General features: G+C 63.9%; 50 protein-coding genes and 1 tRNA gene (1 of these 51 running past the window's edge). 35 read left to right on the top strand and 16 right to left on the bottom strand.

What is annotated here, in order from left to right; translation table 11 throughout:
• Window positions 1-448 carry the start of a fumarylacetoacetate hydrolase family protein gene (locus AC1RJW_RS00255; RefSeq protein ID WP_493042501.1) on the bottom strand. It extends 551 nt beyond the left edge of the window, so only the first 448 of its 999 coding nucleotides appear in the window; the start codon lies at window positions 446-448; the stop codon falls past the left edge of the window.
• Window positions 449-536: 88 nt separating this feature from the next.
• Entirely contained in the window at window positions 537-1247 is a 711-nt protein-coding gene (locus AC1RJW_RS00250; RefSeq protein WP_070312176.1) for a pseudouridine synthase, read from the bottom strand.
• Between the two features lie 258 nt (window positions 1248-1505).
• Between AC1RJW_RS00250 and AC1RJW_RS00245 the strand changes: the two genes are divergently transcribed.
• On the top strand, window positions 1506-1895 hold the full coding sequence (locus AC1RJW_RS00245) for a hypothetical protein (RefSeq protein WP_493042497.1): 390 nt from the start codon (window positions 1506-1508) through the stop codon (window positions 1893-1895).
• Window positions 1896-2272: 377 nt separating this feature from the next.
• Here the strand turns inward: AC1RJW_RS00245 and AC1RJW_RS00240 are convergent, their stop codons facing one another.
• From AC1RJW_RS00240 to AC1RJW_RS00225, 4 genes are all read right to left on the bottom strand, one after another.
• On the bottom strand, window positions 2273-3274 hold the full coding sequence (locus AC1RJW_RS00240; protein WP_493042496.1) for a S49 family peptidase: 1002 nt from the start codon (window positions 3272-3274) through the stop codon (window positions 2273-2275).
• 41 nt (window positions 3275-3315) lie between these two features.
• A complete protein-coding gene (locus AC1RJW_RS00235) occupies window positions 3316-3693 on the bottom strand; it encodes a Rieske (2Fe-2S) protein (protein ID WP_219135986.1) in 378 nt (125 codons plus the stop codon).
• Window positions 3690-4349 carry an HAD-IIIA family hydrolase gene (locus AC1RJW_RS00230; protein ID WP_141170439.1) on the bottom strand — a complete coding sequence of 220 codons (660 nt, stop codon included), beginning with the start codon at window positions 4347-4349 and terminating at the stop codon, window positions 3690-3692. The genes AC1RJW_RS00235 and AC1RJW_RS00230 overlap by 4 nt, the downstream gene beginning before the upstream one ends.
• Window positions 4350-4437: 88 nt before the next feature.
• The gene (locus tag AC1RJW_RS00225; protein ID WP_493042494.1) at window positions 4438-5433 is read right to left on the bottom strand and encodes an RluA family pseudouridine synthase; all 996 of its coding nucleotides are present in this window, start codon (window positions 5431-5433) and stop codon (window positions 4438-4440) included.
• A 699-nt stretch (window positions 5434-6132) separates the two neighbouring features.
• Between AC1RJW_RS00225 and AC1RJW_RS00220 the strand changes: the two genes are divergently transcribed.
• From AC1RJW_RS00220 to AC1RJW_RS00195, 6 genes are all read left to right on the top strand, one after another.
• Window positions 6133-9312 carry an Rne/Rng family ribonuclease gene (locus tag AC1RJW_RS00220; protein ID WP_493042493.1) on the top strand — a complete coding sequence of 1060 codons (3180 nt, stop codon included), beginning with the start codon at window positions 6133-6135 and terminating at the stop codon, window positions 9310-9312.
• Between the two features lie 89 nt (window positions 9313-9401).
• Complete coding sequence (chrA, locus tag AC1RJW_RS00215; protein WP_493042492.1) at window positions 9402-10742, top strand: chromate efflux transporter; 1341 nt, start codon at window positions 9402-9404, stop codon at window positions 10740-10742.
• Between the two features lie 29 nt (window positions 10743-10771).
• Entirely contained in the window at window positions 10772-11893 is a 1122-nt protein-coding gene (gene moaA, locus AC1RJW_RS00210) for a GTP 3',8-cyclase MoaA (protein ID WP_493042490.1), read from the top strand.
• Between the two features lie 62 nt (window positions 11894-11955).
• Entirely contained in the window at window positions 11956-13815 is a 1860-nt protein-coding gene (gene moeA, locus AC1RJW_RS00205; protein ID WP_493042487.1) for a molybdopterin molybdotransferase MoeA, read from the top strand.
• Window positions 13816-14077: 262 nt separating this feature from the next.
• A complete protein-coding gene (locus AC1RJW_RS00200) occupies window positions 14078-14992 on the top strand; it encodes an MHFG family PEP-CTERM protein (RefSeq protein WP_493042484.1) in 915 nt (304 codons plus the stop codon).
• A 57-nt stretch (window positions 14993-15049) separates the two neighbouring features.
• Window positions 15050-15835 (top strand): hypothetical protein, encoded by a 786-nt coding sequence (locus tag AC1RJW_RS00195; protein ID WP_493042482.1) that lies wholly within the window; start codon window positions 15050-15052, stop codon window positions 15833-15835.
• A 27-nt stretch (window positions 15836-15862) separates the two neighbouring features.
• On the opposite strand, the gene AC1RJW_RS00190 is transcribed toward AC1RJW_RS00195, so the two are convergent.
• Together AC1RJW_RS00190 and AC1RJW_RS00185 are read right to left on the bottom strand one after the other, a co-directional pair.
• Window positions 15863-17224 carry a DNA recombination protein RmuC gene (locus AC1RJW_RS00190; RefSeq protein WP_493042480.1) on the bottom strand — a complete coding sequence of 454 codons (1362 nt, stop codon included), beginning with the start codon at window positions 17222-17224 and terminating at the stop codon, window positions 15863-15865.
• A gap of 4 nt (window positions 17225-17228) precedes the next feature.
• Window positions 17229-17624 (bottom strand): group II truncated hemoglobin, encoded by a 396-nt coding sequence (locus tag AC1RJW_RS00185; protein WP_034754244.1) that lies wholly within the window; start codon window positions 17622-17624, stop codon window positions 17229-17231.
• A 132-nt stretch (window positions 17625-17756) separates the two neighbouring features.
• On the opposite strand from AC1RJW_RS00185, the gene AC1RJW_RS00180 reads away from it, so the two are divergent.
• The 3 genes from AC1RJW_RS00180 to AC1RJW_RS00170 are packed head-to-tail and all read left to right on the top strand — an operon-like array spanning window position 17757 to window position 19909.
• Window positions 17757-19025, top strand: a complete 1269-nt coding sequence (locus AC1RJW_RS00180) for an MFS transporter (protein ID WP_493042478.1) — start codon at window positions 17757-17759, stop codon at window positions 19023-19025.
• Between the two features lie 12 nt (window positions 19026-19037).
• The gene (locus AC1RJW_RS00175) at window positions 19038-19385 is read left to right on the top strand and encodes a GIY-YIG nuclease family protein (protein WP_493042475.1); all 348 of its coding nucleotides are present in this window, start codon (window positions 19038-19040) and stop codon (window positions 19383-19385) included.
• Between the two features lie 56 nt (window positions 19386-19441).
• The gene (locus tag AC1RJW_RS00170) at window positions 19442-19909 is read left to right on the top strand and encodes a MarR family winged helix-turn-helix transcriptional regulator (RefSeq protein WP_493042474.1); all 468 of its coding nucleotides are present in this window, start codon (window positions 19442-19444) and stop codon (window positions 19907-19909) included.
• 6 nt (window positions 19910-19915) lie between these two features.
• Here the strand turns inward: AC1RJW_RS00170 and cqsA are convergent, their stop codons facing one another.
• Window positions 19916-21160: an alpha-hydroxyketone-type quorum-sensing autoinducer synthase gene (gene cqsA, locus AC1RJW_RS00165; protein ID WP_493042473.1), complete on the bottom strand. Its 1245-nt coding sequence runs from the start codon at window positions 21158-21160 to the stop codon at window positions 19916-19918.
• A 164-nt stretch (window positions 21161-21324) separates the two neighbouring features.
• Between cqsA and AC1RJW_RS00160 the strand changes: the two genes are divergently transcribed.
• Together AC1RJW_RS00160 and AC1RJW_RS00155 are read left to right on the top strand one after the other, a co-directional pair.
• Window positions 21325-22668 carry a sensor histidine kinase gene (locus tag AC1RJW_RS00160; RefSeq protein ID WP_493042469.1) on the top strand — a complete coding sequence of 448 codons (1344 nt, stop codon included), beginning with the start codon at window positions 21325-21327 and terminating at the stop codon, window positions 22666-22668.
• Window positions 22669-22671: 3 nt separating this feature from the next.
• The gene (locus AC1RJW_RS00155) at window positions 22672-23679 is read left to right on the top strand and encodes a response regulator (RefSeq protein ID WP_493042467.1); all 1008 of its coding nucleotides are present in this window, start codon (window positions 22672-22674) and stop codon (window positions 23677-23679) included.
• A gap of 2 nt (window positions 23680-23681) precedes the next feature.
• Here AC1RJW_RS00155 and AC1RJW_RS00150 read toward each other — a convergent pair whose 3' ends face one another.
• Together AC1RJW_RS00150 and AC1RJW_RS00145 are read right to left on the bottom strand one after the other, a co-directional pair.
• Window positions 23682-26213 (bottom strand): ABC transporter permease, encoded by a 2532-nt coding sequence (locus tag AC1RJW_RS00150; protein WP_493042465.1) that lies wholly within the window; start codon window positions 26211-26213, stop codon window positions 23682-23684.
• A gap of 23 nt (window positions 26214-26236) precedes the next feature.
• Window positions 26237-27268, bottom strand: a complete 1032-nt coding sequence (locus AC1RJW_RS00145; RefSeq protein ID WP_493042464.1) for an adenosine deaminase — start codon at window positions 27266-27268, stop codon at window positions 26237-26239.
• A gap of 570 nt (window positions 27269-27838) precedes the next feature.
• Here AC1RJW_RS00145 and AC1RJW_RS00140 point away from each other — a divergent pair.
• From AC1RJW_RS00140 to AC1RJW_RS00075, 14 genes are all read left to right on the top strand, one after another.
• A complete protein-coding gene (locus AC1RJW_RS00140) occupies window positions 27839-29761 on the top strand; it encodes a PrkA family serine protein kinase (RefSeq protein ID WP_034754154.1) in 1923 nt (640 codons plus the stop codon).
• A 72-nt stretch (window positions 29762-29833) separates the two neighbouring features.
• Complete coding sequence (locus tag AC1RJW_RS00135) at window positions 29834-31102, top strand: YeaH/YhbH family protein (RefSeq protein ID WP_493042462.1); 1269 nt, start codon at window positions 29834-29836, stop codon at window positions 31100-31102.
• The gene (locus AC1RJW_RS00130; protein WP_493044186.1) at window positions 31102-32703 is read left to right on the top strand and encodes a SpoVR family protein; all 1602 of its coding nucleotides are present in this window, start codon (window positions 31102-31104) and stop codon (window positions 32701-32703) included. The genes AC1RJW_RS00135 and AC1RJW_RS00130 overlap by 1 nt, the downstream gene beginning before the upstream one ends.
• Before the next feature lie 539 nt (window positions 32704-33242).
• On the top strand, window positions 33243-33899 hold the full coding sequence (locus tag AC1RJW_RS00125; RefSeq protein WP_034754161.1) for an energy transducer TonB: 657 nt from the start codon (window positions 33243-33245) through the stop codon (window positions 33897-33899).
• A gap of 86 nt (window positions 33900-33985) precedes the next feature.
• Complete coding sequence (locus tag AC1RJW_RS00120) at window positions 33986-34915, top strand: MotA/TolQ/ExbB proton channel family protein (protein ID WP_232251050.1); 930 nt, start codon at window positions 33986-33988, stop codon at window positions 34913-34915.
• Window positions 34916-34920: 5 nt separating this feature from the next.
• On the top strand, window positions 34921-35349 hold the full coding sequence (locus AC1RJW_RS00115) for an ExbD/TolR family protein (protein ID WP_034754165.1): 429 nt from the start codon (window positions 34921-34923) through the stop codon (window positions 35347-35349).
• Between the two features lie 105 nt (window positions 35350-35454).
• Window positions 35455-35886: an ExbD/TolR family protein gene (locus AC1RJW_RS00110; protein ID WP_176741207.1), complete on the top strand. Its 432-nt coding sequence runs from the start codon at window positions 35455-35457 to the stop codon at window positions 35884-35886.
• 78 nt (window positions 35887-35964) lie between these two features.
• Window positions 35965-37176: a tetratricopeptide repeat protein gene (locus AC1RJW_RS00105; protein ID WP_493042459.1), complete on the top strand. Its 1212-nt coding sequence runs from the start codon at window positions 35965-35967 to the stop codon at window positions 37174-37176.
• Between the two features lie 190 nt (window positions 37177-37366).
• Entirely contained in the window at window positions 37367-38338 is a 972-nt protein-coding gene (locus AC1RJW_RS00100; protein ID WP_493042455.1) for a bifunctional riboflavin kinase/FAD synthetase, read from the top strand.
• A gap of 67 nt (window positions 38339-38405) precedes the next feature.
• The gene (gene ileS / locus AC1RJW_RS00095; RefSeq protein WP_493042452.1) at window positions 38406-41306 is read left to right on the top strand and encodes an isoleucine--tRNA ligase; all 2901 of its coding nucleotides are present in this window, start codon (window positions 38406-38408) and stop codon (window positions 41304-41306) included.
• Between the two features lie 195 nt (window positions 41307-41501).
• On the top strand, window positions 41502-42011 hold the full coding sequence (lspA, locus tag AC1RJW_RS00090) for a signal peptidase II (protein WP_070224538.1): 510 nt from the start codon (window positions 41502-41504) through the stop codon (window positions 42009-42011).
• A 17-nt stretch (window positions 42012-42028) separates the two neighbouring features.
• The gene (coaBC, locus tag AC1RJW_RS00085) at window positions 42029-43249 is read left to right on the top strand and encodes a bifunctional phosphopantothenoylcysteine decarboxylase/phosphopantothenate--cysteine ligase CoaBC (RefSeq protein ID WP_493042447.1); all 1221 of its coding nucleotides are present in this window, start codon (window positions 42029-42031) and stop codon (window positions 43247-43249) included.
• Between the two features lie 34 nt (window positions 43250-43283).
• Window positions 43284-43733: a dUTP diphosphatase gene (gene dut / locus AC1RJW_RS00080; protein ID WP_436576012.1), complete on the top strand. Its 450-nt coding sequence runs from the start codon at window positions 43284-43286 to the stop codon at window positions 43731-43733.
• Between the two features lie 12 nt (window positions 43734-43745).
• Window positions 43746-44849: a M48 family metalloprotease gene (locus AC1RJW_RS00075; protein ID WP_493042445.1), complete on the top strand. Its 1104-nt coding sequence runs from the start codon at window positions 43746-43748 to the stop codon at window positions 44847-44849.
• 38 nt (window positions 44850-44887) lie between these two features.
• Here AC1RJW_RS00075 and AC1RJW_RS00070 read toward each other — a convergent pair whose 3' ends face one another.
• Window positions 44888-45028, bottom strand: coding sequence for a hypothetical protein (locus AC1RJW_RS00070; RefSeq protein WP_175444556.1), 141 nt, complete (start codon window positions 45026-45028; stop codon window positions 44888-44890).
• Window positions 45029-45128: 100 nt separating this feature from the next.
• Here AC1RJW_RS00070 and AC1RJW_RS00065 point away from each other — a divergent pair, with 100 nt between their 5' ends.
• From AC1RJW_RS00065 to AC1RJW_RS00045, 5 genes are all read left to right on the top strand, one after another.
• Window positions 45129-46136, top strand: a complete 1008-nt coding sequence (locus AC1RJW_RS00065) for an XdhC family protein (RefSeq protein WP_493042443.1) — start codon at window positions 45129-45131, stop codon at window positions 46134-46136.
• A gap of 66 nt (window positions 46137-46202) precedes the next feature.
• Window positions 46203-47120, top strand: a complete 918-nt coding sequence (locus AC1RJW_RS00060; protein WP_493042439.1) for a DNA-3-methyladenine glycosylase family protein — start codon at window positions 46203-46205, stop codon at window positions 47118-47120.
• Between the two features lie 58 nt (window positions 47121-47178).
• A complete protein-coding gene (locus AC1RJW_RS00055) occupies window positions 47179-47550 on the top strand; it encodes a COG4315 family predicted lipoprotein (RefSeq protein WP_070289095.1) in 372 nt (123 codons plus the stop codon).
• A gap of 21 nt (window positions 47551-47571) precedes the next feature.
• Window positions 47572-48093 (top strand): RNA polymerase sigma factor, encoded by a 522-nt coding sequence (locus tag AC1RJW_RS00050; protein ID WP_493042434.1) that lies wholly within the window; start codon window positions 47572-47574, stop codon window positions 48091-48093.
• Window positions 48090-48875 carry an anti-sigma factor family protein gene (locus tag AC1RJW_RS00045; protein ID WP_493042431.1) on the top strand — a complete coding sequence of 262 codons (786 nt, stop codon included), beginning with the start codon at window positions 48090-48092 and terminating at the stop codon, window positions 48873-48875. The genes AC1RJW_RS00050 and AC1RJW_RS00045 overlap by 4 nt, the downstream gene beginning before the upstream one ends.
• 11 nt (window positions 48876-48886) lie before the next feature.
• On the opposite strand, the gene AC1RJW_RS00040 is transcribed toward AC1RJW_RS00045, so the two are convergent.
• Complete coding sequence (locus AC1RJW_RS00040) at window positions 48887-50107, bottom strand: MFS transporter (protein WP_493042429.1); 1221 nt, start codon at window positions 50105-50107, stop codon at window positions 48887-48889.
• A gap of 138 nt (window positions 50108-50245) precedes the next feature.
• On the opposite strand from AC1RJW_RS00040, the gene AC1RJW_RS00035 reads away from it, so the two are divergent.
• Window positions 50246-51160, top strand: coding sequence for a LysR family transcriptional regulator (locus AC1RJW_RS00035; RefSeq protein WP_493042428.1), 915 nt, complete (start codon window positions 50246-50248; stop codon window positions 51158-51160).
• Here AC1RJW_RS00035 and mug read toward each other — a convergent pair.
• Window positions 51141-51662, bottom strand: coding sequence for a G/U mismatch-specific DNA glycosylase (mug, locus tag AC1RJW_RS00030; RefSeq protein WP_493042427.1), 522 nt, complete (start codon window positions 51660-51662; stop codon window positions 51141-51143). The genes AC1RJW_RS00035 and mug overlap by 20 nt on opposite strands.
• A 151-nt stretch (window positions 51663-51813) precedes the next feature.
• Here mug and AC1RJW_RS00025 point away from each other — a divergent pair, with 151 nt between their 5' ends.
• Together AC1RJW_RS00025 and AC1RJW_RS00020 are read left to right on the top strand one after the other, a co-directional pair.
• Window positions 51814-52290, top strand: coding sequence for a (2Fe-2S)-binding protein (locus AC1RJW_RS00025; RefSeq protein WP_230539730.1), 477 nt, complete (start codon window positions 51814-51816; stop codon window positions 52288-52290).
• On the top strand, window positions 52287-54593 hold the full coding sequence (locus AC1RJW_RS00020; RefSeq protein WP_493042425.1) for a xanthine dehydrogenase family protein molybdopterin-binding subunit: 2307 nt from the start codon (window positions 52287-52289) through the stop codon (window positions 54591-54593). Before AC1RJW_RS00025 ends, AC1RJW_RS00020 begins: the two co-directional genes overlap by 4 nt.
• On the opposite strand, the gene AC1RJW_RS00015 is transcribed toward AC1RJW_RS00020, so the two are convergent.
• Window positions 54590-55786 (bottom strand): MFS transporter, encoded by a 1197-nt coding sequence (locus tag AC1RJW_RS00015; protein WP_493042424.1) that lies wholly within the window; start codon window positions 55784-55786, stop codon window positions 54590-54592. The two genes, AC1RJW_RS00020 and AC1RJW_RS00015, sit on opposite strands and share 4 nt — an antisense overlap.
• 110 nt (window positions 55787-55896) lie before the next feature.
• Between AC1RJW_RS00015 and AC1RJW_RS00010 the strand changes: the two genes are divergently transcribed.
• Window positions 55897-56697: a helix-turn-helix transcriptional regulator gene (locus tag AC1RJW_RS00010; RefSeq protein ID WP_493042422.1), complete on the top strand. Its 801-nt coding sequence runs from the start codon at window positions 55897-55899 to the stop codon at window positions 56695-56697.
• A gap of 46 nt (window positions 56698-56743) precedes the next feature.
• Here AC1RJW_RS00010 and AC1RJW_RS00005 read toward each other — a convergent pair.
• Window positions 56744-56820: transfer RNA gene (locus AC1RJW_RS00005), tRNA-Met, on the bottom strand.
• Window positions 56821-57035 lie beyond the last annotated feature (215 nt).

Here is a 57035-nt window from a genome sequence, read left to right as displayed (position 1 = left end):
CGTCGTCCGTGATGGCGGCGATGCCTGCCTCGTAATCGATGCCCCACTGCTCGTGCGCCAGGGTGATGTCGTCGTGGGCGCCGAGGAAATCGTCGCTGGCGCCCTGGTACATGCGCGGCGCGTCGCGCAGATTGGCGGGCACTTCAGTTCCCGCCGCCTTGCAGGCCCGCTCGATCTGCTGCAGATAAGAAACGCTGGCCACGCGCAAGCTGCTGCGCGGCAAGGGCGCCATGCAGTTGGCGGGATCGAACTCGAAGGCGCGATGGCCGCGGCCGCTATTGATGGTCTGGTACAGCAAGTCCAGCTGGGGCGCGATGAAACTCCAGTCGTCGAGCGCCTTTTGCAGGGTCGGGGCGATGCCATCGGCCAGATGGGCCGTTTTCAGGTCGCGCGAGACGACAGCCAGCTGGCCGTCGCGCGTGCCATCCTTCAGGGTAGCTAATTTCATGTAGGAAAAACTTCGTCAAATGCAGGCAATTGAAGGCCAAAGACGCCAAAAAGCCGGGATATTCCCGGCTTTGACGGTCAGGAGAGTTTTACGCGAGGAGAGCGATCTGCTCGGGCGTCAGGTAGCACCACTCGCCTTCCGCGATGCCCAGTGACTCCAGGGTCAGGCTGCCGATGGCGGAACGGTGCAGCGCGCTGCAATGGTTGCCGGCGGCGGCCAGCATGCGCTTGACCTGGTGATATTTGCCTTGCTCGAGCACGATTTCCAGCTGGTGCTCGCCGCGCTTGACGCAGACCAGGGCGGCCAGCGGGGCCGGTTCATCGTGCAATTGCACGCCGGCCAGCAGCAGGGCCACCAGTTCATCGGTCACGGGCTCTTGCGTGGTGGCCTGGTAAATCTTGGGAACGTGGCGCTTCGGCGACGATTGCGCATGGATAAACGGGCCATCGTCGGACATCAGCAGCATGCCGGTCGTATCGTGGTCGAGCCGGCCGACGGGCTGGACTTCGCGCCAGGTGAACTGTTCCGGCAGCAGGGTCAGCACGCCAGGATGGTGGCTGGGCTTGCGCGAGCATTCGAAGTTGGCGGGCTTGTTCAGCGCCAGGTACAGGTGCGCGCGGTAGACCCACTCTTCTTCGAACACGTGCAGCACCAGGCCGTCGGTCTCGACGGTGGTGCGGTAACTGGTCTGGGTGACGCCATCGATGACGACATCGCCATCCTCGATGAGGGAACGACAATATTTACGGGTGCCAAAACCCTGCGATTGCAGGATGCGGTCTAGGGATAATTTACTCATGGGCGTGACTTTACCAGAAGCGGCTGGCAGCGTGAAGCGGCGACACCTGGCGCTGGCGCCAGGCCGCCAAGGGCACACCAGCCTTGCGCAGGCACAGATAAGCTGAAGTACAAGGTGAGATTTCGATATAAATGGACAATTCCTTTGAGCAATATCAAATGCTCGGAATATCGCATTGATAGACTGAAACTTCGTTAGGAATCCGCCTAACCTACTTTAGGAATTGTGGCAGTCGCCACGCTCTCACAAGGACATTGTATGAAGCATACCGATACCATCGCCTTACAAGGCAGCATCGCCGACATGCGCACGCGCATCGCCGCGGAACAGGCGGCCATGCACAAGGTCAGACTCGGCGTGGCGCGCTGGAGCAACACCCCTGCGCAGCAGGACGGGGACGCAACGCCGTCACCAGCAAGCCAGACGCACTGGCATGCCGAGGCCCAATGCCATTTCATGTGCTGGCTGGAACTGGGAGGTTTTGCGCACGCGGATGCGGACGAAAACACGAACGCGGAAATCGACACCGCCCCCGCCATGGCGGACACGCCGCCTGACATCAGTTCCGGCACCAACGCCAGCACCATCGCGACGCCGGCCCGGCAGGCAAGCAGCGTGCCCGCGCACTGCAACGGCTGCGCCGTCTGAAACCGGCCCATCCAACCAGCCATGCCCCGCCCTCGCATGCCTGCCTTGCCAGCACGACCAGACACAGGATCCGGCAACACCATTCCATCCGGCACGCACGACGCACAAAAGGAAACGGCGGCATTGCGCCGCCGTTCCCAAGCCCCATCGGGACTTCAGTGAGGAATGTAAATTCACTCAAAACCACATCTGCGATGCGGCGAGTAGTTCCAAGACCTGCCAATCAAGTTAGTACTGACAACATAGTTGATATATCGCCCCTCCTTGAAAAGAACTACGCTTTCACTATAGCCCAAGCAGCCCCTTTTTCAAGCCAATTTACCACCTAATTGAAAATCATTCTCGACTGGCTTGCCTGCCAGCCAAGAGTCATGTCATCAGCGCAACGCCGGTTGTGACTGCTGCACGGCCGCCTTCATGGCGCCCGCCCCCATGGCCGCGCCGAATTTCTTCAGCACCCGTTCCGGCAAGCCTTCATGCTGCGTGTAGTCGACGATGTCTTCCGCCTTGACGACATCGCGCGCCACGCTGTCGACCGTGCCGAAGTCATCGGCCAGGCCCATTTCCACGGCTTTCGCCCCCGTCCAGTACAGGCCCGAGAAGGTGTCCGGCGTTTCCTTCAGGCGCTTGCCCCGTCCCGCGCGCACGACGTCGATGAATTGCTGGTGGATTTCATTGAGCATGCCTTGCGCATACGCCTTGTGCTTGTCCGTCAGGGGGCTGAATGGGTCCATGAAGCCCTTGTTCTCGCCCGCCGTCAGCAAGCGGCGCTCGACGCCCACCTTTTCCATCACGCCCGTGAAGCCGAAGCCATCCATCAGCACGCCGATGGAACCGACCACGCTGGCCTTGTTGACATAGATGCGGTCGGCGGCGGCGGCGATGTAATAGCCGCCCGAGGCGCACATTTCATCGACCACCACATATAAAGGCTTGTCCGGATAGCCCTTGCGCAGGCGCTGCATCTCGTCGACGATCATGCCCGCCTGCACGGGACTGCCGCCCGGACTATTAATATGCAGCACCACGGCCACGGAGCCGGCGTCGGAAAACGCCTTGTCCAGCGCGGGGATGACGACGGCGGCCGAACCGCTGCCTTCGGACTCGATGGCCCCGCTGATGTCGATCAGGGCCGTGTGGCGGCCCAGGGTTTCGCTGTCGTCGGCCGTGTTGTAGTCATAAAACACCCACAGGGCGAACAACACGATCAGCAGGCCGAACACCTTGAAGAAGATGCTCCAGCGGCGATGCGCGCGTTGTTCTTGCAAAGTGGCAAATACCAGCTTTTCCAGCACGTCGCGCTCCCAGTTCCCCGCAGGGGCGCCGTGGCCGGCGGCTGGCGCGCTGCTGTCCAGCTTGTCATTCGTGTTTTCGCTCATGGTTCACTTTGTTTAAATTACAATAATGCCTGCACCGGGCTTCAGGCCGGCAGCGGCTGGACATACTCGTCGGGCTGCCAGTACAGCTGGCCATCGCGCTCGGTCACGGGAATCGGACGCAAGCGCCCCCCCTTGCAGGGGCCGCCCGCGCAGTAGCCGCTCTCCGGCACATAGATGGCGCCATGCGTCGAACACATCAAATACAAACCGCTGGACTCGAAAAACTCGCCCTCGGCCCAGTCCAGCTCGATCGGTACGTGGGCGCAGCGGTTCAGGTAGCCATACGCCTTGCCGCCGTGGCGCACGACAAAGCCCGTGGTCGCCTCGCCGCCGGCCGAGACGGGAAAGCGCACGCCCTTGCCGCCATCGGCCACGGCGTCGGCCGCACAAATGAACACATCGACAACGTCGCTCATCATGCGTGCTCGCTCAGCCATTGGTGCAAATCGGCCACCGTGGCGGCCGAATACAGCGGCTTGCAAGCCTGCAACTGTTCCACCGGATGCGCTCCATACTCTACGGCAATACCGGCCGCGCCTGCATTGCTTGCCATCAATAAATCATGGCTGGTGTCGCCGATCATCACGGTACGGCGCATGTCCTGCCCCAGTTCGCGCGTCAGCTCCTGCAGCATGGCCGGATGGGGCTTGGAAAACGTTTCATCGGCGCAGCGCGTCGCATCGAACAAGGACAGCAGCTTGACGGCATTCAGCGAACGGTTCAGGCCGACACGGCTCTTGCCCGTGGCGACGGCCAGAAAGTACGCTTGCTGCGAGAGTTCCTGCAGCATCTCTTGCACGCCGGGAAACAGGGTCAGTTCATGGTCGCGCGACAGATAGTGATAACGGTAGCGTTCGGCCATGCGCGCATGGTATTTCGGCTCCACATCGGGCATCACCAGTTGCATCGCTTCCTGCAAGCCCAGGCCGATCACATGCGAGGCCAGCAACTCGGTGGGAATTGGCAAGCCCAGGTCTTTGGCCGACGCCTGGATGCACTTGACGATGGTCGAGGTACTGTCTATCAGGGTACCGTCCCAATCGAAGACGATCAGATCAAATTGCTTTCTTGCCATGTTTCCCGACGGCAAAGCCGCCGGCTCCTTGAGAATGAATGATGGCGACTGACTACCTTGTGGGTAGCGTCGCGCGCACGGTGACTATTTAGCGTGCGGCAACGGCCAATGGTTTGCCCAAGCTTACCAAGAAACGCTCGCATTCGGCAGCCAGCGGCGCGTTCAGGGTCATCGTCCTGCCCGTTTCCGGATGCGTAAACGTGATCTGGTGCGCGTGCAGGAACATGCGTTTCAGGGCGCCGCGCGTGCTGTCGGCTTTCAACAGGGCGCGGTTGAGGGCGAAGTCGCCATATTTATCGTCGCCGGCGATGGGGAAACCGGACGACGACAGGTGCACGCGGATCTGGTGCGTGCGTCCCGTCTTCAATTCCGCTTCCAGCAAGGCGAAGTTGTGATATTTATGCAACAGCGAAAACACCGTGTGCGAGGCCAGGCCATCGGCCTGCACGGCCACCCGGCGCTCGCCTTCGGCCGTCGTATATTTATGCAACGGCAACTTGATATGCTGGCGCGCATTCTTCCAGTCGCCGGCCACCAGCACCAGATAGCGTTTATCCGTGACGCCGTCGCGCATCTGTTCGTGCAAATTCGTCAACGCGGAACGTTTCTTTGCCAGCAACAGCAGGCCGGACGTGTCGCGGTCCAGGCGGTGCACCAGTTCCAGGAACTTGGCGTCGGGGCGCGAGGCGCGCAATTGCTCGATCACGCCGAACGACACGCCCGAGCCGCCATGCACGGCCACGCCGGCCGGCTTGTCGATGACGAGCAGCTGCGCATCTTCGAAGATGATCTTGAATTCGGCGGCCGGCGCGCCCGTGGGCGCCTTTTCGGCCACGCGCACGGGTGGAATGCGCACCACGTCGCCGGCGGCGAGACGGTACAGCTGATCGATACGGCCTTTATTGACCCGCACTTCTCCTGATCGCAAGATCCGGTAGATGTGGCTTTTAGGCACTCCCTTGCACACTCTTAATAAGTAGTTGTCGATACGCTGGCCTGCTTCTTCCTCGGCGATCGTTACGAATTGGGCTTGCGGCTGAACCGGGGGTGTTGAAGGGGGAACAACATCATTTTGACTCTTCATTTACTATGTCTTCCCAGAAATCTCTCTAAGTCCTTCATTTTGAATATATAATTGTTTTTGCTGCGGCCCTGGCTGCTGCGAGTGTAAGAATAAAAGCACATTTTACACAGGGGCGTCTCCACCGGCCTCGCCAAATTGCAAATTCGGTGGAAAAAAATGTATATGCACCATCCCTGCGCGAATCAAGGTTGCACCGTAGTTGTAATCGGATAACGCGTGGAGATGCTGAAGTGAGTGTATTGGATTATAAGGATAAGTACCCGTTAGCGCGACTTATCGAGTCGGGCTCGCGGGTTGATGAAGTTGATAACGCTTGCCGTTTTCGCCAAACCCCGTATGCGGCCACAATACTGAGGGTTGTCGATGAATAGGCTGAGGCCAAGCCTCGCCATCGCGATCCCTGTAATAAGCCGGCTTACGATTTGGCTCTGAATTTGCTGACCACTTGCATTCTCTGCCCCCGATGCCGTTCATTCTCATTCGGGCTGTTTCAGATGAGTTGCAAGTGTCCTGTGCACTCGGCATGACGATTGACCTCACCGCGCCTGTTGCGGCCGTAACGTATACCTCGTACGCGTTGTTGCTCCGCACGCTAAGGCATTTCCCCCGCCAACACTCCCGTTCTCGCATATATCCCTGTACTTCGCCGCTTCCCCGGAAGCGGCTTTGAGATGGCCTACGGGTCGCGGAGTTATAAAAATGAAACGCATGTTGTTTAATGCCACGCAGCAAGAAGAACTGCGCGTAGCGATTGTCGACGGACAAAAACTGATCGACATCGATATCGAGACAGCCGGGCGCGAACAGCGCAAATCCAACATCTACAAGGGCGTGATCACGCGCATCGAGCCATCGCTCGAAGCGTGCTTCGTCAGCTATGGCGAAGACCGCCACGGCTTCCTGCCTTTCAAGGAAGTTGCCCGCACGTATTTCCGCGAAGGCGTGGATGTGCGTAACGCTTCCGTCAAGGAAGCGCTGCGCGAAGGCCAGGAAATCATGGTGCAAGTGGAAAAAGAAGAGCGCGGCAACAAGGGCGCCGCCCTGACCTCGTTCGTCTCGCTGGCCGGCCGCTACCTGGTATTGATGCCGAACAACCCGCGTGGCGGTGGCGTATCGCGCCGCGTGGAAGGGGAAGAGCGCCAGGAATTGCGCGAAACCATGGATAAACTGGACTTGCCTGCTGGCATGTCCGTGATTGCCCGCACCGCCGGCATCGGCCGCAACGTCGATGAACTGCAGTGGGACTTGAATTACCTGATGCAACTGTGGCGCGCCATCGAAGGCGCCGGCAAGTCGGCCAACGGCGCTTTCCTGATCTACCAGGAATCCTCGCTCGTCATCCGCGCCATCCGCGACTACTTCCAGCCCGACATCGGCGAGATCCTGATCGACACCGACGAGATCTACGACCAGGCGCACCAGTTCATGAGCCACGTGATGCCCGACATGGTGCACCGCGTCAAACGCTACAGCGACGACGTGCCGCTGTTCTCGCGCTTCCAGATCGAACACCAGATCGAAACGGCCTACAGCCGCACCGTGCCGCTGCCATCGGGCGGCGCCATCGTCATCGACCACACCGAAGCGCTGGTCTCCGTCGACGTCAACTCGGCCCGCGCCACGCGCGGCTCGGACATCGAGACGACCGCCTTCAACACCAACTGCGAAGCGGCCGAAGAAGTGGCCCGCCAGCTGCGTTTGCGCGACCTGGGCGGCTTGATCGTCATCGACTTCATCGACATGGAAGTGGCAAAAAACCAGCGCGAAGTGGAACAGCGCCTGAAAGACGCGCTGCACCATGACCGTGCCCGTGTACAAATGGGCAAGATTTCCCGCTTCGGCCTGATGGAACTGTCGCGCCAGCGCCTGCGCCCTTCGCTGTCCGAAGGCTCGCACGTGACGTGCCCGCGCTGCTCCGGCACCGGCCACATCCGCGACACGGAATCGTCCGCACTGCAGGTGCTGCGCATCATCCAGGAAGAAGCGATGAAGGAAAACTCGGCCACCATCCACGTGCAAGTGCCCGTGGACGTGGGCGCCTTCCTGCTGAACGAAAAGCGCGGCGAAGTGCTGAAGATCGAGAACCGCCACCGCATCGCCGTGATCCTGATCCCGAACAAGCATCTGGAAACGCCGCACTACAAGCTCGAACGCATCAAGCACGACGATCCGCGTCTGGAAGACAGCCAGGCCAGCTACAACCTGGCCGAAAGCGCTGAAACCGATATGGCGTACAGCAAGCGCCAGAAGGAAGAAGCCAAGCCGCGCCAGGAAGCCGTCGTCAAGACGATCACGCCTGACCAGCCGGCACCGCTGGTCGAGCGCAAGCCCGTCGAAGCGAAACCGGCTCCCGTGGCCGCGCCTGCCGCACCGCAAGGCCTGATCGCCAAGATCATCAGCTTCTTCACCGGCGCCCCGGCACCGGTGGCGCCAGCGCCCGCCCCTGTCGCACCGGCCAAGCCGGCCGGCACCGACCGCGGCGACCGCAACAGCCGTGGCCCGCGTGGCCGTGGCCGCAACGGCAAGCCTGGCCGCGAAGAGCGCGAACCAGGCCAGGGCCGCCCAGCCCAGGACGATGCAGCGAAAGAAGCGGAAGCACTGGAAAAAGCGGCACGTCCGCCACGCCCGCCGCGTCCGCCACGCGAACCGCGTGAAGCCCGCGAGAACGGCGATACGGCAGCAGCACCACGCGAACGCGGTGAACGTCCTGAACGCGCGGAACGTCCCGAGCGCGCAGAGCGCCCGGAACGTGCCGAACGTCCGCCACGCCAGCCGCGCGAAGGCCGCGAACCACGCGCCGACAAGGCTGTTGTTGCTGAAGTGAAAGCTGACGAACTGGCCCTGGTTGGCGCCAGCGCCAGCGCAATCAACGTGGTCGTGGCGTCAAACGGCCCTGAATCCGACGCCGCACCAACGAGCTTGCTGAAAGCGCCGGCGAATGCCGGTCCTGAAGGCGAAGAGACGGAAAACGACGTGGAAGGCGAAGAACCGCGCCGCCGCCGTCGTCGTGGTGGCCGCAACCGCAACCGCCGCGACCGCGAAACGGGCGAGCTGATCGAATCGGCAAATGGCGAAAACGAAGGCCAGGACGCGCCAGTGATCAGCTTTACGGTCGCTCCGGCGCCGGAAGCTGCCGCTGATGCGGCCCCGGTCGCCGTCGTGGCTGCCGCCGCTGTCGTCGCCGTCGCGGCGCCGGTGGAAGCTGCCGTCGTGGAAGTGGTCGAAGTGGTGGAAGTGGCCAAGGTGGTGGACATCGCCAAGGCCGAAGTAGCCGCTCCTGCCGCTGCAGCTGCGCCAGTTGCTGAAGTGATCGTGCCGCAAGCCCCTGTGGAAGCCGTCGTTGCTGCAGCGCAAGCTGAACCAGCCGCTGCCGAACCGGCACCAGCTGCCGAGTACAGCTTTGCCGAGAAAGCGGAAGCTGCACCGGCGCCAGCGCCTGCGCCAGCGGAAGTCATCGTCGAAGCGGCGCCAGTCGTGGAAACGGCTGCGGTCGTGGAAACCGCCGCAGTGGCTGAAGCAGCGCCAGTCGCCGAAGCAGCGCCGGCCGTGGTGGAAGCTGCCCCGGCGGTTGCCGAAGTTGCTCCTGCGCCAGCACCTGTCGCTGCTCCGGCTCCTGTAGCAGCTCCTGCTCCTGCTCCTGCTCCTATCGCGGCTCCTGCTTCCGCACCGGCGCCATCGCCAGTGCCTGCGCCGCTGGACTTGAACGCGGTGCTTGGTTCGGCCGGCCTGACCCTGGCTGCTACCGATCCGGAAAAACTGCGCCTGGCGCAGGAAGCCGCTGCCAAGGCCGTCGCTCCCGTGCGCAAGCCGCGCGAACGCAAGCCATTGCCGCCGCAATCGGATGAGCCGTTGATCCAGGTCAACACGCAACGTCCATAAGCGCGCCGGGTTCGCCCAGCCGCCAATGATGAAAGGGGGAGCTCAGGCTTCCCCTTTTTTATGTCCACTCTCCTTGCCAGCCCGCCGCCATGCACGAGAACGCCAACCTGCCCCGTCCCGACCCCGTCAGCCTGCGCAGCGCGTTCTGGTACTGGCTCAAGCTGGGCTGCGTCAGCTTTGGCGGCCCCGCCGGACAGATCGCCATGATGCATGCGGAACTGGTGGAAAAGCGGCGCTGGATTTCCGAGCAGCGTTTCCTGCACGCCCTCAATTACTGCATGCTGCTGCCGGGGCCGGAAGCGACCCAGCTGGCCATCTACATCGGCTGGCTGATGCACCGCACGCGCGGCGCCCTGGTAGCGGGCCTGCTATTCCTGCTGCCCTCGCTGCTGGTGCTGATCGCCCTGTCCTGGCTCTACATGGCGTATGGCCACGTGGCCGCCATCGCCGGCATCCTGTACGGCATCAAGCCGGCCGTCGTCGCCATCGTGCTGGCGGCCGCCTGGCGCCTGGGCCGGCGCACCTTGCGCAGCCCCGGCCTGACGGCCATCGCGGCAGCGGCATTTATCGCCATCGCCGTGCTACGGCTGCCATTTCCCTTGATCGTGCTCACCGCTGCTCTGCTGGGCATGGCGGGCGGGCGCTGGCTGCCCACCCATTTTCAAGCCGGTGGCACGCAACATGGCGGCGTGGCCCGCTACGGCGCCGCCCTGATCGATGACGACACGCCCACGCCGCAGCACGCGCAGCTCAAATGGCCGCGCCTGCTGGCCACCTGCGCGCTGGGCCTGGCGCTGGCTTTCATCACCTGGCTGAGCCTGGCGCTGGCGGGCGGGGCCGACCAGCCGCTGGCGCAGATGGGTGTGTTTTTCAGCAAGGCGGCCCTGCTGACGTTCGGCGGCGCGTATGCCGTGCTGCCCTATCTGGTGCAGGGCGCCGTCGATCATTACCACTGGATCACGAGCGCGCAGATGATGGATGGCCTGGCCCTGGGCGAAACGACGCCCGGCCCCCTGATCATGATCGTCGCCTTCATCGGCTTTGTGGGCGGCTGGAGCCACGCCGTGCTGGGCAGCAACCTGTGGCTGGCGGGCGTGTGCGGCGCGCTGGTCGCCAGCTGGTTCACCTTCCTGCCCTCGTTCATCTTCATCCTGGCCGGCGCACCGCTGGTGGAAGCGTCGCGCGGCAATTTGCGCCTGAGCGCGCCCCTGAGCGCCATCTCGGCGGCCGTGGTGGGCGTCATCGCCAGCCTGGCGCTGTTCTTTGGCCGCCATGTCTTCTGGCAAGAAAATCCGCTGCCCCACTGGGACTGGCTGGCGATGATCATCGCGCTGGCGGCCGGCGTGGCGCTGCTCAAGTTTCAAATGGGAACCATCAAATTGCTGCTCGCCTGTGCCATCTTCGGCCTCGTGCTATCGTATCTGCCTTGACCGATTTAACGTAAGTGGTATCACCTTTCATGGCTGACAAGATTATCTACCTCGCCGAAGCCCGCAATGGGGTCCCGGCGATCCCCGCGCGGCTGGAAAGTCCCAGCGGCAGCGTGGCCGACAGCCTGGGCCGGCCCCTGCACGACTTGCGCATTTCGATTACCGACCGCTGCAATTTCCGTTGCGTGTATTGCATGCCCAAGGACGTGTTCGACAAGAACCACGTGTATCTGCCGCACACGGATTTGCTGTCGTTCGAGGAAATCACGCGCATCGCGCGCCTGTTCGTCGCGCACGGCGTGGAAAAGATCCGCCTGACGGGCGGCGAACCGCTGCTGCGCAAGAATATCGAAAAGCTCGTCGCCATGCTGGCCGAGCTGCGCACGCCGTCGGGCCAGCCGCTGGACCTGACCCTGACGACCAACGGTTCCTTGCTCGCCAGAAAGGCGCAAGCACTCAAGGACGCGGGCCTGAACCGCGTCACCGTCTCGCTCGACTCGCTCGATGACGCCACCTTCAAGCGCATGAACGACGTCGATTTCGCCGTGGCCGACGTGCTGCACGGCATCGATGCAGCGCACGCGGCGGGCCTGGGGCCCATCAAGATCAACATGGTCGTCAAGGCCGGCATGAACGAGCAGGAAATCGTGCCCATGGCGCGCCACTTCAAGGGCACGCCCTACATTCTGCGCTTCATCGAATACATGGACGTGGGCGCCTCGAACGGCTGGAACTTGCAGGAAGTCATCCCGTCCGCCGAGGTGGTGCGCCGTATCGGCGAACACATGCCCTTGCTGCCCATCGACCCGAACTACACGGGCGAGACGGCGGCGCGCTGGCGTTATGCCGATGGCGGCGGCGAAATCGGCCTCATCTCCAGCGTCACGCAAGCGTTCTGCGCCGACTGCAGCCGCGCCCGCCTATCGACCGAGGGCAAGCTGTACACGTGTCTGTTCGCCAGCAGCGGCCACGACTTGCGCAGCCTGCTGCGCGGCGGCCGCAGCGACGCGGAAATTTCCTCGGCCGTGGCGCAATTGTGGCGCGGCCGCGGCGACCGCTATTCGCAATTGCGCACCAGCCAGACGGATTTGACGGGCGGCGCGCTTGAGCACGGTAAAAAGAAAGTGGAAATGTCGTACATCGGCGGCTGATTCGGAAGCGGCGCGCGCCCGCCGCTGCTACCATGGCGCATGCACCAATTTTCCTACCTGACATGATCAACAAACACGATATTACCGGCCTGATCCTGGCCGGCGGCCTGGGCACGCGCATGGGCCAGCGCGACAAGGGCATGCTGCCCCTGCATGGCCAGCCCCTGGCGCGCCACGTGCTGCAGCGCCTGGCGCCGCAAGTGGGCCAGCTGGCCATCAGCGTCCACGCCGATGCCGGAGATTACGCGCGCTTCGGCGTGCCCGTGTGGCCGGACGCGCTGCCGGGCCAGCTGGGGCCGCTGGCCGGCTTGCACAGCGGCATGCAGCACGCCGGCACGGCCTACCTGCTGACCGTGCCGTGCGACTCGCCCCTGCTGCCGCCCGACTTGGCAGCGCGCCTGGCGGCCGGTTTGACGCAGGACAATGCCGACCTGGCCATCGCCGTCACCGAAGAGATCGATCCGGCGACGGGATCGGCGGTACGCCGCCCCCATCCCGTCTTTTGCCTGGTGAAAACATCGGCCCTGCCCCGGCTCGATGCCTACCTGCGCGGCGGCGAGCGCCGCATGCGCACCTGGCACGGCCCCTTGAAACTGGCCGAAGTGCTCTTCGAGGATGGCGCCGCGTTTGGCAACATCAATACGCCGGACCAGCTGGCCGCCCTGCAGGCGCAGGGATTGAGCGTGCCGGTGGCGCAAGCCATCCTGGCCGGCAGCGTCACGCCCGTGGCCGGGATCGAGGAATTGCCGCTGCCGCAAGCGTTCGAGCGCATGCTGGCGGCCGACATCATCTCGCCCATCAGCGTGCCCGCGCACGACAATTCCGCCATGGATGGCTATGCGCTTCACGGGGCTGACCTTGGCGCCGACCTGGGCGGCGACACGCCAGTGACCTTGGCCGTGGTCGACACCATCCTGGCGGGCCGCCCCGGCACCGTCAAAGTGGGGCGCGGGCAATGCGCGCGCATCATGACGGGCGCCGTCATGCCCGATGGCTGCGACAGCGTGGTACCGCAGGAACTCGTGCTGCAAGCCAGCGAAACCAGCATCACGCTGGCGCCGGACTGCATCCGCCCCGGCGACAACCGCCGTTTCAAGGGCGAAGACTTGATGCAAGGCAAACCGGCCTTGCTGCAGGGCAAGCGCCTGGGCCCGGCCGAACTGGGTTTATTGGCCTCGCTGGGCATCGCCACGGTGCCCGTGCGCCGCCGCCTGCGCGTGGCCTTCTTTTCCACCGGCGACGAATTGCGCTCGATCGGCGAGCAGCTCGACGCGGGCTGTATCTACGACAGCAACCGCTACACCCTGCTGGGCATGCTGACCCGCCTCGGCTGCGACGTGCTCGACATGGGCATCGTCAAGGACAATCCGCAAGCGCTGGAAGCGGCCCTGCGCGGCGCCTGCGCCAAGGCCGACGTCATCGTCACCTCGGGCGGCGTCTCCAGCGGCGCGGCCGATTTTACGCGCGAGATCCTGGCGCGCCTCGGTGAAGTGGCCTTCTGGCAAATCAACATGCGCCCGGGCCGCCCCATGGCCTTTGGCCGGATTGCCAGCGAAGGCGACACGGCCTTGCTGCTGGGCCTGCCCGGCAACCCCGTGGCCGTGATGGCGGCGTTTTATTTCCTCGCCCGCCCCACCCTGCTGCGCCTGATGGGCGCCGATGCGGACACGGCCAGCCTGCCCCTGCTGCAGGTGGCGGCGCAGGCACCGATCCGCAAGAAACGGGGCCGCACGGAATACCAGCGCGGCATCCTCGAGCGCGGCGCAGACGGGCGCCAGCACGTGCGCGTGACGGGCGCGCAAGGCTCGGGCATCCTGCGCTCGATGACGCAGGCGAACTGCATGATCGTGCTGCATGAGGCGCAAGGCCACGTGGCGGCCGGCGACCTCGTCGACGTCGTGCTGTTCCATGGGCTGATGTAAGCAACTCCCCCCGCCCCTTCTCCCTGACGGCCCGCCATGCGCGGGCCGTTTGCTTTTCCCCATTGCAATCAATTTCCCCCGCGCGGCAGCCGTTCGCCTATCGAGATAAAAATATTAATAATCTCCCGCTAAAATAAATCAATAAACACAACACTAATTGTAATAATTTTATTTATTAGTTGATATTGAAGTTTCTTCGGTGATAACATTCGAACTCACACAAAAGTTCAATTTTGATATTGTTTTCACGAGGAAACTACCAATGAAACACGGCCCATGGATAGCGAGCACCTGCATGCTGGGTGCGGCAGTCATATTCGGCATGTTGTCTCTGGCTCCCCTGCCTGCCTACGCGAAAGGCGTGGCCCGCGCCGACGTGCTCGATAACTGCAACTGGAACCGTCCCGGCGTCGATCCGTTCATGGGTGACGTGGTGGCGGCCGTGGACCGCTATACGGATATCGCGCCGCAGGTGCGCGAACAATTGAAGGAGCGCATGCGCGCGCGCCAGTACGACGAGATCGTGGTGATCAGCCGCGACGCCATCCGCGGCAAGGGCAATTACAACGCGCGCATCAGCGAGATGCATTTCGGCCCGGGCCGCGTTTGCCGCAATGTCACGCGCGCGGGCTGGAGCGAACAGATGCAGGAACGGGGACTCGTGTATTGCGTGCAGGGCCAGTGCATCCTGGTGCCGACGATTTGCCGCAACGTCAGCCGCATCACGCAGGCGCCCGCGTCGGCGCCGCCGGCGGCCGGTGCCGCTCCCGGCGGTGCCGCACCGGGAGCCGCCGCGCCCGCCGCCCCGGAAGCGGCAGGCGTGCCCGTGCTCGACAATCCCGACGCCTTGCGCGGCGGCTCGTTCACGGGCGGCGCCATGCCGACCGAGGTGGCCAGCATTCCTTTCCTGCCCTTCGATTATGTGCGTACCGTCAGCGACATCGGCCCGCCGGCCGGCACGGGCGGCGGCGGTGGCGGAGGTGGTGGCGGCAAGCCGCCAGACCAGGGCAGCAGCATCATCGTGCCGCCCACCGTGATCCTGCCGACCCTGCCGCCCACCGGCCCGACAGTCCTGCCGGCCGTGCCGGAACCGCACACCTGGGCCATGCTGCTGGCGGGCCTGGCGCTGACGGCCTTCGGCGCCAGAAAACGCCGGGCCGGCAAGCATGCCGCCTGAGACGTAGCCAGCCGGATGCGGACTTGTTACTATGATGTATTCCAGACAAGGACCGCCATGCCCGACATCGATAGCCGTTTGACACGCATGACTGCGCTACGCAGGGAAGGCCGGCATGCGGAGGCGCTGCAGCTGCTGCAACAGCTGTTCGCCGACACCGGACGAGTCGTGAATCCGGCAAGGTCGAGCCATTTCATCCCCATGCTGGAGTGGAAGTTTTTGGCCGAGGCCTACGCGCCGGCGTACACCGCACTGCAGGTGGAGCGTGACGCGCAAATACAGCTGCTGCTGTCAGGCGAGCACGATTTCGGACGCCACGACAGTAGCGTGCCGCCGGCAAGCAACGCGTTCGGCCACACATCGCGTTTTTCTCTCATCGCCGAAATGAACGAGACGCTGGGCGATGTCCATTCCACCGCCGACCTGTTCGCCAAGCTGGACGCCAGCGCCCCGGAACTGGCGCGCCAGTACGCCTGGCAAGCGCTGCCAGCCGTCGTCGAAGTGGGCAATTTTGCGCTGGCGGAGCGCTACCGCAGCCCCGCCCCGCTGGCACACCTCGAGACTGTCAATGCCCTCGCCGCCAGCCAGCCCCTGCTCCCTGCGCCGGGCACGGCACCGCGCCTGGCGGCGGAGTTGATGAATCTGGTGACAGACGTGCGGATCGCCGCTGCCGTACTGCGCGGCCAGGGACAGGCCGCCGAGGCCGGCGCGCTGTGCGCCGCCTTGCTGGCCGGCCTGGCGAATGACGCCATGCGCACGCTGGCGCAGCGCGAGCTCGATGCGCCCGGCAGCATCACCGCTGCCATCGTCAGGCGCCAGATGGACGAGGACGCACAGGCCTAGCCGGCCGCTGCGGCGAACAGGACGGCGCTATTCGCCGTCCGCCTTACCCAGCAGCAAGGCAGCCGCCTCGCCCGGCAAGGCTTCCACGGATTTCAATTTGCGCGCCATCTGCCGGCTGCGCACTTCCGCGCTTTCGATGTTCTTCGCCGCCTTTTCCAGGGTCAGCCGGGTTTGCGATAGTACGTCGCCGAACTTGCCGAACTCCGTCTTGACGGCGCCCAGCACCTGCCACACCTCGGACGAGCGCTTTTCCAGCGCCAGGGTGCGGAAACCCATCTGCAGGCTGTTGAGCAAGGCCGTCAGGGTCGATGGCCCGGCGATGCTGACCCGGTGCACGCGCTGCAATTCGTCGGCCAGGCCCGGGCGGCGCAGCACTTCCGCATACAGGCCTTCCGTAGGCAGGAAGAGGATGGCAAAGTCGGTGGTCTGCGGCGGCGCCAGGTATTTCTCGGCGATGGTCTTCGCCTCGCCCCGCACGGCCCGTTCCAGTTCGCGGCCGGCCAGGGCCACGCCGTCGGCATCGGCCCGCTCGGCCGCCTCGACCAGGCGTTCGTATTGTTCCTTGGGGAATTTCGCGTCGATCGGCATCCACACGGGCGCGCCGCCCTCGACCATGCCCGGCAACTTCAAGGCAAATTCCACGCGCGCGCCGGTTCCAGGCACCGTTTCCACGTTCTTCGCATACTGGTCGACAGTGAGTACCTGCTCCAGCAGCATTTCCAGCTGCACTTCGCCCCACGTTCCCCGCGTCTTGACGTTGGTGAGCACCCGCTTCAAGTCGCCCACGCCCAGCGCCAGCTGCTGCATCTCGCCGAGACCCTGGTGGACCTTTTCCAGCCGCTCCGACACTTGCTGGAACGAGGCGGAAAGCCGCGTTTCCAGCGTGGCGTGCAGTTTCTCGTCGACCGTCTTGCGCATCTCTTCCAGGCGCGCGCCATTGTCGGCCTGCAAGTCACGGATCTTGTTTTCCAGCGTGGCGCGCACTTCCAGCATGCGCTGCGCATTCGATTCCGTCAGCTGGGCCAGGGTCTGGTTGGTACTTTCGGCAAAGCGCGCCAGGCTTTGCGCCTGCTCCTCGCGCCCGACCTTGCCCTGCGCCTGCATCTGCGTGCGCAGGCTGTCGAGCTGCTGCAGGGTTGCTGCCTGGAATTGCGCCAGGCCGGCGGCCAGGTCTTGCCGCGTGGCTTGCGCCGACGCCTGCAGTTGCAGCCGCACTTCGCGCTCGACCCGGTCGATGCGTTCCAGGCTTTGCTGCTGGTGCTGCTGCACCAGCGCCAGGGTGGTGGCGCCATCGCCGGCCGCGCCACGGGGGCGCAGCAGCAGCAAGAACAACAGGACGATGGCGGCGATGGCGGCGCCCAGCAGGCTGTAGAACTCGATTGGGCTCATGGGATCAGTCAGGTTTGTTGCGCATCCAGTCGGCCGTCTGATAGAACGATTCCATCAGGCGCACGCGCAAGGATTCTTCGATGCCCGTGTCTTCCATGGCCCAGGCCATGGCGCGCAGCCACTGGTCGCGCTCGCTGGTGCCGATGGCATAGGGCAAGTGCCGGGCGCGCAGGCGCGGGTGGCCGAATTTCTCGATATACAAATCCGGGCCGCCCATCCAGCCCGTCAGGAAGAAATACAGCTTGTCGCGCGAACCGTCCGTCGAGGGCGGATGCATGACGCGGATGCCGGCGAACTCGGGTTCGAGTTCCATCAAGTCATAAAAACGGTCGACCATTTCACGCAGCACGGGGGCGCCGCCGATGGTCTCGTACAGGGTGGGGGCAGTGGTATCAGTCATGGCCGCCATGATAGCGCAAGCATCGGCGCTCCATGCGGCGCCAGCGCTCCCTGCCACAATAAATGGCAATGTACTTGACCACTCAAGCTTTAATCAACTACCATGCAATTTTTAAACATGGACAAGACGAATATGCCAACCGCCACAGACACTGATTTGCTGCGCAATACCAACTTCCGCTGGCTGCTGGGCGGCGGCCTCGTTTCCATGCTGGGCGACCAGTTCAGCCTGCTGGCCCTGCCCTGGCTCGTGCTGAGCCTGACGGGCGATAGCCTCAGCCTCAGCATCGCCGTGGCCCTGATGGGCGCCCCGCGCGCCGTGCTCATCTTGCTGGGTGGCACCATCGCCGACCGTTATTCGCCCCGGCGCGTGCTGCTGCTGAGTAAATATGCGAACGCCGCCATCCTGCTGGCACTGGCGGGACTGCTGTGGCTGGACCAGGCCAGCCTGGCGCTCGCGTATGCGGCCGCGCTGGCACTGGGCATCGCATCCGCCTTCGGCATCCCGGCCGGCACGGCCATCCTGCCGCAAGCCGTGCCTGCATCATCGTTGCAGAAAGCCAATGGCTTGCAGATGGGTGTGCGCCAGCTGTCCTTGCTGGCCGGTCCCCTGCTGGCGGCGCTCGTGCTGGGCGCCCGCGGTACCGGGCAGCACACCTCCATGGCGGCGCTGGCCGCCGCCTTTGCCATCGATGCGCTGACGTTTGTGTTTTCCGCATGGACCTTGCGCCAAGTCAAGCTGCGGCCGCTGCCCGCGGCTGCCGCACCGCAAGGCATGTGGCGCGACATGGCGGCGGGCCTGGCCATGGTGTGGCGCGACTTGCCCCTGCGCAGCTGTTATGCCTACTGGGCGGTTGTAGCCTTCTTCGTCATGGGTCCGCTGCAGGTGGCCTTGCCCGTGCTGGCCAGCGAACGCCTGCACGGCGCCTCGGCGCTGGGTTTGCTGATGGGTGCGCATGGCGCCGGCACCCTGGCCGGCATGCTGGCGTCCAGCCTGGGCGGCGCCTGGCTGCGCCGCCATTTCGGCGCCACCTTGCTGCTCGTCGACGCTGTCGTCGGCTGCCTGCTGATGGCGCTGGGACAGATCAGCAGCGCCTGGCACGGCGCGGCCCTGCTGGCCGTCACCGGCATGCTGGGCGGCTATGTGCAGGTGGCCATCTTTACGTGGATACAGCGGCGCGTGGCGCCCGCCATGCTGGGCCGGGCGATGGCCTTGTTCATGGGCATCTTCCTGGGACTGGCGCCCCTGTCGGCGGCGGCCACGGGCGCGCTGCTGCGCCACCTGAGCGTGGGCGAGCTGTTCTGCGGCGGCGGCGCCCTGCTGCTGGCCGCCGCCATGGCCGCCACCCTGCTGACCGACATTCCCCGCATCGCGGGCAGCACTTCCGTATCGTCACATTGAGAAAGTTCTACCATGGATAAAACACGACAAACGGCCCTGAAAGCGGCCTACCGGCAACAAGCGCCAGCGCTGGGCATCATCGCGCTGCAGCACTTGCCCAGCGGGCGCACCCTGCTCGAACGCAGCCGCAACGCGCCCGGCACGCTGAACCGCCACCGCTTCGAACTGAACCTGGGCAAGCACCGCAATGCGTGCCTGCAGGCGGACTGGCGGCGCGACGGCGCGGCGGCTTTTCGCTTCGACATCATCGACACCGTCGATCAATCCACCGATCCCGCCTTCGATGCGGACGCCGAGCTGGACGCCCTGCTGGCCCTGCACCAGGCGCAGCTGCTGGAACAAGGGCAATCCCTGTATTGAGCGGCCATGCTTTACACTTGCGCACTCAAGCACTGCGCAGCCAACACAAGGAAAACATGACCGATCACCCTACCCTGTCGCCGGACGGCGGCAACGCGCTGGACTTTTGCCTGCGCCTGGCGCGCGCCCAGGCGCTCATCGTGCGCCGCTTCGACAGCATCCTGGGCAATCTGCACGGCCTGAGTTTCAGCGATTATCAATTGCTGTACCACTTGCAGCGGGCGCCCGGCGGGCGCCTGCGCCGCATCGACCTGGCCGAGCGCCTGGCGCTGACGGCGTCCGGCATCACGCGCTCGCTGATGCCGCTGGAAAAGATCGGCCTGGTGGCGCGCCAGGCCGACCAGCGCGATGCACGCGTCGGCTATGCCGCCATCACCGAGGCGGGACTGGCATTGCTGGCGCACGCGAACACGACGGCGCAGGCGCTGGCGCAGGAATTGCTGGGCAACGCCAGCGCGGACCAGCTCGCGCCCCTGTCCCTGCTGCTGGGCGCTATCGCCGGCAAACAGCCCTCTAACGGCTGACGCGCGCTACACCAGCGCCAGCTTGCGCAGGCGCCGCGTCGACGGCCAGCGCGCCATGCCCGTCTCGTCGCGGATGGCGGCGCAGGCGGCCAGCACGCGGGCGCACTCGTCCTCGCGCAAGCCCGCATTCAGGGTCAAGCGCACCAGCGAACGGTTCTTCGGCGTGGCTGGTGCACAGAAGACGGCGCCATAGATGCCGTGCCGCTCCAGCGCCTTGCGCAGGATCAAGGTATCGGGTTCGCTGCCCGCTTCCAGCGCGATGATCTGCTCGGTGCCGTCGCTGACGTTGTAGCCGAGAGCCATCAACCCCTGGCGCAGCTGCACGCTGTGGCGGCGCAAGGCGGCGCGGCGGGCATCGGCGGCACGGATGAAATCGAGCGCCGCATCGAACCAGGCCAGTTCGTGTTCCAGCAGGCAGGAACTGAAGATGGCGGGCCGCGAGGCGGACAAAAAGTAACCCTTGAAGCGGGCCGAGCACGTGATCAGCCCCGCCCGGCCCGCGAACGCCTTGGCCAGCGACGCCGTGCGGAAATGCACCCTGTCGGCCAGGCCCAGCTCCGCCACCAGCCCCGCGCCCTGCGGACCATGCGTGCCCAGCGAGTGCGATTCGTCGACGATCAGCATGCTGCCGCTGCGCTCGGCGATTTCCACCATGTCCCGCAGCGGCGCCACGCTGCCATTGGTGCTGTACAGCGCATCGACGACGATGATGCCGGGGCCATGCTTGTCGAGCTGGCGCTGCAGGTGGGCGCCATCGTTGTGCAGGAAGGCAACGGGCACGGCTTGCGCCGATTGCACGCCTTCCCACAACGACGCATGCGCCTGCATGTCCAGGTACACGGGGATGCCGGGCCCGGCCAGGCTTTGCAGCAAGCCCACGTTGGCGGCCCAGCCCGACTGCGCCAGCACGCACGCTTCGCTGCCGAGAAACTCCGCGAATTTATGTTCGAGGCGGTGCTGGCGGCTGCCTTCCTGCAGGAAGACGGACGACATCAGCATGGCGCCGCCGCCCTGCAAGACGCGCGCCTGGGCCGCCAGCAGCGCCGCCTCGCCGGCAATGTTCAGGTAATCATTGCCAGCGAGCATCACGGCACCGGCCGGCATGGATTGCCATTCGTGCAAGTGTTCGCCGCCGAGCAGCTTCTCGATGCGCTCGACATAGTGTTCATCCATGCGCGCGCGCACGAAGGCGGGCATCCGTTGCTCGGCGTGGATGGCGCGGGACGACAGGGGGGAAAGGGCGTGTGACATAGGGACTCCTGATTGGTTGCGGTGGGAACTACCGCGTCCAACATGCGCGAGCCATTCGGCAAGAGATTGATACAGCTCAACAGTTATGCCGATATTCTGCTGGTAGGGAGGGAACCCGCCGATCATGTTGTATTGACACGCCTCAACGAACACGCCCCCTGACCATGATGCACGCGCAGTCCCCTTCCGGAAAACAATGGCAAGGCAAGCTGCTCCAGCCTTTCCTGCATTTCCACGACGCCATCGAACACACGCCCGTGCGGCGCGCCCAGGTGCGCGCCCTGGCGCTCATCGGTGCGCTGGGCATGCCCCTGTATTACGCGCTGTGGCATTATCTCTTTCCGCAAGAATACGAATCGCCGCTGCTGCGCACGGTGGCGGCGCTGCTGTTCCTGCCCGCGCTATGGCCCGGCCGCTTCAGCAATACCTGGTTCAGCGTCTACCTGTTGCTGGGGCTGACCTTCGAACTGCCGTTTTTCTTCACGTATATGTTCCTGATGAACCACGCTTCGGCGCTGTGGGTACATTCGCTGCTGGTGGCGCTGATCGTGCTGTTTCACTTCGATACGCGCATCGCCGTCCTCGCCTATCTGAGCGGCACCGTGCTGGCCTGCCTGGCGTTTGCCGTCGCCGGCGATCCCGCCTTTTTGCTCAGCCGCGACGTCTTGCAGCAACTGCCCGTGCACTGGTTCACGATTGCCGTGCTGTCCGTGGTCAAGGTGGGGCGCCATGTGGGTGCGCAGGAAAAGCTGGCCGGGCTGGCTGCCGGGCTGGGCAGCGTGGCGCACGAGTTGCGCACGCCCCTCGTCAGCGTCGAGGCGAATGTGCGCGGGCTGCAGCGGGGACTGCAGCAAAGGGCGCAGCAAGGGGCGCAGCAAGACCCGCAAGGCCAGCCGCCCGATGCGGACAGCCTGGACGCGCTGGCGCGCATCCGCTTCGAAGTGCGCCATATGCACCACATGATCGATCTGTTCCTGCTCAGCGCCAGCGCCGTCAACCGCAAGCTCGAAGCGAACGAGACGGTCGCCATGCATGACAGCGTCACGTCCGTCCTGCGCCGCTATCCATTTACCAGCACGGCGCAGCGCGACATCGTCAAGGTCGACGTGCGCGCCGACTTCAGCTTTTCCGGCCAGTCCGAACTGTGCGTGGTCATCCTGCTGAACCTGCTGCGCAATGCCTTGAAAGGCATCCAGCGCGCCGGCAAGGGCCGCGTGCGCATCATCATCGATGGCGCGCGGCCCGTGCCGCGCCTGCTGTTCATCGACACGAGCTGCGGCATCGCGGCCAGCCGGTTGCCGCTGATCTTCGACCGTTTCTATTCCTATCCCGCGCACAACGGCAGCGGCATCGGCCTGGCCCTGTGCCGGCAAATCATGCAAGCCTGGCACGCGCGCATCAGTTGCGTCGCGCGCGAAGGCGCGTACGCCATCTTCGTGCTGGAGTTTCCGCAGCCACAGGCCAGCACCAGGCACAGCCGTTTTCCATCCATCCACCGCGCGAGGTGACGCATGCAACTGCCCGTCTACACCCATCCGACCCTGACCGTATTGATCGACGACAGCGATTCCTTCCTGAAAAGCATGGCGTTCCAGCTCGATCCCAGCCTGGCGCGCAAGACCTTCCACGACACCAGCAGCGCGCTGCACTGGCTGCGCCACAGCGCGCAACTGGGCGAGACGCCGCTGCACGTCAATTTCGATACGCAAAACCTGCCGCCCGACCAGTACAACGTGGCGCTCGACATCGAACGCATCTGGCGCATCAGCAGCCAGGCGCAGCGCTTTGCCGTGCCCTCCGTGCTGGTGGTCGATTATTCGATGCCGCAGATGAACGGCCTGGAATTTTGCCAGGCCGTGCGCGACTTGCCGTGCAAGAAGATTTTATTTACGGGCGCGGCCGATGAAAAGGTGGCCGTGACGGCCTTCAACCGGGGCTTGATCGACCGCTTCATCAAGAAGAGCGACGACGATGCGCTCGACATCCTGGAACAGGAAATCGTCAGCCTGCAGCGCGAATTCTTCCTGCAGCAATCGGATACCGTGCGCGACTTGCTGATGCTGCACGACTACAGTTTCCTGCAAGACGAAGCGCTGGCCGCCGTGGTGCAGGAGCTGTGCCAGCGCCACGGCTTCGTCGAGTTCTATATCTTTCCCAATCCCAGCGGCATCCTGTTCTTCACGCGCGATGGCCACGCCAAGCTGATGATCATCGAGACGGAACGGGGCCTGCACACGCAGTACGAAATGGCGCGCGACAGCGACGCGCCGGAGTCGCTGCTGCTGGCCTTGCTGGAAATGCGCGTGATCCCGTATTTTTCCGATGCCGACAGCGATGGCATGTATGCGGCGCACATCGGCGAAAACTGGTTCCGCTATTGCGCCGCCCCCACCATCTGCCTGGGCCGCGTGACGTATTTCTGGGCCCTGTTCGACGTGCCGGCGCACCAGCTGGGGCAGCCGGTCATGTCCTACGCGCAATTTCTGCGCGCGGGCGCGGGCGACAGCGTCAGCGCTTAGGATCAGCCTTCGCGCAGGGTCTGCAGCGGCGGATGCTTGAGGACATTGCGCAGTCCCAGCCAGCCGCCGGCGATCGCGCACAGGGCGCCGGCCAGCAGGCCGAAGGCCCACACGCCCGGCGCGAAGCTCCAGGCGAACTTGAACTGGTACGTCGCCAGCGCCCAGCCCATGGCGGCCGCGCCCGAGGCGGCCAGCAGGCCGGCCAGCGCGCCGACGAGGGAAAACTCGATCAGCTGCGCCTGCGCCAGCTGGCGCCGCGTGGCGCCCAAGGCGCGCAGCAGGCCCGCTTCGCGCGTGCGCTCATCCTGCGAACCCATCAGGGCCGCATACAGCACCAGCAAGCCCGAGGCCAAAGTAAAGGCGAACAGGAATTCGACGGCCGTCACCACCTGGTCCAGCACGCCCTGTATCTGTTTCAGCACGCCGCCCACGTCGACCACCGTCAGGTTCGGATAGTCGCGCAGCAGGGCGTTGCCCAGGTCCGCCTGCGCGGGCGGCAGGTGGAACGCCGTGATCCACGTCTGCGGCGTGTCCGCCATGGCGGCCGGATTGATGATGACAAAGAAATTGACGCGCATCGAGCCCCATTCCAGCTTGCGCAAGCTGGTAATGGCCGCTTCCACGGGCTGGCCGGCGATGTCGAAGCGCAGCTTGTCGCCCAGTTTCAGCTTCAGGGTCTTGGCGATGCCCTCTTCCACCGACGCTTCCGCCGGCGCGCCGGGCTTGTCGCTGAACCACCTGCCGGCCACGAGCTTGTTTTCTTCCTGCATGGCGGCCATCGTCGACAGGTTGAATTCGCGGTCGGCCAGGCCCTTGGCGCGGTCGTCCTCGTACGTGGCTTCCGTGATGGCATTGCCGTTCACGGCCACCAGCCGGCCCCGTATCATCGGATACAGCGGTGCGTTGGCCACGCCCGCCTGCGCCAGGCGCGCGGCGATCGGGTCTTTCTGCTCGGGCAGGATATTGATCATGAAGCGGTTCGGCGCATCGGGCGGCGTGGCATTGCGCCAGGCCACCATCAGGTCGCCCCGCACCACCGTCAGCAGCAGCAAGGCCATCAGGCCCAGCGCCAGCGACACCACCTGGATGACGGTGGCGCCCGGACGCCGCTGCAGGGACGTGACGGCAAAGCGCCAGCCCTGGTGCCTGAAGGCGCCGCGCAGGCTTTTCAGCGACTTGATGCCCAGCCAGCCGGCCAGGGCGAACAGCGCGAAGCCGCCCAGGAAGCCGGCCGCCGTCAGCAAGGCCAGTTTCACGTCGCCCGCCTGCCACAGCAGCAGCACGACGAAGGCGGCGATGCCGAGGCCATACGTGGCCAGGGCCAGCGCCTGCGGCGGCTCCTGTTCGCGGCGGATCACGCGGTTATGGGGGACATTGCGCAGCTGCAAAATCGGCGGCAAGGCAAAACCGAGCAACAGCAACATGCCGGTGGCCACGCCCTGCAGCGCGGGCAGCAGGGACACGGGCGGCAAGTCGCTCTGCACCAGTTTGCCCAGCAGCTCCAGCAGCACCAGGTGGCCGCCGAAGCCCACCAGCACGCCGATCACGCTGCCCGCCAGGCCCACCAATAAGAATTCGATCACATACATGGCCGTGACCTGGTTTTGCGTCAAGCCCAGGCAGCGCAGCATGGCGCAGGCGTCGAGGTGGCGCAGCATGAAGCGGCGCGCCGCCATGGCCACGGCGACGGCCGCCAGCATGGCCGACAGCAGGCCGACGAGCGACAGGAAACGGTCGGCGCGGTCCAGGGTCGATTGCATTTGCGGGCTGCCCGATTCCAGCGATTCGATGCGCACGCCTTTGATGGACTGCGCCTTGATCTGGCTTTCCAGCGAGGCTTGATATTGCGCAAGCTCGGCCGCCTTCGCGGGCGGCGCCGACAGCAGCAGCCGGTACGACACGCGCGAGCCGTTCTGCGCCAGCGCCGTGGCGGCAAGATCACTCAAGGGCAGCATCACTCTCGGGGCGAAATTGAGGAACGATGCACCGCGGTCCGGTTCGCTGGCGATCAGTTGCGTGACGGTAAAGGCCTTGTCGCCCAGGGTCAGGGTGTCGCCCAGTTTGGCGTTCAGGCTGGACAGGATCGCCGCATCGACCCACAGGGTGCCGGGCGCCGGCACCTGGCTGGTCGGCTGGCCCACGGCATCCTGCGCTTCGCTCAGCTTGGTGGTGATTTTCAGCTTGCCCCGCTGCGGGTAGCCGGGCGAGACGGCCTTGATGGACGCCAGCTGCGACAGCGATTGCTCGCCTTCGCCCGCCTGTGCCATGCTGGGAAACGTCACCGTGTCGGCCAGGATAAAACCGCGCCTTTGCGCTTCGGCGCGCCAGGCCGCATTGACGGGCTGGTCGGCGTTGATGACGAGGTCGGCCCCCAGCAGCTGGTGCGCGTCGCGGTTCAGGCCCGCGCGCAGGCGGTCGACGAAGAAGCCCACGGCCGACAGGGCCGCCACGGCGACGATCAGCGCGACGAGCAGGAAACGCAGTTGCCCGGCACGCCAGTCGCGGCCGGTCATTTTCAGGGAGAGGCGGAACATGGGCGGCGGGTCTTTATGCTGGTTTACTGCGTGGCGCCGTGGGCGGCCGCGTGCTGCGCGAAATACGCATCGACGGTAGCGAGGAAGGCATCTTTTTGTGCCTGCGGCAGGAAGGCGGCGATGAAACCGTTGCGCGCCAGGCGTTGCGCGTGGGACAGGCCCAGCGGCAAGGCATCGAAGATGGCGTCGAAATTGTCGTTCATGTAGCCGCCGAAATAGGCGGGATCGTCCGAGTTCACCGTCACCAGCAGGCCCGCGTCAAGCAATTGCACCAGGTTATGGTCATGCATCTGGTCGAACACGCGCAGCTTGGTGTTCGACAGGGGGCAGACGGTCAGCGCGATCTGTTCGCGCGCCAGCCGGGCCGTCAGCTCCGCGTCTTCCAGGCAGCGTACGCCATGGTCGATGCGTTCGACTTGCAAATCATCAAGGGCCGTGCGGATATACGCTGGCGGACCTTCCTCGCCCGCGTGGGCCACCAGGTGCAGGCCCAGTTCGCGGCAACGGGCAAACACGCGCGAGAACTTCTCGGGCGGGTTGCCCACTTCCGAGGAATCGAGGCCGATGCCGATGAACTTGTCGCGGTGCGGCAGCGCGTCTTCCAGGGTTTCGAACGCCTCTGCCTCGCTCAAATGGCGCAGGAAGCACAGGATCAGGGCCGCGCTGACGGGGCTGTCCTGGCAGGCCCGGTGGATGCCGTTGATCACGTCGGCCATCGGCACGCCGCGCGCCGTGTGCGTCTGCGGGTCGAAGAAGATTTCCGTGTGCAACACGTTATCGGCTTCGGCGCGGCGCAGGTAGGCTTGCGTCATGTCATAGAAATCCTGCTCTTTCAAGAGCACGCTTGCGCCAGCGTAATAAATGTCGAGAAAAGACTGTAAATCCGTAAAAGCATAGGCGCTGCGCAAGTGTTCCACAGATTCATAGCCCAGCGGCACGCCATTGCGCTCGGCCAGTGCGAAAATCAGTTCTGGCTCCAGCGAGCCTTCGATATGGATATGCAATTCGGCTTTCGGCATGCCGCGGACGATCGCGCGCAATTGGGGGTTCATCATGGGTGTTCCTTATAGGGTGGCGATAAAAATGCTGGCACGCGCGCGCGGCGCGCAGGGCCATCAGACATGCAGGCATCTTAGCGCAAGATGGCCGGCCTCACCGGCGCCCGGCCGCCGTGGCGCCGGCAACGGCAGCGCCACGGCACGCACCGGCACGCGCTGGCGAATTGTCGTATGATGATTTAAAAGGGACAAAAAGGTTCATTGAAATGGATGAAAAATTTGATGGTTTATCCAATTAAATCAACAATTTACAAACAAGTATTAAGGATATGCTGACATATCTTTTGACTTCCTGATCCTTTAGAGCAATAATAAATTTCATGGGGTAATGGTAGGTGCAACAAGCGCTATCAACAGTGAAAAAAAAGCCGGCTGGCCACGTCAGCGCACGGCATCAAGCGCCAGTTTTTTGGTCCGGGCAATCCGGACTCGCAAAGACAGCCGGGCTTGAAACAACAATAAAAATCGGTACGGGGTACAGGAAAAGTTCAGACGGCAAGCCCAGGCGAGTGCCAGGCGGGCGGCCATGGTGACTGGCAGTTCAGGTTTACATTAAAGGACATTGACATGACCATTTTTGATAACTATGCAGCACGCTACGAGCGCACCCGCGAAGAGGAAATGTCGCTCACCGAGTACCTGGCCCTGTGCAAGAAGGACAAGCTGACGTATGCCAGCGCGCCCGAACGCATGCTGGCCGCCATCGGCGAGCCGCAGCTGGTCGACACGCGCAACGACACGCGCCTGTCGCGCATCTTCGCCAACAAGGTGATCAAGATCTACCCCGCCTTCCGCGAGTTCTACGGCACCGAGGAAGTCATCGAGCAAGTCGTCTCCTACTTCCGCCACGCGGCGCAAGGCCTGGAAGAACGCAAGCAGATCCTGTATCTGCTGGGGCCTGTCGGCGGCGGCAAGTCGTCCATCGCGGAAAAACTCAAGTCGCTGATGGAACACGTGCCCTTCTATTGCCTGAAAGGCTCGCCCGTCAATGAGTCGCCGCTGGGCCTGTTCAACGAGGAAGAGGACGGCACCATCCTGGAAGAGGATTACGGCATCCCGCGCCGCTACCTGCGCAACATCCCCAGCCCGTGGGCCGTGAAACGCCTGCATGAATACAATGGCGATATCAACCAGTTCCGCGTCGTCAAGCGCTATCCGTCCGTGCTCAAGCAAATTGCCATCTCGAAAACGGAGCCGGGCGACGAAAACAACCAGGATATTTCCTCGCTGGTGGGCAAGGTCGACATCCGCAAGCTGGAAGACTATGCGCAGGACGACCCCGATGCCTACAGCTATTCGGGCGGCCTGTGCCTGGCCAACCAGGGCTTGATGGAATTCGTGGAAATGTTCAAGGCGCCCATCAAGGTGCTGCATCCGCTGCTGACGGCCACGCAGGAGGGCAATTACAAGGGCACGGAAGGCTTTGGCGCGATACCGTTCGACGGCATCATCCTCGCTCACTCGAACGAGTCGGAATGGAAGACGTTCAAGAACAACCGCAACAACGAGGCGTTTCTTGACCGTATCTATATAGTCAAGGTGCCGTACTGCCTGCGCGTGTCCGATGAAATCAAGATCTACGACAAGCTGGTGGCCAATTCCTCGCTGGTGAAAGCCCCGTGCGCGCCCGGCACCCTGCGCATGATGGCGCAGTTCGCCATCCTGTCGCGCCTGAAAGACCCGGAAAACTCCAGCATTTTCTCGAAGATGCTCGTCTACGATGGCGAAAACCTCAAGGATACGGACCCGAAAGCCAAGTCCATGCACGAATACGTCGATTACGCGGGCGTGGACGAGGGCATGAACGGGCTGTCGACGCGCTTTGCCTTCAAGATCCTGTCAAAAGTGTTCAACTTTGACAATTCCGAAGTGGCTGCCAATCCCGTGCACTTATTATATGTACTGGAACAGCAGGTCGAGCGCGAGCAGTTCGCGCCGGAACTCGAGCAGCGCTACTTCTCCTATATTAAGGAGCACCTGGCGCAGCGCTACGTGGAATTCATCGGCAAGGAGATCCAGACGGCTTACCTGGAAAGCTATTCGGAATACGGCCAGAACATCTTCGACCGCTATGTGACGTTCGCCGATTTCTGGATACAGGACCAGGAATACCGCGATCCGGACACGGGCGAGAGCTTCGACCGCGAATCGCTGAACAATGAGCTGGAAAAGATCGAGAAGCCGGCGGGCATTTCCAATCCGAAGGATTTCCGCAACGAAATCGTCAACTTCGGGCTGCGTGCGCGGGCCTCGAACGGCGGCAAGAATCCCGCCTGGACCAGTTATGAAAAGTTTCGCACCGTGATCGAAAAGAAAATGTTCTCGAATACGGAGGAATTGCTGCCCGTGATTTCCTTCAATGCCAAGGCCAGCGCCGACGATGCCAACAAGCACGCCGACTTCGTGGCCCGCATGGTGGAAAAAGGCTATACGGCCAAGCAGGTACGCCTGTTATGCGAATGGTACTTGCGCGTGCGCAAGTCATCCTAGCGCGGACAGCGGAGGCGCGCTCCCGCCCGGTGACTGGCGGGGCGCGCAAGACGAGAGGCAAGGAGGCACCCTTTGACATATCTCATCGACAGGCGCTTGCAAAGCAAGAATAAATCCGCCGTCAACCGCGAGCGTTTCCTGCGGCGTTACAAGGGCCAGATCAAGGATGCCGTGGGGCGCGCCATCAAGGGGCGCTCGATCACGGACGTCGAGAATGGCGAGAAGGTCAGCATCCCCGTCAAGGACGTGGGCGAACCGTCGTTTGGCCACGCGCATGGCGGCGTGTGGGAAGTGGTCAATCCCGGCAACAAGGAATACCTGAAGGGCGACCAGATCGCCCGGCCGAAAGGCGGCGCCGGCAGCGGACGGGGCAAGGCGGGCAATAGCGACGAGACGACGGAAGACGATTTCATCTTCGAATTGTCGCGCGAAGAATTCATGAATTACTTCTTCGAAGACCTGGAATTGCCGCACATGGTGAAAACCCAGCTGACGGCCACCACGGAATTCAAGAACCAGCGCGCCGGCTACAATATGTCGGGCACGCCATCGAACATCCACGTGCTGCGCTCCCTGCGCGGCGCGCTGGGGCGGCGCATCGCCGTCGGCGGCGGCGCCCGCAGGCAGCTGGCGCAGGCCGAGGAAGACCTGGCCGTCCTGCTGCACGAAGGGGCGCCCGACAGCGACCCGCTGGTCACGGAACTGCGCCGCCTGATCCACCACCTGCACACGCGCCTGCTGGCGATTCCCTTCATCGACCCGTTCGACTTGCGCTACAGCAACCGCATCAAGGTGCCCAAGCCCATGACGCAAGCCGTCATGTTCTGCATCATGGACGTCTCCGGCTCCATGGACGAATCGCGCAAGGACACGGCCAAGCGCTTCTTCATCCTGTTATATCTGTTCCTCAAGCGCGTCTACGACAAGATCGAGGTGGTCTTCATCCGCCACCATACGGCCGCGTCGGAAGTCAACGAGCACGATTTCTTCAATTCGCGCGAGTCGGGCGGCACCGTCGTGTCGTCCGCGCTGCACTTGCTCAACACCATCATCGACGAGCGCTATGGCGCCGGGCAGTGGAACAGCTATGTGGCGCAGGCGTCCGACGGCGACAACTGGGACAACGATTCCGTGCTGTGCCGGCAACTACTGATCAACACCATCATGCCCAAGGTGCAGTACTACACCTATGTCGAGATCACCGACGGCCCGCAGCAAAACCTGTGGGAGCAATACGCGGGCGTGCTCGACCATCACGCCCATTTCGCCATGCAAAAGATCGTCACGCCGGCCGATATCTACCCGGTCTTCCGCGAACTGTTCAAGAAACAGGTGAAATGATGAGTGCAGCCTTTGACCGCGCCAGCAATACTCCGGGCGAACCGTTCGTGCGCCTGCGCCACCCGAACGCCCTGCCCGAGCAGTCGGAATGGACGTTCGAGCTGATCGAGCAAATCCACGAGGAAATCCGCCGCGTGGCCAGGCAGTTCGGCCTCGATACCTATCCGAACCAGCTGGAAATCATTACGGCAGAGCAAATGATGGATGCCTACACCTCGGTGGGCATGCCCGTCTCGTACAACCATTGGTCGTTCGGCAAGCATTTCCTTTCCACCGAGAAAAGCTACAAGCGGGGCCAGATGGGCCTGGCCTACGAGATCGTCATCAACTCGAACCCGTGCATCGCCTATTTAATGGAGGAAAACAGCCTGACCATGCAGTCGCTGGTGATCGCGCATGCGGCCTATGGTCACAACTCTTTCTTTAAAGGCAACTATCTGTTCCGCGCCTGGACGGATGCGGACGCCATCATCGACTATATGGTGTTTGCCAAGAATTACATCGCCGAATGCGAGCAGCGCCATGGCGTCGATGCCGTGGAATTGCTGCTCGACTCGTGCCACGCCATCCAGAACTATGGCGTGGACCGCTACAAGCGCCCGGCGAAACTGTCGATGGCGAAGGAATATGCGCGCCAGAAAGAGCGCGAAGCCTATGTGCAGTCGCAGATCAACCAGCTGTGGCGTACCCTGCCCCGGCGCGACGAGGACGAAGACGAGGACGACCAGCGCAAGGCCGCCCCCCGCTTTCCGCCCGAACCCGAGGAAAACCTGCTGTACTTTATCGAGAAGTACGCGCCGCTGCTGGAACCGTGGCAGCGCGAGATGGTGCGCATCGTGCGCAAGATTTCCCAGTATTTCTATCCGCAGCGGCAAACCCAGGTCATGAACGAGGGCTGGGCCACCTTCTGGCACTACACGATATTGAACCAGTTATATGACGAAGGTGTGGTGGGCGACGGCTTCATGATGGAATTCCTGAAAAGCCATACCAACGTGGTCTACCAGCCGCCCATCGACAGCCCGTATTACAACGGCATCAACCCGTATGCGCTGGGTTTTGCCATGATGAGCGACATCCGCCGCATCTGCGAGCACCCGACGGACGAGGACCGCGCCTGGTTCCCCGACATGGCCGGCACGGACTGGCGCAAGAGCCTGGACTTTGCCATGCGCAATTTCAAGGATGAAAGCTTCATCGCCCAGTACCTGTCGCCGCGGCTGATCCGCGAATTCCACTTCTTTGCCGTGCTCGACGACGACAAGAATGAAAAGCTGGCCATTTCCGCCATCCACGACGATGCCGGCTACCGCTACGTGCGCCAGCAGCTGGCGGAGCAGTACAACCTGGGCAACCGCGAACCGAACATCCAGGTCTGGTCCGTGAATACGCGCGACGACCGCGCCTTGACCCTGCGCCACACGCAATTCCAGCGCCGTCCGCTGAACCAGCAGGCGGCCGAGGTGCTCAAGCACGTGGCACGGCTGTGGGGATTCGATGTGCACCTCGATACGGTCGACCCGCAGGGCGCCGTCCTGGGCACCTTGAATTGCCGTCGGGAAAAACGCAACCGGCGCGACGACCCCGTTGTCCGGCCATGAAATGATTTGTTGATAATAATCAATAGCAAGAATATAAGCGCTTCCTATGCCTATATAGGAATTCAGTATGGCCTGGCGGCGTCAAATGGGCCGCCAGGACCGCCTTTTTTGACCTGGATAAAGTGCGTTCCGCACCCGTTTGGTGCGCGCGGGCCGCTAAGTGGTCTGGTTCCGAGCCAAAACATTTCCAAAAAGAAAGATTTTCCTCCAAATTTAGCGGTTTCCATATTGAATATCACGAAATATAATTCCGCCATATGGGCACATCGGAGAACTTAGCAGTGGTAGCCCAAAACGGCTGTAAAAAACCGATAAGACCGCCTTTTTTTCTGTCCGAAAGCGTGCAAAGATGACATAAGCAAGTACGTTTTCAGGGCGCAAAAGCGCCAAAAATTTAACCGGTTTTAGGCGTTAAAAATCTGTGTAAAATAAAGAATTCGTATGTATAATTCGGCGACGTCCCGGATACGGCTGGAGCTTTGTGTCGTCATTTTGGGGTTCAGTTGCAAGACAAGAGATGGTATTTGGAGAAAGCAGGCATGAATTTTTCGAACGAGAAAAGTCCCAAGAACTACACAGGCATCACTATCGTTGTCCTGCTGCACGTTCTCGCGGCTTACGGGATCGTGACGGGCTTGGGCAAGCGGTTGGTCACCAAAATGATGGAACCGGTTGAAACCAAGATTATCGAGGAAGTCAAACCGCCTCCACCGAAGGATCTTCCACCGCCACCACCGCCGCCAGAAATGAAGGCGCCACCGCCGCCATTCATTCCGCCAGTCGAGGTGAACGTGCAGCAGCCGCCGCCACAGCAAAACGTGATTGCAAATACGACTGCTGTGAAGCCAGCCACGAATGTATTGGCACCGCCAGCACCGCCTGCACAGCCTGCGCCAACTCCTGGACCAGCCAAATCGGTGCGTACGCCGGCCGTGGTTGACTTCAGTGTCTGCGAAAAGCCGGCTTATCCAAAGTCGTCGCAGCGCAATGAGGAAACCGGTGTGGTGACACTGTCGTTCCTGATCGGTGTAGACGGCAAGGTCGCTGATTCGAAGATCGTGAAGTCCAGCGGCTTCAGAGACCTGGACAAAGCTGCGGTGCAAGGTATCAGCCGCTGTACATTTAAGCCGGCAACAGTTGACGGCAAGCCGGAACAAGGCTGGCAGCAAATGCAATACGTTTGGTCGCTGGATTAAAACCCGAGGCAGTTATCCCCTGTCTCACACTATGATTTCGTTGTCATTACGTTCAGCGATCTGTTATTTTTAATTTTGGAGGAAGCATGTTTAAGAATACCCGTTTGTCCGCATTTTTTGCCGCGGTTCTGTTGTCCGTTACCGCTACTACCGCTCTGGTAGCAGCTCCGGCATTCGCTGACGCGCCAGCATCGGCTGCCGCTTCGGCTCCTGCGGCAGACGCTGCACCAGCACCAGTTGCCGCAGATGCCGCCGCTCCAGCAGCAGACGCAGCAGCTCCAGCCGCTGACGCAGCCGCTCCAGCCAAAACCGAAGAAGTCCACAACCCGTTCGGCCTGCAAGCAGTGTGGGACGGCGGCTTCGTGCCACGCGCCACCCTGATCATCCTGGCCATCATGTCGATCGGCAGCTGGTACATCATCATCACCAAGCTGATGGATCAAATGAAGATCTTCAAGCAAGCTAAAGAAACCGCTGCCAAATTCTGGAAAGCGCCTTCGATCGCTGCTGGTTCGGCAACCCTGACCGAAGGTTCGCCATTCCGCTTCATCGCGGAATCGGGCACCAAGGCAACGGCTCACCATGACGGCGCCCTGCTGGAACAAATCGACCTGTCGACCTGGGTGACGATGTCGATCCAGCGCGCTTCGGACAAAGTTCAATCGCGTCTGCAAGATGGCCTGTCGTTCCTGGCAACCGTTGGTTCGACCGCACCGTTTATCGGTCTGTTCGGTACCGTTTGGGGTATTTACGGCGCGCTGACCAACATCGGCATGACCGGTAACGCGTCGATCGACAAAGTTGCAGGTCCAGTTGGTGAAGCACTGATCATGACCGCTTTCGGTCTGCTGGTCGCCGTTCCTGCCGTTCTGGGTTACAACTGGCTGGTGCGTCGTAACAAAACCGCAATGGAAGACGTACGCTCGTTCAGCGCCGACGTTCACTCGGTACTGATCTCCGGCGCAATGTCGACCAGCGAAGCTGGCCGTGCTGCCGGCGCTAAAAAGATCGGATAAGAATCATGTCGATGTCCGTCGGCTCCGACAGCGGAGATGAAGATCAAGTAATGTCAGAAATCAACACGACGCCGCTCGTCGACATCATGTTGGTTTTGCTGATCATTTTCTTGATCACCAGTCCGGTTGTCCTCAAATTGCAGAAAATCGATCTGCCGATCGAGGCCAACCAAGCCCTTCAAAGCAAGCCAGAAAACGTCAACATCGTTGTCAACAAGGATGGCGAGATTTATCTGGGCCAGAAGAAACTGAAAGATACGAGCGAACTGTTCGATTATCTGAAAGTTGAAGCAGTGAAAGTACCGCAGCCGGAAGTACACGTTCGTGGCGACCAAGAAACACGCTACGAATCGATCGGCCGGGTTATTTACACGACCCAACGTGCCGGGATCCAGAAGGTCGGCTTCATCACCGAACCACCTGACAAGGGCTGATAGCAACTGGCAGCGGCGCCCCGGCAACAAGGGCGCGCCACTGCCGGAAGCTGACCGGGCGGCAGTTTCGCCCGGTGCTTCGTTGGACTTCTTAAAGGAAACACTATGAGTATGAATGTCGGTTCGGGAAGCGCTCCAGGCGCGGATCCGGAACCAATGATGGAACTGAACATGACGCCCCTCATCGACGTGATGCTGGTGCTGATTATCATGTTGATCATCACGATTCCTAAGCAAAACCACTCGGTGAACTTGAACATGCCGGTCGGCACCCCGCCGCCACCGACAACCGAACCAGTGGTCGTCACGATCGATGTCGATTTTGACGGTACGATCTTGTGGGACAATCAGGTCGTTCCTGACCGCGCTTCGCTGGAAGCCAAGCTGAGCAACGTTGCTGCGCAAGCAGACCAGCCGGAAGTGCATCTGCGTCCGAACAAGCTGGTGGAATATAAAGTCGTCGCCGGTGTGATGGCGTCGGCGCAGCGTCTGGGCGTGACCAAAATCGGTCTGGTCGGCAACGAGCAATTCCAGTAAGCTGCAGCAATCAGGTTCTCTTTACATCCGAATAGGCAGGACTTCCTGCCTATTCGCTTTTTACTGAAAGACTTTCTTATGTCCAAGTTTCGTCTCGCTCATCTCGGCCTCGTCATGGCCGCTATCGGTTTTACCGCAGCAACTCCCGTAATCGGCCTGGGCTCGCTGGCATACGCCGCGGACACCGTGCGTGCCGAAGTGGGCAAGCCACTGCAAGAAGCGCAAAAACTCGCTAGCAGCGGCAAAAACAAGGAAGCGCTGGCCAAGCTGCGCGAAGCTGACAGCGTCGGCGGCAAGACCGCCTTTGAAAGCTACCAGATCGAGCGCGTGCGCGCCTCGGCTGCCGCCGCCGCCGGCGATAACGGCACTGCCATCAAGGCTTTCGAAGCCGTCATCAATTCCGGCCGCCTGAGCGCCGCCGAAGCCCCCAAATTCACGCAAGCGCTGGCAGGCATGTACTACCGCGCCAAGGACTGGCCGAACACCATCACCTGGATCAAACGTTCGCTGAAAGACCGCGAAGATCCACAGATGCGCGAACTGCTGATCCAGACCTACTACGTCAGCGGCAACTACGCCGAAGCGGCGAAAGAACTGCAAGCGCGCGGCGGCAACTCGGAAGCGAGCCTGCAAATGCTGGCCAACATCCAGTTGAAGCAAAACGACAAGGCCGGCTATGTTGCCACCCTGGAAAAACTGGCCGGCAGCTATCCGAAGACCAGCTACTGGGCCGACCTGCTGAACCGCGTCTCGGGCAAGCCTGGCTTCTCGCAACGCCTGGGCCTGGACGTCCAGCGCCTGCGCCTGGCCAACGGCCTGTTCAGCAAGCCATCCGAATACATGGAAATCAGCCAGCTGGCCTTGCAAGCAGGCAATCCTGGCGAAGCGTTGAGCATCATCGAGCAGGGCTACAAAAAAGGCGTGCTGGGTACCGGCGCCGATGCGCCCCGTCACCAGCGCCTGAAAGACCTGGCCCTGAAGACCCAGGCTGACCTGAAGGCCAATGCCGCCAAGTCGGAAGCGGAATACGTCAAGAACAAGGACGCCGACAGCTTGAGCAAGCTGGGCTTCGCCCTGGTCTACGATGGCCAGGCCGACAAGGGCCTGGGCTTGATGAATGACGCCGTGAAACTGGGCACCGCCAAGTATCCGGAAGAAGCCAAGCTGCACCTGGGCATCGCCTACATCCACGCCGGCAAGAAAGCCAACGCATCGACGGCGCTGAAAGCCGTCAAGGGCACGGATGGCGCGGCTGACCTGGCCCGCTACTGGGCCTTGATGAATAAATAAGATAATATCCCCAGGATATTGTCGGGCAGCTAGTCGAGTGCCCACCACCAAAAGCGTTGCCAGCACCCTTGCCGGCAACGCTTTTTATCATTTCAGCAGGGAAATTGCCCCTGTGCCCGCCCTGCCGGGTGTGCATCCCTGAAACAGTCCGTATAATCCCCCTTTTGGCACAGTTTTTCATCAGATTCCTATGAAGGTATTCCGCGGACTTCCCAATGCCCAGGCACGAGCGCCTTGCGCTCTGACCATCGGCAATTTTGACGGTGTCCACATCGGCCATCAGGCCTTGCTGGCGCGCGTGCGCGAAGCTGCCACCGAACTCGGCATCGAAGCGGCCGTGATGACGTTCGAACCGCACCCGCGCGAGTTCTTCGCGCAGCGCGCGGGCGACCTGTCGAAGGCGCCGCAGCGCATCGCCAACCTGCGCGACAAGCTGCAGTCGCTGGACGACGCCGGCATCGACCGGGTCGTGGTCGAGCACTTCAGCGCCCAGTTCGCCGCCCTGACGCCGCAGGAATTCACGGAAAAAGTCCTCGTCGACGGCTTGCACGTGAAATGGCTGATGGTCGGCGACGACTTCTGCTATGGCGCCCGGCGCGCCGGCGATGTGGCCATGCTGCAGGAAGCGGGCCGCCAATATGGTTTCCATGTAGAAACACTGCCCACCGTCATGAATGGCAGCACGCGCATCTCCTCGTCGGCCGTGCGCCTGGCGCTGGCCGCCGGCGATTTCCCGCTGGCCACGCAGCTGCTCGGCCATCCGTACGCCATTTCCGGCCACGTGATCCACGGCCAGAAGCTGGGCCGGACACTCGGTTTTCCCACCCTGAACCTGCGCGTGGCGCACCGCCCCGCCCTGTCCGGCATCTTCATCGTGCAAGTGCACGGCCTGGGACCAGTACCGCTGCCGGCCGTGGCCAGCCTGGGCGTGCGTCCTACCGTCGACGACAGCGGCCGCGTCTTGCTGGAAGTGCATCTGTTTGATTTCAATCAATCCTGCTACGGCAAGCTGGTCCGCGTGGAATTCCTGCAAAAGCTGCGCGACGAAGAAAAGTACGACGACTTGCCCACCCTGACGGCCGCCATCGAGCGCGACTCGAACCAGGCGCGCGCCTGGTTCGAACAGCGCAGCGGCGCCATTACCGCCACCGACCGAATTTGACGCCGGCCAACTCCGCCGCCTGGCGGCCCCTGCCGCCGCAAACCATTCAATATCATTAAAGAAGATTATGTCCGATCAAAACAAGCCAGCCACGCCCAAGCAAAACAAGAAGCCTGAAAGCAAATACCCGGTCAACATGACGGAAACCCCATTCCCGATGCGCGGCGACATGGCCAAGCGCGAGCCGCAGTGGGTGCAACAATGGCAAGACAAGAAGATTTACGAGCGCGTGCGCAAGGCTGCCGCCGGCCGTCCGAAATTCATCCTGCATGACGGCCCGCCGTACGCGAATGGCGACATCCACCTGGGCCACGCCGTCAACAAGATCCTGAAGGACATGGTCGTCAAGTCGCGCTCGCTGGCCGGCTTCGACGCGCCGTACGTGCCGGGCTGGGATTGCCACGGCATGCCGATCGAGATCCAGATCGAAAAACTGCACGGCAAGAACCTGCCGACGGCCGAAGTGCTGGAAAAGGCCCGCGCCTACGCCAACGTGCAGGTCGAGCGCCAGAAGAAGGATTTTATTCGCCTGGGCGTGCTGGGCGAGTGGGACAACCCCTACCTGACCATGGCGCACGGCAATGAAGCCGACGAGTTGCGCGCGCTGGGCAAGCTGCTGGAAAAAGGCTATGTCTACCGCGGCCTGAAGCCCGTCAACTGGTGCTTCGACTGCCAGTCGGCCCTGGCCGAGGCGGAAGTGGAATACGCGGAAAAACGCGATCCCGCCATCGACGTCGGGTTCAAGTTCGCCGAGCCGGAAAAGCTGGCGGCCGCCTTTGGCTTGCCTGCCCTGCCGACGGATAACGGTTTCATCGTCATCTGGACCACCACGCCGTGGACCATCCCGTCGAACCAGGCGCTGAACGTGCACCCGGAAGTGAAATATTCGCTGGTGAAGACCGAGCGCGATGGCCAGCCATTGCTGCTGATCCTGGCGCAAGACCTGGTCGTGGCCAGCCTGGCGCGCTTCAAGCTCGATGGCACGACGATTGCCACCTGCGACGGCGCGGCCCTGGCCGGCATCAGCTTCCGCCACCCGCTGCATGCAAGCGATGCGTTCTACGACCGTTTGTCGCCGTTGTACCTGGCCGAATACGTGACCACGGAAAGCGGCACGGGCGTGGTGCACTCGGCACCCGCCTACGGCCTGGACGACTTCATCTCGTGCAAGGCGCACGGCATGAAGGACGACGACTTCATCAAGCCCGTCATGGGCGACGGCAAGTTCGCCTCGACCCTGCCCCTGTTTGGCGGCATGACCATCTGGGAAGCGTCGAAACCGATCTGCAATGCCCTGAAAGAAGCAGGAGCCTTGTTCGAAGTCAAGATGTTCGACCACAGTTACATGCATTGTTGGCGTCATAAGACGCCGATCATCTACCGCGCCACGTCGCAGTGGTTCGCCGGCATGGACGTGACGCCGAAGGACGGCGGCGCGACCCTGCGCGAGACGGCCTTGCAAGGCATCGCCGATACCGAGTTCTTCCCGGACTGGGGCCAGGCGCGCCTGCACGGCATGATCGCCAACCGTCCCGACTGGACCCTGTCGCGCCAGCGCCAGTGGGGCGTGCCGATGGCCTTCATCGTGCACAAGGAAACGGGCGACCTGCATCCGCGCACGCCGGAACTGCTGGAGCAAGTGGCCAAGCTGATCGAAAAGGACGGCATCGAGGCATGGCAAGCGCTGGATCTGAAAGACCTGATCGGCGACGAAGCGGCCATCTACGCCAAGAACAAGGACACGCTGGACGTGTGGTTCGATTCCGGCGCCACGCACCAGACGGTGCTGGGCGGCCCGCAGGCGCACGGTTCGCACTCGACGCAGCTGCAGTTCCCGGCCGATCTGTACCTGGAAGGCTCGGACCAGCATCGCGGCTGGTTCCACTCGTCGCTGCTCGTGTCGTCGATGCTGAACGGCCGTCCGCCATACAAGGCCCTGCTGACGCACGGCTTCACGGTCGATGGCGAAGGCAAGAAGATGTCTAAGTCGCTGGGCAACACGCTGGCGCCGCAAAAGATCTCGGACACCCTGGGCGCGGACATCCTGCGCCTGTGGATCGCTTCGACCGACTACACGGGCGAGCTGTCGATCTCCGACGAAATCCTGAAACGCGTGACGGAATCGTACCGCCGTATCCGCAACACCCTGCGCTTCCTGCTGGCGAACACCTCGGACTTCAATCCGGCCACGGACGCCGTACCGGTGGCGGAGATGTTCGAAATCGACCGCTATGCGCTGGCCAACATGGCATCGCTGCAGCAGCAGATCGAGAACAACTATGCGCGCTACGAGTTCCATCCGGTCGTGTCGAAGCTGCAGACGTACTGCTCGGAAGACCTGGGCGGCTTCTACCTGGACATCCTGAAGGACCGTCTGTACACCTCGGGCTTGACGTCGCACGCGCGCCGTTCGGCGCAAACGGCCCTGTGGCACATCACGCAAAGCCTGCTGCGCCTGATGGCCCCGGCCCTGTCGTTTACGGCAGAAGAAGCGTGGGCAGTGTTCGCCGGCGCGGAGGCGTATGCCGCCAGCGATGAAACCATCTTCACGCAAACCTGGTGGCAGCTGCCGGAAGTGTCGGACGCGGCGGCCCTGCTGGAGAAATACACGGCCCTGCGCGCCGTGCGCACGGACGTCACGAAACAGCTGGAAGACTTGCGCACCTCGGGCGCCATCGGTTCCTCGCTGCAGGCGGAACTGACGATCAAGGCCGCGCCGATGAAGTACAAGCTGTTGACCACCCTGGGCGACGACTTGAAATTCGTCTTCATCACATCGCAGGCCAGCGTGGCCGAAGTGGCAGACGAAGCGGCCGAGGAAGTGGTCGTGGCCGCGTCGACGGCGCCGAAGTGCGAGCGCTGCTGGCACTACCGTGCGGACGTGGGCACGGACGCCGCGCATGCTACCCTGTGCGGCCGCTGCGTCAGCAACCTGTTTGGCGCGGGCGAGAAACGCCGCTTCGCCTAACAACGTCGTCAAAATCTACTGCGCGTCGCGATTTGCGGCCTGCGATGCTCGCTGTACTAAAGTACAGCTGTGCGTCTCGGGCCAACGGGGGCGCCGAGCCTCGCTGCCGCTCGCTACGATTTTGCCCGTCGTTGTATGCTATGAGTCCAACCGCCGCCTGCTGCCAGGCGGCGGCTTTATCTTCCCTGGAAAAATATGGCCACTAAAAACCGTTTTTCATCGAAATCGTCATCCTCGGCGTCGCTCGTGCCCTGGCTGGGCATCGCCGCCATCGTCATCCTGTTCGACCAGATCACCAAGATCACGATCCTGAAGACCTTCCGCTATGCGCAGGAAATGGTCATCACCTCGTATTTCAACCTGGTGCTGGCGTATAACAAGGGCGCCGCGTTCAGCTTCCTGTCCGACCAGGGCGGCTGGCAGCGCTATTTCTTCACCGGCATCGCCCTGGCGGCTGCCATCTACATCATTTATCTGCTGAAAAAGCACGCCGGCCAGCGCATGTTCTGCTGGGCCCTGGCGCTGATCCTCGGCGGCGCGCTGGGCAATGCCATCGACCGCCTGGTGTACGGCCACGTGGTCGATTTCCTCGACTTCCACTGGAAAAGCTGGGGCCATTTCCCCGCTTTCAATATCGCCGACAGCGCCATCTGCATCGGCGCGGCCCTGTTCATCATCGATGAACTGCGCCGGGTAAACAAATAGACAAGCAGGAGAACGGCATGGAACTGTCCGGCAAAAAAATCGTCCTGGGACTTTCGGGCGGCGTCGCCTGCTACAAGGCTGCGGAACTGTGCCGCGCGCTGACGAAGGCGGGCGCCTCGGTACAGGTGGTCATGACGGATGCGGCCAGCCACTTCATCACGGCCGTGACCATGCAGGCGCTGTCCGGCCACCCCGTGCACACGAGCCAGTGGGATGCCCGCATAGCCAACAACATGGCGCACATCGATTTGACGCGCCAAGCGGACGCCATCCTGATCGCGCCGTGCTCGGCCGATTTTCTGCGTAAACTCGCCCATGGCGTGTGCGACGACCTGCTGTCGACCCTGTGCCTGGCCCGTCCCTCCCACCTGCCCCTGCTCGTGGCGCCGGCCATGAACGTGGAAATGTGGCAGAACCCCGCCACGCAGCGCAATGTGCAGCAGCTGCGCGACGACGGCATCACCCTGTTCGGCCCGGCCGCCGGCGAACAGGCCTGCGGCGAAGTTGGCCTGGGCCGCATGCTGGAACCGGAACAGCTCTTGACGGAACTGATCGCCGCCTTCCAGCCGAAAGTCCTGGCGGGCAAGCGCGTGCTGGTCACTGCCGGCCCCACGTTCGAGGCCATCGACCCCGTGCGGGGCATCACCAATCTGTCCTCGGGCAAGATGGGCTATGCGGTGGCGCGCGCGGCGCGCGAGGCGGGCGCCGAGGTGCTGCTCATTTCCGGCCCGACGGCCCTGGACGCGCCGTTCGGCGTACGCCGCATCGACGTGCAAAGCGCGCAGCAGATGCATGATGCGGTATTGGCCCACGTCGACGGCCAGCATGTCTTCGTCGCCGTGGCCGCCGTGGCAGACTGGCGCGTGGCCAACGCCAGCGAACAGAAGATGAAAAAGCAGGCCGACGGCTCCGTGCCCGAACTGCAGTTCGTGCAAAACCCCGACATCCTGGCCACCGTGGCGGCGCGCACCAACCTGGCCGGCTATCCGTACTGCGTGGGCTTTGCCGCCGAATCGGAAAACCTGGTGGAATTCGGCTCGACCAAGCGCGAGAAAAAAGGCATTCCATTGCTGGTGGGCAATATCGGCCAGAACACCTTCGGCCAGGACGACAACACCATCATCCTGTTCGATGAAGAAGGCCATACCGTGCTGCCGCGCGCCTCGAAACTGAACCTGGCGCGCCAGCTGATTTCGGAAATCTCGAAGCGGATCGCCAGGAATTCGCTGCTCAAGTAACCCTTTATACGACTTAGCTTAGTTAGTTAGATTAATGAAAAATATCGACATCAAGATCCTCGACGCCCGCATGCAAGAACTGCTGCCGGCCTACGCCACCCCGGGCAGCGCGGGACTCGACCTGCGCGCCTGCATAGCCGAGGCCATCACCATCGAAGCCGGCCAGACCGTGCTCATTCCGACCGGCCTGGCCATCCACATCGGCGACCCCTCGTATGCGGCCATGATTTTGCCGCGCAGCGGCATGGGCCACAAAAACGGCATCGTATTGGGGAATCTGGTAGGCTTAATCGACTCCGATTACCAGGGCCAGCTGATGGTATCGACCTGGAACCGGGGCCAGAGCGCCTTCACGCTCAACCCCATGGAACGCCTGGCGCAACTGATTATCGTGCCGGTGCTGCAAGTGGGCTTTAACGTCGTCGAGGAATTCGGCGACAGCGAACGCGGTGTTGGCGGTTTCGGCAGCACCGGCAAACATTAAGGATTGACACTTATGCCAGGTTTCCGCCATCTGATCCCAGCCCAGACTTCGCTGCGCCGATTGGCCACTCCCCTCCTGCTGGCCGGCGCGGCCATTCTGGCCGGCTGCACCACGCCGGCGCCGCATGTCAGCGGCCCGTTCAACGTCGTGCCGGCGCCCGATGCGCCCGCGCCGACGGCGCAGCAAAAGGCGGCGCAGGAAGAGCTGGTGAAGATGGTGGCGCTGCAGGACCGCCTGTCGAAAGTCTCGGCGCCCCTGCTGATCAACAATGCGGACCTGTGCAAGTCGTACGCGCGCAACCTGCTGGGTTTCACGGCGCAGAACAAATATTCCTACCCCGGCATCTATGCGGACGCGGCGCAGGCGGCGCTCGGCTACGGCGAACAGATGCAGGTCTCCGGCGTCTTGCCGGGCAGCGGCGCCGCGCGCGCCGGCTTGCGCAAGGGCGACGGCTTGCTGGCCGCCGAAGGCAAGCCGCTGCCGGCAGGCCCGAAAGCGGAAGGCCCGTTCGGCGCCATCGTCGGCCCGCTGGCCTCGAAAAGCGCCAGCCTGAACATGACCATCGCCCGCGACGGCCAGCAGCAGGACCTCAAAATTCCCGTCACGCGCGCCTGCGCCTTCCGCGTCGCCCTGGGCAATGCGGACAATATCAACGCGTATTCGGACGGCGCGCGCATCATGCTCACGCGCGGCATGGTCAATGCGGCGCAAAATGACGAAGGCATCGCCTTCGTCATCGCCCGCGAAATGGCGCACAACATCCTCGACCACGCGCGCAGCCAGCGCACGGCGGGTACGGCCGGCAGCATCATCGACAGCCTGGGCGCCGTGCAGCCCGACGTGTCGATGCTGACGGGCGCCGCCGGCATCAAGGCCATGCCGCAGGAACTCGACGTGCAAGCCGACACCCTGGCCATCTACCTGCTGGCGCGCGCCGGCTACAACGTCGACAACGCGGCCCGCTTCTGGCAGCGTCTGGCCACGCAAGTGCCGGCCACGGTCGCCAACGGCTACACGGCCCTGCACCCGGGTACCAATTCGCGCATGGCGGCCATCAACCGCGCCGTGACGGACGTACGCGCCAAGCAGGCGGCAAAGAAGCCGCTCAAGCCTTAATCCTGACAAAGGGAGGCGCCTGATAAAACCAGGTTTGCTCAGGCGCCGGGGAAGTTCGGGAAGTAGGTGCCCATGATCCAGGTCAGGGCACCGCAAAATACCACCGCCAGGAACAGGGCGATGAGCAGTTTGCCAAACTTGGGGATGCCGTCATCTTGCGTCTTTTGGTCGTTCGACATGAAAACTCTCCGCAGGCTGTTGGAGAGGGTAGTATAGCCACAATATTGAAAAATATTCCATACTTTGCCGCAAACATACGGCATGTAACTCCCGCGCCCCATGGACAGCATTGACCTTGAAGTTCTGAAAACCAGCGCCGCCTGGCTTGCCGCCGGGCACCGCTGCGAACTCGTCACCGTCATCAAGACCTGGGGCTCCAGCCCCCGCCCCGTGGGCGCCACCCTGGCCATCTGCGACGACGGCACGGTGGTCGGCTCCGTCTCCGGCGGCTGCATCGAGGATGACTTGATCGACACCGTGCGCGTGCACGGCATCGTGCGCACCTTGCCGGAAATCGTCAGCTACGGCATCAGCGCCGACGAGGCGCACCGCTTCGGCCTGCCCTGCGGCGGCACCATCGAACTGGCGATCGAGCCGCTGCACGCGGACAGCAAGGTGGCCGAACTGCTGGCGCGCCTGGAAGCGCATGAACTGGTCGAACGCCGGCTCGACCTGCGCACTGGCGCCGTCACCCTGCAGCGCGCCGCGCCGGGCGCCGTGCTGGCCCTGAATGATGCGGTGCTCACCACGCAGCACGGCCCCCGCTGGCGATTGCTGATCATCGGCGCCAGCCAGCTGTCGCGCTTCGTGGCGCAGATCGCCACGGCCATGGATTACCACGTCATCGTCTGCGACCCGCGCGAGGAATACCGGGGCGGCTGGAACGTGCCCGGCGTGCCCCTGCTGCACGCCATGCCCGACGACCTGGTGCTGGAATTAAAGCTCGACAGCCGCAGCGCCGTCGTCGCCCTCACGCACGACCCCAAGCTCGACGACCTGGCCCTGATGGAAGCGCTCAAATCCCCCGCTTTCTACGTCGGCGCCATCGGTTCGCGCGCCAACAATGCCAAACGCCGCGAACGGCTGCTGCAGTTCGACGTCAGCGCGGAACAGCTGGCGCGCCTGCATGGCCCCATCGGCCTGTACATCGGCAGCAAGACACCGGCCGAAATCGCCATTTCCATCCTGGCCGAGCTGACGGCCGTGAAAAATGGCGTGCCCGACGCGCTGCAGATCCAGCACGCGGCGGCCCTGAGCCCGCCCACCACCGATATCTGCGCCCGCTAAGGGCCGCAGCAAGAAACGCGGTGCGCCGGCGGCGCGCCCCTGCTACCTTCACTGATTTTGGCCACCATGACCCTGCTGCACTGGACCCTCCCCCTGCCCGCCGGCTACCGCCGCGACGACGTCATCGCCTTTCACAGCCGCGACGGGGAAGCCGTCGCGGAACAAGTCACGCCGACAGGCCTGCGCAAGGGCATCCTGCTTGCCGGCGTGCCCGTGGTGCTGGACGTGGCCTTCACGGACGATACGGCCGTCTGCCGCGCCGAGATCGACGGCAGCGCCAGTGACGCTCTGCAAACGGCGCTGCACGGCGCCCTGCTCAACATCCTCGGCCTGCGCATCGACCCGCAGCCTTTCGCCCGGATGGCCGCCGCCGACCCGCTGCTGGCGCCCTTGATCCGCGTCAACCCGGGCTTGCGCATCGTGCAATCGGCCAGCCCGTTCGAGGCGCTGACCTGGGCCATCATCGGCCAGCAGATCAACCTGTCGTTCGCCATTTCCCTGCGCCGCACGTTTATTCTGCAGGCGGGACGCCGGCATGGCAGCGGCTTGTGGTGCTACCCGGAGGCGCGCGACGTGGCGCGGCTGGAGATCGAGGATTTGACCAGCCGCAAATTCTCGCGCGCCAAGGCGGAAACCGTGCTGCGCCTGGCGCGCCTGGTCGACGAGGGAGCGCTGTCGCTGGAACTGCCCCCTTCCGGCGACGTGGCGGCCATTTCGCAGGCGCTGCTGGCCGTCAAGGGCATCGGCCCGTGGACCGTCAATTACGCGCTGCTGCGCGGCTACGGCTATGCCGACTGCTCGCTGCACGGCGACGTGGCGATCCGCGCCGCCCTGCAAAAGCTGCTCGGCGAAGAAACGAAACCGGACATGGCGCGCACGGAACAATGGCTGCGCCAGTATGCGCCGCACCGCACCATGGCGGCCGCCCACCTGTGGGCCAGCCTGCATGCGCCGGCAAAAAATATTTCAAACGAGCGGGAATAAACGGCGGGCGGCAGGCGTCTATCCCTTGCAAGCCCCCCAAAACCTCAAGGAGACCATCATGCGCTTTACTACTTTTGCCGCCACCGCCCTTTTCACCGCCTTGTCCGCCCCCCTGGCCTTCGCCGCCGACGTCATGCCCGCCAACGGCATGCTGGTCAACGCCAGCGGCATGACCGTGTACGTGTTCGACAAGGATGTCGCCGACAGCGGCAAGAGCGCCTGCAGCGGCGGCTGCCTGGTGGCCTGGCCCGCCGTCATCGCCACCGACGCGGCCCCCGCCGCCCCGTATGGCAGCATCAAGCGCGAAGACAACGGCGCCATGCAGCTGACCTACAAGGGCAAACCCCTGTACCTGTACAAGGAAGACAAGAAGCCGGGCGATGTGGCCGGCGACAATTTCAAGAACGTGTGGCACGTCGTCAAGCCGTAAGCAGCCCTGCCCGCCGCCACGATGACCACGCAAAAGGATAGCCGCCAGCTGCAGGCGTGCCTGCCCGGCCTGCGCCGCTATGCGCGCGCGCTGGCGGGCGCCCTGCACGCGGACGACCTGGTGCAGGACACCGTGGAACGGGCGTGGCGCAAGCTGGACCAGCGCGTCGGCGAGATGCGGCCCTGGCTGTTCTCCATCATGCATAACCTGCACGTGGACCAGCTGCGCCGCCCCGGCCTGGCGCTGCAGGAGCTCGATGACGATACCGTGCTGCCCGCGCCGGAGCGCGCGCCGGGGCAAGCCATCGCCATCGGCGAAATGGATGCGGCGCTGGCACGTTTGCCGCTGGGACAGCGCGAAGTCATCCTGCTCGTCGCGCTCGAACAGATGCCTTACGAGCAGGTGGCGGCCACCCTCGACATCCCCGTCGGCACCGTCATGTCGCGCCTGTCGCGCGGGCGCGACAAGCTGCGCACCCTGCTCGATGGCAGCCCTGCCGGCAGCCAGGGCAGCGGCCCACCCACCCTGAAAGTCGTGAAATGACAACGCAAGCCATCAGCGAAGCGCAATTGCACGCCCTGGCCGACGGCATCCTGCCCGAAGGCCAGCGCGCGGCCGTCGACGCCCACCTGCACGCGCATCCCGGCGACGCCGCCAGGGTCGATGCGTGGCGCGAGCAGAACCGGCAATTGCGCGCCCTGTTCGATCCCGTGCTGGACGAAGCCATCCCCCCGGCGCTGCTGCAGGCGGCGGCCCCGCCGGCGGCGAACGGCGCCTGGCAGCGCCCCGCCATGCAGGCGGCAGCGGCCATCGTGCTGCTCATCGCGGGCGGCGCGGGCGGCTGGCTGCTGCGCGGCGGCGACAGCACGACCGCCAGCGCCAGCCCGGTCTCCCTGGCGCGCAGCGCCGCCATCGCCCATGCCGTCTACACGCCCGAAGTGCGCCACCCCGTCGAGGTGGGGGTAGAACAGGAGGCGCACCTGGTGCAATGGCTGTCGAAACGCCTGGGCAGCAAATTGCAGCCGCCCGCGCTGTCGCCGCTCGGCTATCACCTGATCGGCGGGCGCCTGCTGCCCGGCGACGGCGACGGCCCCGTGGCGCAATTCATGTATGAAGATGGCAAAGGCCAGCGCCTGACCCTGTACGTGGCGAAAGAGCGGGCCGGCAGGCAGGAAACGGCCTTCCGCTACACGCAGGAAAAGGACTTGAGCGTGTTTTACTGGATCGATGGCCAGCTCGGTTATGCCCTCTCGGCGAGCCTGTCCAAGCAGGAGCTGGGCAAGATCGCCGGCGCCGTGTATGCACAGCTGGAGCAGCCGCGCTAAAAGGCGAGCCCTTACGGCAGCACCGGCGCGCGCCGTAGTGCGCGTGCACCGGCCAGGTGGATCCAGCCCGCCAGCAGGCCCAGTGCGATGCCGAACACCGCCACGCCCGTCCAGCCGTAACGCTGCATCAGCCAGCCGCTGGCCGCCACGCCGGCGGCGCCGCCGATAAAGGTGGCCGTCATGTACAGGCTGTTGATGCGCCCCTGGGCGGCGGGATCGACGGCAAAGGCGCGCGTCTGGTTGGCCACCAGGGCAGCCTGCACGCCGATATCGAGCACGATGACGCCGATCACCAGCAAGAACAGCGACGAGGCGGCGCCCGCCAGCAGCAGGTAGGACAGCGTCACGATGCCGATGCTCAGGCCAATGACCGTGCGCGCGCCGAGTCTGTCGGCGGCCCTGCCGCCCAAGGTGGCCGCCAGCGCGCCGGCCGCGCCGATGATGCCGAAGGCGCCGGCCCAGGCACTGCCCAGGTGCCATGGGCCGTTGGCCAGCAACGCCGCCAGATTGACCCAGAACGCATTGAAGCACGCCCACAGCAGCGCCTGGATCAGCATCGATTCGCGCAGGGGGCGATGGTCGCGCGCCAGTGGCCACAGCGACGCCAGCAGGCGCGCGTAAGACAGGCCCGTGCCGAGTTTCCCCCGTGGCAGCAAGGCTGCCGCCGCGAGCCACACGGGCAGCATGAATGCCGCTTCCATGGCATACACGGCGCGCCAGCCCCAGGCTTCGCCCACCACGCCGGCCACCGTGCGCCCCAGCAGGATGCCCACCATGATGCCGCTGACCACCGTCCCGACAGAGCTGCCGCGCTCGCCGGGCGGCGACATGCTCGCGGCCAGCGGCACCAGTTGCTGCGGCACGCAGCTGACGATGCCCAGGCCAAACGAGGCCCCGATCAGCGCCCAGATGCCGGGCGCCAGCGCGGCCGTCAGGGCGCAAACGAAGGCCAGCGCAATCTGCCCCAGCACCAGGGTGCGCCGGTCGTAGCGGTCGCCCAGCGGCAGGAGCAGCGCCAGGCCCGTGGCAAAGCCCAGCAGCGCCGCGCCGGCGACCAGGTTGACGGCCGCCAGGTCGACGCCGAGGCCGGACTGGATCAGGGGCAGGATAGGTTGGGTGCAATAAATATTGGTGATCACCGCGCCGGCGATCACCGCCATCATGAGGATCTTGCCGCGCGGCGGGGCGGCCACGGTGTGCGCATCGGGCGGGAGAGTCGGGGTGGGGCGCATGGCGCTGTCCTTTCAAGTTACCGCGGCAACATGCCGCGGCGAAGGACTCCAGCTTACGTACTTGCACCCATAAAGAGAATCCCATAAGATTGAGAATGATTCTTCCAAAATTTGATAGGCTGCACATGAAAACAATCGATGGATAGGCTGGAATCCATGAGCATCTTGCTGGCGGTGGTGGACGCGGGCAGCCTGTCGGCCGCCGCGCGCCATCTCGGCATGCCGCTGGCGAACGTCAGCCGCAAGGTGGCGGCGCTGGAAGCGCACCTCAACACGCGCCTGCTGCACCGCACGACGCGCCAGTTGTCGCTGACGGAAGCCGGCCACGCCTACGTGGCCGCGTGCCGCCGCATCCTCGAAGAGATCGGCGAAGCGGAGCGCATGGCGACGGGCGAATATGCGGTGCCGAAGGGCGAGCTGACGATTACGGCGCCCGTCGTGTTCGGACGCCTGCACATCGTGCCCGTGGTGGCGGCGTTCCTCGCCCACTATCCGGACATCGAGATCAAGCTCGTGCTGACCGACCGCGTGCTGCACCTGATGGACGAGCAGGTCGACGTGGCCGTGCGCATCGGCGACCTGCCCGACAGCAGCTTCATGGCGACGCGGGTCGGCACGGTGCGCCGGGTCGTCTGCGCCAGTCCCGGCTACCTGGCCACGCATGGCACGCCGGCGGTGCCGGGCGACCTGGCAACCCATGCCTGCATCAGCTTCGAAGTGCTGGAATCGCGGCGCGCCTGGGTCTTCGGCACGGGCAAGGCTACGCAGTCCGTGCCCGTGCATTCGCGACTGGCCGTCAATACGGTGGATGCGGCGATTGCCGCCGCCACCCTGGACGCGGGCGTGATCCGCGTGCTGTCGTACCAGGTCATGAATGCCCTGCGCGACGATGCGCTGCGCATCGTGCTCGCACCGTTCGAAGCGGCGCCCTTGCCAGTCAGCCTGCTGCACAAGGGGCAGGCGCCGCTGCCGTTGAAATTGCGCGCCTTCCTCGATTTCGTCACGCCGCTGTTGCGCGCGGTGGAACTGGACGTCAGCCCAGCGCGCGCCTGAGCTCCGCGTAGGCGTCGACCAGCCGCTCCTTCGAATAGCCGCGATTGAGGCCACTGGGATTGGGCAGTATCCACACGCGCGCGCCGCCGAAGCGCTCGGGCTGTTCGCCCCATTCCAGCTGGCGTTTTCCCGTCATCGCCGCGTAGGCGGCCTTGCCCAGGAAGGCGATCCACTGCGGCTGCATCAATGCCAGTTTGTGCTGCAGGCCGGCCGCCGCCTGCGCGAATTCGTCCGTCCCCACCTGGTCCGCGCGGCTGGTCGGGCGCCCGACGGCCGCCGTCAGGCCCAGCCCGAAACCGAGCACGCTGGCATCGTCCTGCGGCGCCACCAGGTGCGGCGTGAAGCCGGCCAGGTGCAGCACGGGCCAGAAGCGGTTGCCGCGGCCGAGAAAATGGTGGCCGGCCGCCGCCGCGTCCACGCCGGGATTGAGGCCGCAAAAAACCACCTGCAAGCCGGGAGCGAGAATGTCGGGCAAGCCTTGCACCGCTGTGATGTATGTCATGGAAAACTCCAATATCGGAAGCCGCAGTATGCCACCGGCCTCCGCCATGCAGCGCAGGACGGCTGGTGCTACCATCCCATACTGATGCGCTCATCCATATGCCGGATGGCCGTCGCGCTTCCCCGCACCATCCCCACTCCGAGGACTACACATGACGACCCTGACCATCAATGGCAAGCAGCACGACCTTGCACTGCCTGAAGACACGCCCCTGCTGTGGGCTCTGCGCGACGAACTGGGCATGACCGGCACCAAATTCGGCTGCGGCATGGCCCTGTGCGGCGCCTGCACCGTGCACCTCGACGGCGAAGCGATCCGCTCCTGCGTGACGCCCGTCTCGGCCGCCGCCGGCAAGAAGATCACCACCATCGAAGCGGTGGGCGAAGACAAGGTCGGCTTTGCGCTACAGCAAGCCTGGCAGGAACACGGCGTGCCACAATGCGGCTATTGCCAGGCCGGCCAGATCATGTCGGCCACGGCCCTGCTGCACAAGACGCCAAGACCGAACGACCAGCAAATCCGCGAAGCGATGAGCGGCAATATCTGCCGCTGCGGCACCTACACGCGCATCCACGCGGCCATCAGGCAGGCATCGGCCAGTATCCACGCGAAAGGAGCGGCCAAATGAGCATCCATGACACTGCCGCCGCACATTCGCCTGCGCGGCGCCACTGGCTCAAGGCCGCCGGCGCGCTGGCCGGTTTGACCCTCGTGGCCGGCCCTTCCGGCCTGGTGATGGCGGCCGACGCCGTCAAATACGGCGGCGACAAGATGCCGGGCGGTGTGGTCGACGACACCCTGGTCTTCCTGTCGGTCGCCGCCGACGGCATCGTCACCATCGTTGTACACCGCTCGGAAATGGGACAGGGCATCCGCACCAGCCTGCCCATGGTGGCGGCCGACGAACTGGGCGCCGACTGGGCGCAGGTGCGCGTGCAGCAGGCGCCCGCCGACGAGGCGCGCTACGGCAGCCAGGATACGGACGGCTCGCGCAGCATGCGCCACTCGTTCCGCGCCATGCGCCACGTGGGCGCCACGGCGCGCCTGATGCTGGAAACGGCGGCCGCCGTGCGCTGGGACGTGCCCGTCACGCAAGTCAAGGCCGTCAACCACACGGTCGTGCATGCGGCCAGCGGACGCTCGCTGTCGTTCGGCGCGCTGGCCGAAGAGGCGGCCAAGCTGCCGGTGCCGCCGCGCGCGCGCATCAGCCTGAAAACGGCGGGCGAGCTGCGTTATATAGGCCAAAGCAGCACGCGCGGCATCGACCTGCACGACATCGTCACCGGCAATACGCACTTCGGCATCGACACGCGCCTCGACGGCATGGCGTATGCCGTCATCGCCCGTCCGCCCGTCTTCGGCGGCAAGCTGAAAAGCGTGGACAAGACGGCGGCCCTGAAAGTGCCGGGCGTGCTGCGCATCGTCGAACTGGCGGGCAGCCCGCCGCCGGCCATGTTCAATCCGCTGGGCGGCGTGGCCGTCATCGCGAAAAATACCTGGGCCGCCATCAAGGGCCGCGAAGCGCTGGTGCTGGAATGGGACGACGGCCCGAACGGCGATTACGACTCGAAAGCCTTCCGCAAGACCCTGGAAGCGGCCGTGCGCCAGCCGGCCAGCCCGGCGCGCGACCAGGGCAAGACGGTAGCCACCCTGGCCGCCGCTCCCGCCGCGCGCAAGCTCAGTGCCGAATACTATCTGCCCCACCTGGCCCACGCCACCATGGAGCCGCCCGCCGCCACCGTGCGCATCGCCGGCGGCAAGGCCGAAGTGTGGGCCTGCGTGCAGGCGCCGCAGGCGACGCGCAGCAACGTGGCCAAGGCCCTGGGCCTGGCATATGACAACGTGACCGTGCACGTGACCCTGCTGGGCGGCGGCTTCGGGCGCAAATCGAAGCCCGATTTCGCCGTCGAGGCGGCACTGCTGTCGCAATCCATGGATGGCGCGCCCGTCAAGCTGACGTGGACGCGCGACGACGATCTGCAGCACGACTACCTGCACACGGTGTCCGTCGAACGGCTGGAAGCGTCGCTGGACGCGCAAGGCATGCCGACGGCCTGGCTGCACCGCACGGCCGCGCCCACCATCACCTCGACCTTTGCCGCCGGCGCGAACAAGCAGGCGCCGTTCGAGCTGGGCATGTCGGCCATCAACGTGCCGTTCGCCATTGCGAACATCCGCGTCGAGGTGCCCGAAGTGCCGGCCCACACGCGCATCGGCTGGTTCCGCTCCGTGTCGAACATCCCGCACGCGTTTGCCATCCAGTCGTTCACGGCCGAACTGGCCCACGCGGCGAAGAAGGACCACCGCGACTACCTGCTGGCACTGCTGGGCCCCGCGCGCAAGATCAATCCGGCCGACCTGTCCGATGGCTGGAACTATGGCGAAGATCCGGCGAAGTATCCGGTCGACATAGGCCGCATGCGCCACGTGATCGAACTGGCGACGGCCAAGGCGGGCTGGGGCCGCAAGCTGCCCAAGGGACGGGGGCTGGGCCTGGCCGTGGCCTACAGTTTCGTCACCTATGTGGCGGCCGTGATCGAAGTGGAGATCAATGCGGCCGGCGAAGTCATCGTGCCCAGGGTCGATATCGCCATGGATTGCGGCCCGCAGATCAACCCGGACCGCGTGCGCTCGCAGATCGAGGGCGCCTGCATCATGGGCCTGTCGCTGGCCATGAGCGGCGAGATCAGCTTTAAGAATGGCCGGGTCGAGCAAAGCAATTTCCACGACTATAGCGTGCTGCGCGCTGCCGACGCCCCCCACGTGATCCACACGCACCTGGTGCCGGGCACCCTGGACATGGAGCTGGGCGGCGTGGGCGAGCCGGCCACGCCGCCCATCGCGCCGGCCCTGTGCAACGCCATCTTCGCCGCCACGGGCAAGCGCATCCGCGCCCTGCCCGTGGGCATGCAGCTGGCGAAAAAAGCCTAGGAACGCCGCGCGGCGGGCAATTGCAGCAGCAGCGCGGCGGCGGCGACCAGGGCGGCACCGGCCGCCAGCAGCCACATGGGCCAGTCCAGCAGGAGCAGCACCCCGCCTGCGGCGGCGCCGATGGCGCTGCCCAGGTACAGCGCCGATTCATTGAGGGCGATGGCCAGGTTGCCATCGCCCTGCCGCGCGCGCACGGCCAGCAGTTGCTGGTTCTGCGGCACTTGCAGGGCCCAGCCGGCCGCGCCCCACAGCACGATGGGCGCCAGCATCAGCCACGCCGACCAGCCGGCCGCCAGCGGCAGCGCGCACAAGGCCAGCGCCAGCAACAGCAGGATGAAGCAGCTCAGTTTCGGCGCCGCCACCTTGTCCGCCCATGGCCCGACCAATACGCTGCCCGCGATGCCGCCCACGCCCCAGGCCCACAGGAAGGGCGTGGCGGACACCGGCGCCCCCTGCGCGGACCATGCCAGCAGCGGCGCAATAAACGTGTACATGCCCAGGCTGGCGATGGCCGCCAGCAGCGATACCAGCAGAATGGCCAATACCTGCCCGTCGGCCAGCAAGGCCAGCTTGCGGCGCAGCGACATGGCCGGCGCCACCGGCAGCGCGGGCAGCTTCCACAGCAAGCCCGCCAGCGCCAGCGCACCGAGGAGGGCGACCAGCCACAGGGCCGCCGTCCAGCCCAGCTGCTGCGCCAGCAGCAGGCTCGATGGCACGCCCAGTACCGTGCCGCCCGCCATGCCGCCCATGATCGCGCCAATGGCCTTGCCCCGCTGCTGCGGCGCCGACACGCCCGCTGCCGCCGCAATGCCCAGCGCTAGGTAAACGCCCGCCCCGATGCCTGCAACGGCCCGCCAGGCCAGCAAACTGCTGAAATCGGGCGCCAGCGCGCTGGCCCCGTTCGCCAGCACGAACACGCCCAGGGCGGTCAACAGGCCGGAGCGCTGCGCGCGCGCCGGCAGCAAGGCCACGGCCAGGGGCGAGCCGAGGCCATAGGCCAGGGTGAACGCCGTCACCAGCTGCGCCGCCATCGCCAGGGACACGGAAAAGGCGCCGGCGATCATCGGCATCAAGCCCGCCGTCACATACGACGCCATGCCCAGCGCGAAGGCGCCCACGGCGATCAGGTAGACGGTGACAGGCAGCGCGGCATCGGCAGGCGCTGCGGCACGGGAGGAAGAATAGTCAGACATGGGCACGCTTTCGGGAAGAAAGCAGGCATTCTGGAATATAATATAAACAATTACAATTTAACTGTTTATGCTATTACTGATAGCAACAGGCTCACCGGAAAGACCGCACCATGCGCACTTTGGCCCGCACCCGCCACGAACTGGCCGCCTACCTGCAGGCGCGCCGCGCGCGGCTGTCGCCGGAAGACGTGGGCTTGCCTGGCGGCGGGCGGCGCAGAACGCCGGGCTTGCGCCGCGAAGAAGTGGCGGCGCTGGCCGGCGTGGGGCTGACCTGGTACACCTGGCTGGAACAGGGGCGCGACATCGGCGTCTCGAGCGCCTTCCTCGACAAGCTGGCCGAAGTACTGAAACTGGACGCGGGCGAGCGGCGCCACCTGTTCCTGCTGGCGCATGCGCGTCCGCCAGCCGAAGAGGGCAAGACCTTTTGCGTGGTGCCGCCGCCGGTGCGCCGATTGATGCACGAGCTGGCGCATCCGGCCTATGTCCTCAACCTGCGCTGGGACGTGCTGGCGTTCAATGCGGACGCGGACGCCCTGTTCGGCTTCGGCGCGCATGTGCCGGCGCGCCGCAACCTGCTGTGGCTGTTGTTTACCGACCCGCTGCTGCGCTCGCGCTTCACGGCCTGGGAAGAACAGGCGCCGCTGATGCTGTCGGGCTTTCGCCGCGACTATGCGCGCGCCACGCGGGAAGCGGATATCCACGCGCTGGTGGAAGAACTGGAAAAGGTCTCGCCCGAGTTCAAGCTATGGTGGCGCCGCCATGACGTGCATGCGCCGTGCGCCGGCGTGCGCCGCCTGACAATCGATGGCGAGCAGGCCGCGTATGAGCACACTTCGCTGACCATCGATGCGGACCGCCACCTGCGGCTGGTCGTGTATGCGCGCCAGCAGGCAGAAGACACCGCGCCGTAAACGAAAAAACCGCCGGCCCTCTTGCGAGGAACCAGCGGCTTCGAATTGGTTGCGGGGACAGGATTTGAACCTGTGACCTTCGGGTTATGAGCCCGACGAGCTGCCAGACTGCTCCACCCCGCACTCGAATTATATACCAGATTGTTGCGCGGCGTAAAGGGCATGATTTGACAATGTCATGCCTGCCCCGTCTGCCGGTGTTTGCCGTTGGCTGGCCATGAAAAAAGCCGCTGCTCTTTTGCAAGAGTCAGCGGCTTTCCGGTATTGGTTGCGGGGACAGGATTTGAACCTGTGACCTTCGGGTTATGAGCCCGACGAGCTGCCAGACTGCTCCACCC

Source organism: Janthinobacterium sp. GW822-FHT07A03, assembly GCF_058798815.1.
Note: the sequence above shows the minus strand (reverse complement) of the source record. Positions and strands in the feature narration are given on the sequence as shown.

Excerpts from the sequence above, each read along its gene's own strand:
- AC1RJW_RS00250 (WP_070312176.1), bottom strand. The coding sequence starts at position 1,247 with ATGAGTAAATTATCCCTAGACCGCATCCTGCAATCGCAGGGTTTTGGC.
- AC1RJW_RS00245 (WP_493042497.1), top strand. The coding sequence starts at position 1,506 with ATGAAGCATACCGATACCATCGCCTTACAAGGCAGCATCGCCGACATG.
- AC1RJW_RS00240 (WP_493042496.1), bottom strand. The coding sequence starts at position 3,274 with ATGAGCGAAAACACGAATGACAAGCTGGACAGCAGCGCGCCAGCCGCC.
- AC1RJW_RS00235 (WP_219135986.1), bottom strand. The coding sequence starts at position 3,693 with ATGATGAGCGACGTTGTCGATGTGTTCATTTGTGCGGCCGACGCCGTG.
- AC1RJW_RS00230 (WP_141170439.1), bottom strand. The coding sequence starts at position 4,349 with ATGGCAAGAAAGCAATTTGATCTGATCGTCTTCGATTGGGACGGTACC.
- AC1RJW_RS00225 (WP_493042494.1), bottom strand. The coding sequence starts at position 5,433 with ATGAAGAGTCAAAATGATGTTGTTCCCCCTTCAACACCCCCGGTTCAG.
- AC1RJW_RS00220 (WP_493042493.1), top strand. The coding sequence starts at position 6,133 with ATGAAACGCATGTTGTTTAATGCCACGCAGCAAGAAGAACTGCGCGTA.
- chrA (WP_493042492.1), top strand. The coding sequence starts at position 9,402 with ATGCACGAGAACGCCAACCTGCCCCGTCCCGACCCCGTCAGCCTGCGC.
- moaA (WP_493042490.1), top strand. The coding sequence starts at position 10,772 with ATGGCTGACAAGATTATCTACCTCGCCGAAGCCCGCAATGGGGTCCCG.
- moeA (WP_493042487.1), top strand. The coding sequence starts at position 11,956 with ATGATCAACAAACACGATATTACCGGCCTGATCCTGGCCGGCGGCCTG.
- AC1RJW_RS00200 (WP_493042484.1), top strand. The coding sequence starts at position 14,078 with ATGAAACACGGCCCATGGATAGCGAGCACCTGCATGCTGGGTGCGGCA.
- AC1RJW_RS00195 (WP_493042482.1), top strand. The coding sequence starts at position 15,050 with ATGCCCGACATCGATAGCCGTTTGACACGCATGACTGCGCTACGCAGG.
- AC1RJW_RS00190 (WP_493042480.1), bottom strand. The coding sequence starts at position 17,224 with ATGAGCCCAATCGAGTTCTACAGCCTGCTGGGCGCCGCCATCGCCGCC.
- AC1RJW_RS00185 (WP_034754244.1), bottom strand. The coding sequence starts at position 17,624 with ATGACTGATACCACTGCCCCCACCCTGTACGAGACCATCGGCGGCGCC.
- AC1RJW_RS00180 (WP_493042478.1), top strand. The coding sequence starts at position 17,757 with ATGCCAACCGCCACAGACACTGATTTGCTGCGCAATACCAACTTCCGC.
- AC1RJW_RS00175 (WP_493042475.1), top strand. The coding sequence starts at position 19,038 with ATGGATAAAACACGACAAACGGCCCTGAAAGCGGCCTACCGGCAACAA.
- AC1RJW_RS00170 (WP_493042474.1), top strand. The coding sequence starts at position 19,442 with ATGACCGATCACCCTACCCTGTCGCCGGACGGCGGCAACGCGCTGGAC.
- cqsA (WP_493042473.1), bottom strand. The coding sequence starts at position 21,160 with ATGTCACACGCCCTTTCCCCCCTGTCGTCCCGCGCCATCCACGCCGAG.
- AC1RJW_RS00160 (WP_493042469.1), top strand. The coding sequence starts at position 21,325 with ATGATGCACGCGCAGTCCCCTTCCGGAAAACAATGGCAAGGCAAGCTG.
- AC1RJW_RS00155 (WP_493042467.1), top strand. The coding sequence starts at position 22,672 with ATGCAACTGCCCGTCTACACCCATCCGACCCTGACCGTATTGATCGAC.
- AC1RJW_RS00150 (WP_493042465.1), bottom strand. The coding sequence starts at position 26,213 with ATGTTCCGCCTCTCCCTGAAAATGACCGGCCGCGACTGGCGTGCCGGG.
- AC1RJW_RS00145 (WP_493042464.1), bottom strand. The coding sequence starts at position 27,268 with ATGATGAACCCCCAATTGCGCGCGATCGTCCGCGGCATGCCGAAAGCC.
- AC1RJW_RS00140 (WP_034754154.1), top strand. The coding sequence starts at position 27,839 with ATGACCATTTTTGATAACTATGCAGCACGCTACGAGCGCACCCGCGAA.
- AC1RJW_RS00130 (WP_493044186.1), top strand. The coding sequence starts at position 31,102 with ATGAGTGCAGCCTTTGACCGCGCCAGCAATACTCCGGGCGAACCGTTC.
- AC1RJW_RS00125 (WP_034754161.1), top strand. The coding sequence starts at position 33,243 with ATGAATTTTTCGAACGAGAAAAGTCCCAAGAACTACACAGGCATCACT.
- AC1RJW_RS00120 (WP_232251050.1), top strand. The coding sequence starts at position 33,986 with ATGTTTAAGAATACCCGTTTGTCCGCATTTTTTGCCGCGGTTCTGTTG.
- AC1RJW_RS00115 (WP_034754165.1), top strand. The coding sequence starts at position 34,921 with ATGTCGATGTCCGTCGGCTCCGACAGCGGAGATGAAGATCAAGTAATG.
- AC1RJW_RS00110 (WP_176741207.1), top strand. The coding sequence starts at position 35,455 with ATGAGTATGAATGTCGGTTCGGGAAGCGCTCCAGGCGCGGATCCGGAA.
- AC1RJW_RS00105 (WP_493042459.1), top strand. The coding sequence starts at position 35,965 with ATGTCCAAGTTTCGTCTCGCTCATCTCGGCCTCGTCATGGCCGCTATC.
- AC1RJW_RS00100 (WP_493042455.1), top strand. The coding sequence starts at position 37,367 with ATGAAGGTATTCCGCGGACTTCCCAATGCCCAGGCACGAGCGCCTTGC.
- ileS (WP_493042452.1), top strand. The coding sequence starts at position 38,406 with ATGTCCGATCAAAACAAGCCAGCCACGCCCAAGCAAAACAAGAAGCCT.
- lspA (WP_070224538.1), top strand. The coding sequence starts at position 41,502 with ATGGCCACTAAAAACCGTTTTTCATCGAAATCGTCATCCTCGGCGTCG.
- coaBC (WP_493042447.1), top strand. The coding sequence starts at position 42,029 with ATGGAACTGTCCGGCAAAAAAATCGTCCTGGGACTTTCGGGCGGCGTC.
- dut (WP_436576012.1), top strand. The coding sequence starts at position 43,284 with ATGAAAAATATCGACATCAAGATCCTCGACGCCCGCATGCAAGAACTG.
- AC1RJW_RS00075 (WP_493042445.1), top strand. The coding sequence starts at position 43,746 with ATGCCAGGTTTCCGCCATCTGATCCCAGCCCAGACTTCGCTGCGCCGA.
- AC1RJW_RS00070 (WP_175444556.1), bottom strand. The coding sequence starts at position 45,028 with ATGTCGAACGACCAAAAGACGCAAGATGACGGCATCCCCAAGTTTGGC.
- AC1RJW_RS00065 (WP_493042443.1), top strand. The coding sequence starts at position 45,129 with ATGGACAGCATTGACCTTGAAGTTCTGAAAACCAGCGCCGCCTGGCTT.
- AC1RJW_RS00060 (WP_493042439.1), top strand. The coding sequence starts at position 46,203 with ATGACCCTGCTGCACTGGACCCTCCCCCTGCCCGCCGGCTACCGCCGC.
- AC1RJW_RS00055 (WP_070289095.1), top strand. The coding sequence starts at position 47,179 with ATGCGCTTTACTACTTTTGCCGCCACCGCCCTTTTCACCGCCTTGTCC.
- AC1RJW_RS00050 (WP_493042434.1), top strand. The coding sequence starts at position 47,572 with ATGACCACGCAAAAGGATAGCCGCCAGCTGCAGGCGTGCCTGCCCGGC.
- AC1RJW_RS00045 (WP_493042431.1), top strand. The coding sequence starts at position 48,090 with ATGACAACGCAAGCCATCAGCGAAGCGCAATTGCACGCCCTGGCCGAC.
- AC1RJW_RS00040 (WP_493042429.1), bottom strand. The coding sequence starts at position 50,107 with ATGCGCCCCACCCCGACTCTCCCGCCCGATGCGCACACCGTGGCCGCC.
- AC1RJW_RS00035 (WP_493042428.1), top strand. The coding sequence starts at position 50,246 with ATGGATAGGCTGGAATCCATGAGCATCTTGCTGGCGGTGGTGGACGCG.
- mug (WP_493042427.1), bottom strand. The coding sequence starts at position 51,662 with ATGACATACATCACAGCGGTGCAAGGCTTGCCCGACATTCTCGCTCCC.
- AC1RJW_RS00025 (WP_230539730.1), top strand. The coding sequence starts at position 51,814 with ATGACGACCCTGACCATCAATGGCAAGCAGCACGACCTTGCACTGCCT.
- AC1RJW_RS00020 (WP_493042425.1), top strand. The coding sequence starts at position 52,287 with ATGAGCATCCATGACACTGCCGCCGCACATTCGCCTGCGCGGCGCCAC.
- AC1RJW_RS00015 (WP_493042424.1), bottom strand. The coding sequence starts at position 55,786 with ATGTCTGACTATTCTTCCTCCCGTGCCGCAGCGCCTGCCGATGCCGCG.
- AC1RJW_RS00010 (WP_493042422.1), top strand. The coding sequence starts at position 55,897 with ATGCGCACTTTGGCCCGCACCCGCCACGAACTGGCCGCCTACCTGCAG.